Origin of the sequence: Campylobacter sp. 2014D-0259, assembly GCF_008000505.1 — a bacterium.
Taxonomy (GTDB): domain Bacteria; phylum Campylobacterota; class Campylobacteria; order Campylobacterales; family Campylobacteraceae; genus Campylobacter_D; species Campylobacter_D jejuni.
The window spans coordinates 406,042-463,712 of the sequence record NZ_VOAQ01000024.1 but is presented as its reverse complement, the minus strand read 5'-3'; the positions used below and the strand labels follow the sequence as shown (position 1 = coordinate 463,712).

55 protein-coding genes and 2 pseudogenes (2 of these 57 only partly in view) are annotated in these 57,671 nt (G+C 29.4%); 42 read left to right on the top strand and 15 right to left on the bottom strand.

The annotated features are described in order from the left end of the window. Nucleotides 1-465 carry the 5' portion of a dUTPase gene (gene dut / locus SR63_RS06920; RefSeq protein WP_147498413.1) on the bottom strand. It extends 225 nt beyond the left edge of the window, so only the first 465 of its 690 coding nucleotides appear in the window; it begins with the start codon at nt 463-465; its stop codon lies off the left edge, out of view. Between the two features lie 36 nt (nt 466-501). Continuing rightward, nucleotides 502-1,065, bottom strand: coding sequence for an intracellular survival protein CiaI (ciaI, locus tag SR63_RS06915; RefSeq protein ID WP_002826203.1), 564 nt, complete (start codon nt 1,063-1,065; stop codon nt 502-504). A gap of 75 nt (nt 1,066-1,140) precedes the next feature. On the opposite strand from ciaI, the gene SR63_RS06910 reads away from it, so the two are divergent. The 34 genes and pseudogenes from SR63_RS06910 to SR63_RS06745 all read left to right on the top strand — a co-directional run bounded on the left by SR63_RS06910 (nt 1,141) and on the right by SR63_RS06745 (nt 38,509). Next, a complete protein-coding gene (locus tag SR63_RS06910; protein WP_063674784.1) occupies nt 1,141-1,548 on the top strand; it encodes a hypothetical protein in 408 nt (135 codons plus the stop codon). 71 nt (nt 1,549-1,619) lie between these two features. Then, complete coding sequence (locus tag SR63_RS06905) at nt 1,620-2,402, top strand: ABC transporter permease (RefSeq protein ID WP_063674782.1); 783 nt, start codon at nt 1,620-1,622, stop codon at nt 2,400-2,402. Beyond that, a complete protein-coding gene (locus SR63_RS06900; protein ID WP_052776624.1) occupies nt 2,399-3,061 on the top strand; it encodes an ABC transporter ATP-binding protein in 663 nt (220 codons plus the stop codon). The genes SR63_RS06905 and SR63_RS06900 overlap by 4 nt, the downstream gene beginning before the upstream one ends. Continuing rightward, nucleotides 3,061-4,179: a capsule biosynthesis protein gene (locus SR63_RS06895; RefSeq protein WP_052776623.1), complete on the top strand. Its 1,119-nt coding sequence runs from the start codon at nt 3,061-3,063 to the stop codon at nt 4,177-4,179. The genes SR63_RS06900 and SR63_RS06895 overlap by 1 nt, the downstream gene beginning before the upstream one ends. A 1-nt stretch (nt 4,180) precedes the next feature. Beyond that, the gene (locus tag SR63_RS06890) at nt 4,181-5,839 is read left to right on the top strand and encodes a polysaccharide biosynthesis/export family protein (protein ID WP_139887129.1); all 1,659 of its coding nucleotides are present in this window, start codon (nt 4,181-4,183) and stop codon (nt 5,837-5,839) included. 9 nt (nt 5,840-5,848) lie between these two features. After that, nucleotides 5,849-6,796 (top strand): SIS domain-containing protein, encoded by a 948-nt coding sequence (locus tag SR63_RS06885; RefSeq protein WP_139887128.1) that lies wholly within the window; start codon nt 5,849-5,851, stop codon nt 6,794-6,796. Then, a complete protein-coding gene (locus SR63_RS06880; RefSeq protein WP_139887127.1) occupies nt 6,796-8,427 on the top strand; it encodes a glycosyltransferase in 1,632 nt (543 codons plus the stop codon). Before SR63_RS06885 ends, SR63_RS06880 begins: the two co-directional genes overlap by 1 nt. Then, the gene (locus tag SR63_RS06875) at nt 8,420-9,463 is read left to right on the top strand and encodes a glycosyltransferase family 2 protein (protein WP_052776619.1); all 1,044 of its coding nucleotides are present in this window, start codon (nt 8,420-8,422) and stop codon (nt 9,461-9,463) included. Before SR63_RS06880 ends, SR63_RS06875 begins: the two co-directional genes overlap by 8 nt. 3 nt (nt 9,464-9,466) lie before the next feature. Then, complete coding sequence (locus tag SR63_RS06870) at nt 9,467-10,849, top strand: glycosyltransferase family 2 protein (RefSeq protein WP_052776618.1); 1,383 nt, start codon at nt 9,467-9,469, stop codon at nt 10,847-10,849. A 52-nt stretch (nt 10,850-10,901) separates the two neighbouring features. Then, the gene (locus SR63_RS06865) at nt 10,902-11,858 is read left to right on the top strand and encodes a UDP-glucuronic acid decarboxylase family protein (RefSeq protein ID WP_052776617.1); all 957 of its coding nucleotides are present in this window, start codon (nt 10,902-10,904) and stop codon (nt 11,856-11,858) included. A 5-nt stretch (nt 11,859-11,863) separates the two neighbouring features. Then, nucleotides 11,864-13,162: a UDP-glucose dehydrogenase family protein gene (locus SR63_RS06860; protein WP_052776616.1), complete on the top strand. Its 1,299-nt coding sequence runs from the start codon at nt 11,864-11,866 to the stop codon at nt 13,160-13,162. After that, on the top strand, nt 13,159-14,133 hold the full coding sequence (gene galE, locus SR63_RS06855; protein WP_063674779.1) for a UDP-glucose 4-epimerase GalE: 975 nt from the start codon (nt 13,159-13,161) through the stop codon (nt 14,131-14,133). Before SR63_RS06860 ends, galE begins: the two co-directional genes overlap by 4 nt. A 1-nt stretch (nt 14,134) precedes the next feature. After that, nucleotides 14,135-15,253, top strand: coding sequence for a UDP-galactopyranose mutase (gene glf / locus SR63_RS06850; RefSeq protein ID WP_063674777.1), 1,119 nt, complete (start codon nt 14,135-14,137; stop codon nt 15,251-15,253). Then, on the top strand, nt 15,250-16,536 hold the full coding sequence (locus SR63_RS06845) for a DUF4422 domain-containing protein (RefSeq protein WP_063674775.1): 1,287 nt from the start codon (nt 15,250-15,252) through the stop codon (nt 16,534-16,536). The genes glf and SR63_RS06845 overlap by 4 nt, the downstream gene beginning before the upstream one ends. Beyond that, nucleotides 16,526-18,295 (top strand): hypothetical protein, encoded by a 1,770-nt coding sequence (locus tag SR63_RS06840; protein ID WP_063674773.1) that lies wholly within the window; start codon nt 16,526-16,528, stop codon nt 18,293-18,295. The genes SR63_RS06845 and SR63_RS06840 overlap by 11 nt, the downstream gene beginning before the upstream one ends. Before the next feature lie 23 nt (nt 18,296-18,318). Next, a pseudogene (locus tag SR63_RS06835) lies at nt 18,319-19,365 on the top strand (GDP-L-fucose synthase family protein); the annotation flags it as partial. Nucleotides 19,366-19,380: 15 nt separating this feature from the next. Beyond that, nucleotides 19,381-20,628, top strand: coding sequence for a DegT/DnrJ/EryC1/StrS family aminotransferase (locus SR63_RS06830; protein WP_251826988.1), 1,248 nt, complete (start codon nt 19,381-19,383; stop codon nt 20,626-20,628). Further along, the gene (locus SR63_RS06825) at nt 20,628-21,173 is read left to right on the top strand and encodes a dTDP-4-dehydrorhamnose 3,5-epimerase family protein (RefSeq protein ID WP_063674771.1); all 546 of its coding nucleotides are present in this window, start codon (nt 20,628-20,630) and stop codon (nt 21,171-21,173) included. The genes SR63_RS06830 and SR63_RS06825 overlap by 1 nt, the downstream gene beginning before the upstream one ends. Nucleotides 21,174-21,175: 2 nt before the next feature. Then, complete coding sequence (locus tag SR63_RS06820; protein ID WP_100644281.1) at nt 21,176-22,105, top strand: FkbM family methyltransferase; 930 nt, start codon at nt 21,176-21,178, stop codon at nt 22,103-22,105. Between the two features lie 3 nt (nt 22,106-22,108). Then, nucleotides 22,109-23,152, top strand: coding sequence for a GDP-L-fucose synthase family protein (locus SR63_RS06815; protein ID WP_063674765.1), 1,044 nt, complete (start codon nt 22,109-22,111; stop codon nt 23,150-23,152). 126 nt (nt 23,153-23,278) lie between these two features. Further along, entirely contained in the window at nt 23,279-24,310 is a 1,032-nt protein-coding gene (locus SR63_RS06810) for a GDP-mannose 4,6-dehydratase (RefSeq protein WP_063674763.1), read from the top strand. Next, nucleotides 24,307-25,326: a D-glycero-D-manno-heptose 7-phosphate kinase gene (gene hddA / locus SR63_RS06805; RefSeq protein ID WP_063674761.1), complete on the top strand. Its 1,020-nt coding sequence runs from the start codon at nt 24,307-24,309 to the stop codon at nt 25,324-25,326. Before SR63_RS06810 ends, hddA begins: the two co-directional genes overlap by 4 nt. Then, nucleotides 25,314-25,919 carry a D-sedoheptulose 7-phosphate isomerase gene (gene gmhA2 / locus SR63_RS06800; protein WP_052776612.1) on the top strand — a complete coding sequence of 202 codons (606 nt, stop codon included), beginning with the start codon at nt 25,314-25,316 and terminating at the stop codon, nt 25,917-25,919. The genes hddA and gmhA2 overlap by 13 nt, the downstream gene beginning before the upstream one ends. Next, the gene (locus tag SR63_RS06795; RefSeq protein WP_052776611.1) at nt 25,907-26,581 is read left to right on the top strand and encodes a nucleotidyltransferase family protein; all 675 of its coding nucleotides are present in this window, start codon (nt 25,907-25,909) and stop codon (nt 26,579-26,581) included. The genes gmhA2 and SR63_RS06795 overlap by 13 nt, the downstream gene beginning before the upstream one ends. A 12-nt stretch (nt 26,582-26,593) precedes the next feature. After that, entirely contained in the window at nt 26,594-28,411 is a 1,818-nt protein-coding gene (locus SR63_RS06790) for a DUF2972 domain-containing protein (protein ID WP_147498412.1), read from the top strand. Then, nucleotides 28,401-28,934 (top strand): adenylyl-sulfate kinase, encoded by a 534-nt coding sequence (locus SR63_RS06785; protein WP_063674756.1) that lies wholly within the window; start codon nt 28,401-28,403, stop codon nt 28,932-28,934. Before SR63_RS06790 ends, SR63_RS06785 begins: the two co-directional genes overlap by 11 nt. After that, nucleotides 28,935-29,981 carry a sulfate adenylyltransferase gene (locus SR63_RS06780; protein WP_063674754.1) on the top strand — a complete coding sequence of 349 codons (1,047 nt, stop codon included), beginning with the start codon at nt 28,935-28,937 and terminating at the stop codon, nt 29,979-29,981. Between the two features lie 10 nt (nt 29,982-29,991). Next, entirely contained in the window at nt 29,992-30,951 is a 960-nt protein-coding gene (locus SR63_RS06775; RefSeq protein ID WP_022552400.1) for a pyruvate kinase, read from the top strand. A 9-nt stretch (nt 30,952-30,960) separates the two neighbouring features. Beyond that, nucleotides 30,961-32,214 carry a cation:proton antiporter gene (locus SR63_RS06770; protein WP_022552399.1) on the top strand — a complete coding sequence of 418 codons (1,254 nt, stop codon included), beginning with the start codon at nt 30,961-30,963 and terminating at the stop codon, nt 32,212-32,214. Nucleotides 32,215-32,291: 77 nt separating this feature from the next. Continuing rightward, nucleotides 32,292-34,361: a capsular polysaccharide biosynthesis protein gene (locus tag SR63_RS06765; protein WP_147498411.1), complete on the top strand. Its 2,070-nt coding sequence runs from the start codon at nt 32,292-32,294 to the stop codon at nt 34,359-34,361. Then, complete coding sequence (gene kpsS / locus SR63_RS06760; protein ID WP_022552397.1) at nt 34,358-35,542, top strand: capsule polysaccharide modification protein KpsS; 1,185 nt, start codon at nt 34,358-34,360, stop codon at nt 35,540-35,542. The genes SR63_RS06765 and kpsS overlap by 4 nt, the downstream gene beginning before the upstream one ends. Nucleotides 35,543-35,613: 71 nt before the next feature. After that, on the top strand, nt 35,614-36,735 hold the full coding sequence (locus SR63_RS06755; protein ID WP_022552396.1) for a hypothetical protein: 1,122 nt from the start codon (nt 35,614-35,616) through the stop codon (nt 36,733-36,735). Further along, complete coding sequence (locus tag SR63_RS06750; RefSeq protein ID WP_014517093.1) at nt 36,732-38,093, top strand: cytochrome P450; 1,362 nt, start codon at nt 36,732-36,734, stop codon at nt 38,091-38,093. Before SR63_RS06755 ends, SR63_RS06750 begins: the two co-directional genes overlap by 4 nt. Further along, a complete protein-coding gene (locus SR63_RS06745) occupies nt 38,090-38,509 on the top strand; it encodes a hypothetical protein (RefSeq protein WP_002880391.1) in 420 nt (139 codons plus the stop codon). Before SR63_RS06750 ends, SR63_RS06745 begins: the two co-directional genes overlap by 4 nt. Here the strand turns inward: SR63_RS06745 and acpS are convergent, their stop codons facing one another. Then, on the bottom strand, nt 38,510-38,857 hold the full coding sequence (gene acpS / locus SR63_RS06740; protein ID WP_002825806.1) for a holo-ACP synthase: 348 nt from the start codon (nt 38,855-38,857) through the stop codon (nt 38,510-38,512). It abuts the gene before it with no gap. Then, nucleotides 38,857-39,393 carry a flagellar basal body-associated protein FliL gene (gene fliL / locus SR63_RS06735; protein WP_002855429.1) on the bottom strand — a complete coding sequence of 179 codons (537 nt, stop codon included), beginning with the start codon at nt 39,391-39,393 and terminating at the stop codon, nt 38,857-38,859. The genes acpS and fliL overlap by 1 nt, the downstream gene beginning before the upstream one ends. Nucleotides 39,394-39,495: 102 nt before the next feature. Between fliL and pgmL the strand changes: the two are divergent. Then, nucleotides 39,496-40,886, top strand: a pseudogene (gene pgmL, locus SR63_RS06730) (phosphoglucosamine mutase PgmL). 47 nt (nt 40,887-40,933) lie between these two features. Continuing rightward, complete coding sequence (locus tag SR63_RS06725; protein WP_002855539.1) at nt 40,934-41,311, top strand: DUF1090 family protein; 378 nt, start codon at nt 40,934-40,936, stop codon at nt 41,309-41,311. 30 nt (nt 41,312-41,341) lie between these two features. Here SR63_RS06725 and rsfS read toward each other — a convergent pair whose 3' ends face one another. Beyond that, nucleotides 41,342-41,668, bottom strand: a complete 327-nt coding sequence (gene rsfS, locus SR63_RS06720) for a ribosome silencing factor (protein ID WP_002855339.1) — start codon at nt 41,666-41,668, stop codon at nt 41,342-41,344. Nucleotides 41,669-41,695: 27 nt separating this feature from the next. After that, nucleotides 41,696-42,241 carry a nicotinate (nicotinamide) nucleotide adenylyltransferase gene (nadD, locus tag SR63_RS06715; RefSeq protein WP_014517091.1) on the bottom strand — a complete coding sequence of 182 codons (546 nt, stop codon included), beginning with the start codon at nt 42,239-42,241 and terminating at the stop codon, nt 41,696-41,698. 59 nt (nt 42,242-42,300) lie between these two features. On the opposite strand from nadD, the gene gap reads away from it, so the two are divergent. Genes gap through SR63_RS06690 form a run of 5 tightly spaced genes read left to right on the top strand, consistent with a single transcriptional unit; the run spans nt 42,301 to nt 47,497 of the window. Then, on the top strand, nt 42,301-43,299 hold the full coding sequence (gene gap / locus SR63_RS06710; protein ID WP_002877378.1) for a type I glyceraldehyde-3-phosphate dehydrogenase: 999 nt from the start codon (nt 42,301-42,303) through the stop codon (nt 43,297-43,299). Between the two features lie 2 nt (nt 43,300-43,301). After that, nucleotides 43,302-44,504, top strand: coding sequence for a phosphoglycerate kinase (locus tag SR63_RS06705; protein ID WP_002783833.1), 1,203 nt, complete (start codon nt 43,302-43,304; stop codon nt 44,502-44,504). Further along, complete coding sequence (locus tag SR63_RS06700; RefSeq protein ID WP_002877377.1) at nt 44,501-45,172, top strand: triose-phosphate isomerase; 672 nt, start codon at nt 44,501-44,503, stop codon at nt 45,170-45,172. The genes SR63_RS06705 and SR63_RS06700 overlap by 4 nt, the downstream gene beginning before the upstream one ends. Nucleotides 45,173-45,175: 3 nt before the next feature. Continuing rightward, entirely contained in the window at nt 45,176-46,000 is an 825-nt protein-coding gene (gene fabI / locus SR63_RS06695; RefSeq protein WP_002877376.1) for an enoyl-ACP reductase FabI, read from the top strand. Between the two features lie 3 nt (nt 46,001-46,003). Next, entirely contained in the window at nt 46,004-47,497 is a 1,494-nt protein-coding gene (locus tag SR63_RS06690; RefSeq protein ID WP_014517089.1) for a hydrogenase small subunit, read from the top strand. Here the strand turns inward: SR63_RS06690 and feoB are convergent. The 7 genes from feoB to SR63_RS06655 all read right to left on the bottom strand — a co-directional run bounded on the left by feoB (nt 47,494) and on the right by SR63_RS06655 (nt 55,345). Next, entirely contained in the window at nt 47,494-49,335 is a 1,842-nt protein-coding gene (feoB, locus tag SR63_RS06685; protein ID WP_147498410.1) for a ferrous iron transport protein B, read from the bottom strand. The two genes, SR63_RS06690 and feoB, sit on opposite strands and share 4 nt — an antisense overlap. Next, nucleotides 49,332-49,556 carry a ferrous iron transport protein A gene (locus SR63_RS06680; RefSeq protein WP_002779147.1) on the bottom strand — a complete coding sequence of 75 codons (225 nt, stop codon included), beginning with the start codon at nt 49,554-49,556 and terminating at the stop codon, nt 49,332-49,334. The genes feoB and SR63_RS06680 overlap by 4 nt, the downstream gene beginning before the upstream one ends. An 81-nt stretch (nt 49,557-49,637) precedes the next feature. Next, on the bottom strand, nt 49,638-50,978 hold the full coding sequence (locus SR63_RS06675; protein ID WP_002877370.1) for an MmgE/PrpD family protein: 1,341 nt from the start codon (nt 50,976-50,978) through the stop codon (nt 49,638-49,640). Nucleotides 50,979-50,986: 8 nt separating this feature from the next. Further along, a complete protein-coding gene (purB, locus tag SR63_RS06670; protein ID WP_002877369.1) occupies nt 50,987-52,354 on the bottom strand; it encodes an adenylosuccinate lyase in 1,368 nt (455 codons plus the stop codon). Nucleotides 52,355-52,363: 9 nt separating this feature from the next. Then, entirely contained in the window at nt 52,364-53,527 is a 1,164-nt protein-coding gene (locus SR63_RS06665) for a trans-sulfuration enzyme family protein (RefSeq protein WP_002866696.1), read from the bottom strand. 12 nt (nt 53,528-53,539) lie between these two features. Next, the gene (gene dcuC / locus SR63_RS06660; protein WP_002877368.1) at nt 53,540-54,979 is read right to left on the bottom strand and encodes a C4-dicarboxylate transporter DcuC; all 1,440 of its coding nucleotides are present in this window, start codon (nt 54,977-54,979) and stop codon (nt 53,540-53,542) included. A gap of 3 nt (nt 54,980-54,982) precedes the next feature. Beyond that, a complete protein-coding gene (locus SR63_RS06655) occupies nt 54,983-55,345 on the bottom strand; it encodes a RidA family protein (RefSeq protein WP_002779137.1) in 363 nt (120 codons plus the stop codon). Nucleotides 55,346-55,512: 167 nt separating this feature from the next. Here SR63_RS06655 and SR63_RS06650 point away from each other — a divergent pair, with 167 nt between their 5' ends. Further along, nucleotides 55,513-56,169: a transcriptional regulator gene (locus SR63_RS06650; protein WP_002866698.1), complete on the top strand. Its 657-nt coding sequence runs from the start codon at nt 55,513-55,515 to the stop codon at nt 56,167-56,169. Here SR63_RS06650 and SR63_RS06645 read toward each other — a convergent pair whose 3' ends face one another. Further along, nucleotides 56,170-56,640 (bottom strand): Cj1386 family hemin-binding protein, encoded by a 471-nt coding sequence (locus SR63_RS06645; RefSeq protein WP_002866699.1) that lies wholly within the window; start codon nt 56,638-56,640, stop codon nt 56,170-56,172. A gap of 56 nt (nt 56,641-56,696) precedes the next feature. Further along, nucleotides 56,697-57,671 carry the 3' portion of a catalase gene (locus tag SR63_RS06640; RefSeq protein WP_002869571.1) on the bottom strand. The gene runs 450 nt beyond the window's last position, so the window shows 975 of its 1,425 coding nt (coding positions 451-1,425); the start codon falls outside the window, past its right edge; the stop codon is at nt 56,697-56,699.

The following is a 57,671-nucleotide window of genomic DNA, read 5'->3' as shown; positions in this document are numbered from 1 at the left end:
AAAATAGGTTGAAAGTAATTCTCCAAGATTAAATCCAAAGCCACTGCATTTATGGATAATAAGCTCTATATCATTTAAAATACTATAAATATCACTCTCATTAGGATGCTCTTCTTCTTTGCAAAAATCCTGAAATACACTTACTGAAATCACTTCATTGGCTATAATTTTAAAATCATTTCCATTTTTATTGCGATATTCTTCAAGTAAAAGACTTAAGATAAAATGCCAAATATCGACAATCTCTATGCGTACATTTTCCCAATTTGTTGGACTTGAAATGTTTTTCCAATGTTTCCATGTAAAAGAGTCTATAAGTTCTGCACATTCCATATAAATACAGCGTCTCCAACTGATCAGTTTTCCTTCTTTGGTATAGCCATTTTCCCAATTTAAGCCATTGGTTTCATCGTTGAGTTTTTGTTGGAGTTTGAGCATATTTTCTAAAATTTCGATATTTGTCATTTAAAAACTCCTTGATAATTTTTAATATTATATGATTTAAGCGTAAAGATTTAAACTATCATCTGTCTTATCTTGATTTTCCTTGGCTTTTTCTTGTTGTTTTTCAAGTTGTTTTTTCATTTGTTCTAAAACTTCATCAAGAAGTTTTTTGCTATCTTCAAGCATAGAAGCATTGATATCTTTATCATCTGTTTGATTTTGTTTTAGTAAATCACTGAGTTTATTTGTAAAATTATTCATAATAGCATTTTGATGGTTTTCATCATTTGGTGTTGGTAGAACATTTGCCATTTGCATAGCTGATTCTATAATTTCTTTTGGTTTTAACTCTCCGACTTTAGAATTTGCTAAAAAGTCTTTGATCATAGGTTCAACTTCTTTCATAGCATTTTTAATCTCATCAAGATCATTTTGTGTGAGTTTAGAGCCTTCAAAAGTAAAGCTAAAGCCATACTGACGTTTAAGATTAAGAGTTTTACCTTCTTCATTATTTGCATAACTTACACTTTGATTGTCATACATAGATAAGGCTAAATGTTTGCCACTTTTTGTTGTATAATCCATCGAAAAACTTTGGTTTTTGCTAGCATCAATTTGCATTTCTTCCCCTTATATTTATAGTTTATAAAATTATAATCGGTTATTTTTAAAAATATTTTAGTATAATTTTACAATATGGATGAAAGAATTTTAGAATTTATAAAAAATGAGCAGCTTTTATCTTGGGCTATGATTGATGAAAAAGGTGTTTATACAGCTAGTGCTTTTTATGTTTTTGATGAGAAGAATTTAGCTTTTATTATCGCTTCTCATGAAGATACTAAGCATATAAGATTAGCTAGTGAAAATTCAAGTATAGCACTTAATATAGCCAAAGAAAGCAAAATAGCCTTTTTAAAAGGTGTGCAAGCTAAGGCCGAGTTTAAAATGGCAAACAAGGAACAAATGAAAATTTATTTTTCTAAATTCCCCTTTGCTAAACTTGATAAAAGTGTAAAAATTTATGCCTTAGAGCTTTTTTGGCTTAAATTTACTAACAATGCTTTAGGACTTAGTAAAAAACTTGAGTTTTGTAAAAAATAAATTTTTATGATTTTGTTTAAAAAAATGAGTTATGATTATAGTTTATGTAAATTGTTAGGTATAGAAAATAAATGTTAAATGTAATTCACGCTTTATTTTTTAGAGAGTTAAAAACTAGATTTGGTGCTAATAGGCATTTGGGTTATCTTTGGGTAGTTGGAGAACCAATGTCAATAACACTTGCTATTACAGTAATTGTTACCATTATAAGAGAATATCATCATCAAGTTATGCCTGAAGGAATTTCTATTTTTATGTTTTTAATTTCAGGTATTATGCCTTATTTTATGTTTAGAAGTATAGTAACTCAGCTTATGAATGGTACTCAGGCAAATTTGGCTCTTTTTGCTTATAAACCTGTAAAGCCTATACATGTATTTATTGCTAGAACTTTGCTTGAATTTTGTATTTATTTTGTGATTTTTATCACTGTGCTTTTTTTTGCAGGATGGTTTTTTAGATTTGATGTATTTCCTGTTCATCTACTTGGAGTTTTATTTTGTATTTTTTTACTTATGTGCTCAGCTTTTGCTTTGGGGATTTGTTTTGCTATTGTTTGGCATTTTGTAGAATCTTTAAGAGCTTTGCTTATTTATTTTAGTATATTGGTTTATTGGACTTCAGGTATTATACTTCCTACTTGGTTAACCCCTCGTCCTTTACTTGATATACTATATTATAATCCCTTACTTCATATTTTTGAACTTTTAAGATTTAATTTCTTTGAGAATTATCCTTTGCAAGATGAATATAGTTATTTTTATGCTATATTTTGGATTTTACTTGTTTTATTTATAGGACTTTTTATCTATTATTATAACAGACAAGCTTTAACGGCGGCAAAAAAAGAATGATAAAACTAATTAATCTAACAAAATCTTATCCTTTATTTAGCGGTGGAAGACATTATGTTTTTAAAAATTTTACTTTTGAATTTCCTGAAAATTGTAGTATAGGATTGATGGGGGGCAATGGTGCAGGTAAGTCCACTCTCATGAGACTTCTAAGCGGGGCAGAGCTTCCTGATAGTGGCAAGATAATTACTAATAAAAAATTATCTTGGCCTTTGGGTTTAAACGGAGCTTTTCAAGGTTCTTTAACTGCTAGAGATAATGCTAAATTTGTAGCTAGAGTGTATGGATATAAGGGTAAAGAACTTCAAGAAAAAGTAAAATTCGTAGAAGATTTTGCAGAACTTGGGAAATTTTTTGATGAGCCTATGAAGACTTATTCTTCGGGAATGAGTGCTAGGATAGCTTTTGGACTTAGTATGGCTTTTGATTTTGATTATTATTTAATTGATGAAGCAGGAGCTGTTGGAGATCCTGCTTTTAGGGAAAAAAGCGTGAAATTATATAAAGAAAGATTAAGCAAATCAAAAGTGATTATAGTATCTCATAATGTAGCTGAAATTAAAGAATGGTGTGATAAAATAATTTATATGAAAAATGGACAAATTACGGTTTATGATGATATAGACGAAGGAATAGCTGTATATCAAGGAAAAGCTTAATGGAAGAAAATAAAACTTTATTAGAAAAAATCAAAGATTTAAGTATATTTGATTCTTTTAAAATTGTTTGGTTTATAATGATTTTTGTTGTGATTTATTATACATTGATTGCAGCACCAAGATATGTAAGCACGATGATTTTAGATGTTAGATCAACAAGTGGAGAAAGTGTTCAAACAAGTGGAATCTTGTCTTTGCTTAGTAGTACTTCTACAGCAAGCGAAGATTTAAATTATCTAAAAGGTTATATAGAATCAAGTGATATGTTAAAGATTTTGGATGAAAAAATCAAACTTAAAAATCTTTATCAAGAACAACATATAGATTTACCTTTTAAAATTTGGGATTCAAGCTCGATAGAATCTTATCTTAAATACTACCAAGCAAGAGTTAAGGTTCATACGGATGAAACCACTAAACTTTTAAAAGTTGAAGTAGAGGGTTTTACACCTAAATCAGCTCATTTGATTGCTCAAACTATTATGCAAGAAAGCGAAAAGTTTATCAACGAAATCTCTCATAAAGCAGCTAGAGAGCAAATGGCTTTTGCTGAAAATGAAGTACAAAAATACAAAGAACGATATCAAAAAGCACAAAATGATTTGATTGCTTTTCAAAATAAATATGGAGTTTTTGACCCTTTAAAGCAAGCTGAAACTAAAGCAAGTTTGGTTGCGCAAATTGAGGCTAATCTAGCTCAAAAAGAAGCTAAACTTTTAACTTTACAAAGCTATATGAATGATGCAGCACCTGAAGTAGTAGCACTTAAAGCAGAAATTGAAGCGATTAAAAAACAGCTTTTAAGGGAAAAATCTAAAATTTCAGCTAACAATTCTTCTCAAAAGCTTAATGATTTGGCTGCTAAATTTCAGGATTTAACTATAGAAGCTACTTTTGCGCAAAAAGCTTATGAAGCAGCTTTAAAAGCTTATGAAAGTGCTAGAATAGAAGCATTAAGAAAAATAAAACAACTTGTCATCATTCAAAGTCCAGATGTTCCAGAAAGCGCAAAATATCCTGAAAGAATTTATGATATTTTAACAGCATTTATTGTATTATCTTTGATTTTTGGGATTGTTAAATTTATTAAAATGATAATAGAGGAGCATAAGTATTAAAATGAAAAAAATATTAATTTTATTTTTTAGTTGTATTTTATGTTTTGGAGCTGTGGATGTTTCACAAATCATTTCAGCAGAGGATCAAGGTTCTACTACAACTAGCATAGATCAAAATTTAAACTCAAATTATAATATAGCAAATAAAGAAAATAATTTTACAAAAATTCATCAAATTTTAGTATTTGGTGCTCATCTTTTTAATGGAAATTTTAAAAATTACAATCAAAGAGTTTATAACCCAGATTATAAGATCGCAGTTGGCGATCAAATTAGTCTTAAAATTTGGGGAGCTGTTGAGTTTTCGCAAGTTTTAGTGGTGGATTCTCAAGGAAATATTTTTATCCCTAAAGTAGGAGCTGTAAATTTATTAGGTGTGAAAAATAGTGCTCTTGTAGGTGTTATAAAAGCGCGTGTTAATAAAATCTATAAAAGCAATGTTTTTGTTTATGCAGATATGAATGCTTATCAAAATGTCAGTGTTTTTGTAACAGGAAGTGTTAATGCTCCAGGACTTTATCAAGGACTTAGTTCGGATTCAGTGATCCAGTATCTTGATAAAGCAGGGGGTATAAATTTAGAATATGGAAGTTTTAGAGATATTCAAATTTTGCGCAATAACAGCGTGATAAAAAATATCGATTTATATGATTTTTTGCTAAAAGGGCAAATGGATCTTTTTCCTTTTAGAAGCGGAGATGTTATTTTAGTAGGAAATGTTCAAAATTACGCTTTTGTTAATGGTGATGTGCAAAGACCTTTTCGTTTTGAACTTTCAAATGATATTAAAACTTTAGCTGACTTAGCTAGAGTATCAGGTGCTAAACCTATCGTGACTAATGCTATTGTAAAAAGTTATGGTGAAGATCATAAACTTGATGTCAGTGCTTATAATAAAATACAATTTTCAAAAGTTTTGCTTAGAACGGGAGATGAGGTAGAATTTCACCCTGAGTATGTTTCTGAAAATATAACTATAAGTGTAAATGGTGAGCATAATGGTTTAAAAACTTTAGTTGTAGGTAAAGGAACGACTTTAGAAGATATTTCTAAACTAATCAAGGCTAATCCACAATCAAACATGCAAGCTTTGCAAGTATTTAGAAAAAGTGTAGCTAGAACTCAAAAAGAACTTATCAATGCTCAGCTTAAAGAGCTTGAAACTCTAGCTTTAACTAGCAGTTCTGTTACAGCTCAAGGCGCAGCTATAAGAGCTCAACAAGCAAAAACGATTTTAGAATTTATCCAAAGAGCTAAGCAAGTAGAGCCTAAGGGTCAAATTGTCATCGATAATCCAAAGTCTTATAATTCGGTTATTTTAGAAGATGGTGATACTATTAATGTACCAAGTAAGAATAATCTCATCATAGTTCAAGGCGAGGTTTCTTTACCTGGGGCTTTTGTGTATGATAAAGGAAAAGATTTAAGATATTATATCAATCTTGCAGGAGGTTATGGAGAAAGAGCGGATACTTCAAAAGTTTTGGTGATACGAAGCAATGGAAAAGCTGAAAAATATCATAGTGGTATAGATATGAAACCAGGTGATTCTGTGTTGGTATTGCCAAAAGTAGATAGTGAGAATTTGCAAATTTTTTCAATGTTGACTCAAATTCTTTATCAAATTGCTATCGCAACCAATGTTGTGCTTAATCTTTAAGGTTTAAAAATGAATACTCTTGAAATAGCTAAAGAAGTTTTCGAAAAAGAAGCGCAAGCTATTTTAGATTTGGCTAAAAATTTAGATGAAAATTTTAATCAAGCTATAAATTTAATGCTAAATACCAAAGGGCGTTGCATAGTTAGTGGCATGGGTAAATCAGGTCATATAGGCGCTAAGATAGCAGCTACTTTAGCAAGTACAGGAACGCCAAGCTTTTTCATCCATCCAGGAGAGGCTTTGCATGGAGATCTTGGAATGTTAACCCCTGAAGATGTTTTAATTGTTATTTCAAATTCAGGAGAAACTGAAGAGATTTTAAAAATCATTCCAGCTATAAAAAAGCGCAAAATTCCACTTATAGTAATGTGTGGTAAAAAAAATTCTACCCTTGTAAAGCAAGGCGATATATTTTTAAATATAGCTGTGGAAAAGGAAGCTTGTCCTTTACAGCTTGCTCCTATGTCTTCAACAACGGCAACTTTGGTTATGGGAGATGCTTTAGCAGCTGCTTTGATGAAAGCAAGAAATTTCAAGCCTGATGATTTTGCACTTTTTCACCCAGGGGGAAGTTTGGGACGTAAGCTTTTAACTAAAGTAAAAGATCTTATGGTTTCAAGCAATCTTCCTATAGTGCATCCTGATACTGAATTTAATGATCTTGTTGATGTGATGACTAGTGGAAAGCTAGGGCTTTGTGTGGTGCTTGAAAATGAAAAATTGGTTGGTATCATCACTGATGGAGATTTGCGTCGTGCTTTAAAGGCAAGTGATAAGCCAAGATTTGATTTTAAAGCTAAAGAAATCATGAGTACAAATCCTAAAGTAGTCGATGCTGATGCTATGGCAAGTGAAGCAGAAGAAATCATGCTAAAATATAAAATTAAAGAAATTATAGTAGGGAAAGAAGAAAAAGTTGTAGGTATTATCCAGCTTTATGCTATAGGAAATGTTTAATGGCTCTTTTATCTGTTATTATCCCTTTTGGTTTAAGTAAGGAGCGTCCTTATATAGAAGAAAGGGTTATTGAGAAAGCTAAATCTTTTCAAAGTGATGAGAATATAGAATTTATTTTTGTTGAAGGATATTCATCTAAAGATCATGAGCTTAAAAATTTTATCCAAACAAACCATCATATTTATCTTAAAGATATGGATCAAAAAGCTTTTTCTCAAGGAAGATGTAGGAATTTAGGAGCAAGTTATGCGCATTCAAATGTTCTTTTATTTTTGGATGTGGATTGTTATATTTCTTTGGATAATTTTGAAAAAATTTTAAAACTAGCTCAAATTAAAAATATTTCTCAAAATATCAATGCTTTGGTAGTTTTACCCGTAGTGTATCTTAATAAAGAAGCTAATGAAAAATTAAAACAATACGATGAGAAATTTTGGGATATTTTAATACAAGAGGATTTATTTACGGCAAAAAATACTTGGGTAAAATTTTTTTCCCCAAGTTCTACTTCAAGTATCGTGATAAATAAACATCAGTTTTTAAGATTGGGCGGAAATGATGAAAATTTTATCGGGCATGGTTATGAAGATTTTGATCTTTTTGCTAGAATTTTAAAAACTTGTGTGAGTTTTGAAAAAATGCCTGTTAATTTAAGCTATGATGCTAGAAATTGGAATTTTTTTGACTTTAAAGGTTTTAGATCTTGGTTTTCATTACTTGGTTATGAGGCTTGTTTTTATGGAATTTATATGTATCATTTTTATCATATAGAACCCAATCAAAATGCTTATATGCAAAATAAAGATAAGAATCATCGGCTTTTTTATAAGCATTTAAAAAATATCAAAAAACACGATTTAAAACCTTTGCAAGTTTTTAAAGCTAAAGGTGAAAAAGTTTTAATGCTTTTTAAAGATCAAAATTATGATTTTAAGGATATTAGTGTTTATGTGGGAGAAATTATCTATAAAAATATAAGTGATTTTTTTATAGCTAAAGAGTTAAAATATGAACCTTTGTTGGATTTTTTGCAACAAGAAAAAATCACTAAAATATTTTTGGATGCAAGTATAAAAGAAGAAATTGATGGTATAGATTATTGTGATATTTTTTATTTTCAAAAAGGAATTTTACCTCATTCTTGGTTTTTTGGAAAAAATTTAGATTTAGATTATAAACAAGATTTAAATTTAAGCGAGCAAAAACTTTATCAAATGAAAAAATATTTTTTAACTTTAAAGAAGAATGAAAAAAAAGTTATCTTGGATTTTTTAAGTCAAAACAATGACGATGAGCATGATTTGTATGAAATGCTTTATTATTTGATTAACGAGCTTTATAGTTTTGAGCATGATGGAATTTTTTATCAAATCATCATTGATAAAGAAAAAATGCTGATGGCGCAAAAATATGATAAAAGCTTTTATCCTTTAAGATCTTTTGTTTATAAACCTTATTTGTATGAGCTTAGAAGCATAAGACCTTTTTCATTTTTGATGAAAATTTTAGGTTTAGAGTATCTTGGCGCTATGATTTCACATACTAAATTTTATCGCTTGGCAAGAAAATTGTTTTTTAATCCTAAGGGGTTTTTTGAGGATTTGAGAGCTAAAAAGAATGCAAATGTATAAATGTTTAGTTAAACCTAAAATTTCTGTTATTATCCCTTCTTATAATTCGGCTAAATATATCAAAGAATGTTTAGACAGTGTGATTTTTCAAAGTTTAAAAGAGATTGAAATTTTATGTATAGATGCGTATTCAATTGATGGAACTATAGATATATTAAAATCATATGAAAAGCAAGATAGTAGAATTAAAATTATTTTTTCAAAAAAAAAGAGTCTGGGTTATCAAATTAATCTAGGATTAAAAGAAGCTAAAGGAGAATATTTTACAATAGTTGAAAGTGATGATTATATAAAAATAGATATGTGTGAAAAACTTTATAGATTAGCCCGCAATCAAGATTGCCAAGTAGTTAAATCTGATTTTATTGGCTTTAAAGATAAAAGAAGCCAAAGAGTTTTTAAAAACCTCTCTATATGTTATGATCAAACTTTGTATAATAAAAAAACTAATTCGTATTTAAATCCAAGTATTATTATAAATTCTTGGAATATGAATCAATCTAGTCTTTATAAAATGGATTTTATAAAAAAATATGATATAAGAGCAAATGAAACACAAGGAGCTTCTTATCAAGATATAGGATTATGGTTTCAAATTTTAAGTTTGGCTTCAAGTATTTATTTCTATAAAGAAGGGTTTTATTTTTATAGACAAGATAATGAACATGCTTCAGTTAAGAGTAAAGATAAAATATATTGCGTTTGTGATGAGTTTGAGTTTTTAGATAAGTTTCTTGATAAAAATTTAGAGCTTAAAAGTAGATTGCAAGATGTTTTTTATTATTTTAAATTTAAAATGTATTTATGGAATTTAAGGCGTATTGATGATAAGTATAAGTTAGAATTTTTATATAAATTTTCGCAAGATTTTTCACTTATTTATGATAAGTTAGATAAAACAGTGTTTAAAGCTAGTGAAATATCTGAAATTTCTTGCATTATTCAAGATCCTAGCAAATACTATAAAAAATATAATAGTGTTTTTTATAGTATAAAAAAAAAGATTTTTAGAATAAAAAGAAAATATTTTAGGTAAAAGATGAATAAAACAGTAGGTGTAGTTATCCCAATCTATAATGTAGAAAAGTACTTAAAAGAATGTTTAGATAGTGTTATTAATCAAACTTATAAAAATTTACAAGTTATACTTGTAAATGATGGTAGCACAGATGAAAACTCATTTAATATAGCTAAAGAATATACTTTAAAAGATGAAAGATTTATACTTTTTGATAAAAAAAATGGTGGTCATAGTTCTGCTAAAAATGTCGGCATAGAGTATTTTAGTGGAGAATATATACTTAAAAATAAAACTCAAATTTTAGAAAAAAATTCTTTAATCGAATTTAATATAGAAGGTAATAATCCCTATGAAATTTATACAGTGTATAAAAGTTATAAAGCTTTTCATGCTACTAAAGATTTAGCTGATTTTATTTATCCTAGTATAGATTATATTATCTTTTTAGATTCTGATGATTATTGGGAGCTTGATTGTATAGAAGAGTGTGTAAAAAGAATGAATGATGTTGATGTTCTTTGGTTTGATTATAAGTTTTTAAATAAAAATAAAGCAACTCAAATGGAAATTTATAATTACGCAAAAGAACAAATCATTACTCCTTTGCAATGGTTAAAAAGGACTAGAGAAATAGGTAATTATTTATTTTGGTATGCTTGGCAAGGAATGATTGACTTTACTTTTTTGCAAAAAATTAATATTAAATTTATCAATCAGATCATCCATGAAGATCATCATTTTGGTATAGCACTTTTTTCTATGACTGATAATATATATATATATCCTGAGAAAAAGTATATATATCGTTTTAGAGAAAGCAGTATAAGCAATCAAAAACAATATAGCATAAATACTAACTCTTATTTGTATGCTTTATATATAGAATTTGATAAAAATACCTATGAATTAAAAAGGTACCAAATGTCTATGAATTGGATTTTTACTTGTTTGGAATTGATAAAAGTTTTAAAATATAATTCAAATAATGAAATATCAATCCTTGTTGAACAAACATTTTTGCCTACTTTGCTTGATAGAACTTTGATTATTTTTTTTATAGATAAAGATCCGTTGTTACTTAAAAATAAACTGCAAGAATTAAAAGATTATTTTGAAAAATTTCATTTAAGTGGAGCAGAATGTCTTAAATATCAATTGTCTTATCGTTTAGGGCAATTTGTTTTATCTAATTATAGAAGTTTAAGAGGTTTAATAAAAATTGTTTTAAATGCTAAAAAAATGATATTAAATATTCAAAAAGAACAAGAGTTGTTTCAAGAAACAATCAAAAATTACCCTTTTATTGTTTTTTCTTCTTCTGGTGAAGATCTAGAAAGTAGAAAAATCAAAAAACATTATTCTTATCGTTTAGGGAAATTTTTAAAAATTATTTTAATATAAGCTAGTTTGAATTATAATAATAACTTTTATTGAAATTAAGAAAGTATTTATAATGAGGGTTATTTTAATCACTGGGGGAACGGGATTTCTAGGTTCTAATTTATGTAAAAGACTGCTTAGTGAAGGCAATAAAATTATTTGTGTAGATAATAACTATACAGGTAGAATGGAAAACATCAAAGAACTTTTAGAAAATGAGAATTTTACTTTTATAGAGCATGATATTTGTGAGCCACTAAAAATCACACAAAAACTTGATCAAATTTATAATTTTGCTTGTCCAGCTTCTCCGCCTGCTTATCAAGGAAAACACGCCATAAAAACAACAAAAACAAGTGTATATGGTGCTATCAATATGCTCGAACTTGCAAAAGAGCATAATGCAACTATTTTGCAAGCTTCAACTTCAGAAGTTTATGGAGATCCACTCGTTCATCCACAAAATGAAGAATATAGAGGTAATGTAAATTCTATAGGAATTCGCGCTTGCTATGATGAAGGGAAAAGATGTGCTGAAAGTTTGTTTTTTGATTATCATAGACATGAAGGCGTTGATATTAAAATAATAAGAATTTTTAATACCTATGGAGAAAATATGGATCCAAATGATGGCAGGGTTGTAAGTAATTTTATATGTCAAGCTTTAAGCGGAAAAGATATCACAATTTATGGAGATGGTTCGCAAACGCGTTCTTTTTGTTATGTTGATGATTTGATTGATATTATTATTAAAGTGATGAATTCTTCAAAAGATTTTCAAGGGCCTATAAATACTGGTAATCCTAGTGAATTTACTATAAAAGAATTAGCACAAAAGGTCATAGAAAAAACAGGTTCTAAATCAAAGATTATTTATAAAGATTTGCCATTAGATGATCCAACTCAAAGAAGACCTGATATTTCTTTAGCTAAAGCTAAATTTAATTGGGAGCCAAAGATAAATTTAGATGAAGGTTTAGAAAAAACTATAAAGTATTTTAAAGAAAAAATTACAGAATTTAAAGGATAAAATATATGAAAATAGGAATTATAGGAACAGGTTATGTTGGACTTCCAACAGGTGTTGGTCTAGCAGAACTTGGAAATGATGTTATTTGCATAGATAGAGAAAAATCAAAAATTGATGCTTTAAATGATGGAATTTTAACAATTTATGAGGATAATCTTGAAGAAATTTTTCATAAAAATGTAAAAGAAGGTCGTTTAAAATTTACAACTTCTATGCAAGAAGGCATTAAAGATGCGGATTTAGTGATCATAGCAGTAGGAACTCCACCGCACCCAGTTACAAAAGAAGCAGATATGAAGTATATTCATGCAGCTGCGACTGAGTTAGCGGATTATTTAACAGGTTATACGGTAATTGCTACAAAATCCACTGTTCCTGTTGGCACAGGCGATGATATAGAAAGTTTAATTAGCAAGAAAAATCCAAATGCAGAGTTTGATGTTCTTTCTTTGCCTGAATTTTTAAGAGAAGGTTTTGCAGTATATGATTTTTTCAATCCAGACAGAATTATAGTAGGAACAAATTCACAAAGAGCAAAAGCAGTGATAGAAAAGCTTTATGAGCCTTTTAAAGGAAAAAGTGAGTTGCTTTTTGTAAATCGCCGTTCTTCAGAAACTATTAAATACGCCTCAAATGCATTTTTGGCTATTAAAATTCATTATATTAATGAAATGGCAAATTTTTGTGAAAAAGCTGGAGCTGATATTTTAGAAGTGGCTAGAGGTATGGGACTTGATACTAGGATAGGAAATCGCTTTTTAAATCCTGGGCCTGGATATGGAGGTTCATGTTTTCCAAAAGATACTTTAGCTATGGCTTTTATGGGTAAGCAAAATGATATCGATTTAACTTTAATCAATGCAGCTATTAAAGGCAATGAAGAGCGTAAAAATCACATGAGTGAAAGAATTTTAAATAGTATTAAAGATATCAAAAATCCAAAAATAGCCGTACTTGGCCTTGCTTTTAAAGATGGCACTGATGATTGTAGAGAAAGTCCCGCTGTAGATATTGTTTTTAAGCTTTTGGAACAAAAAGTTCAAATTTGCGCTTATGATCCAAAGGCTATGGATTTAGCTAAGCAAATTTTAGGAGATAGGATTGATTATGCCAATTCCATGTATGAAGCTATAAAAGATGCTGATGCGATTGCTATACTAACAGAATGGAAAGAATTTTCAAGTCTTGATTTAAAAAAGGCTTATGATTTGTTAAATCATAAAAAAATTATTGATTTAAGAAATTTACTTGATAAAAATGAAGCTATAAAGTTAGGTTTTGAGTATCAAGGTGTAGGTAGATGAAGAATATTTTAGTTGTAGGTGGTGCAGGATATATAGGTTCACATACCTTAAAACATTTACTAGATAATAATTATAATTGTATTGTCATGGATAATCTTATCTATGGACACAAACAAGCTATAGACAAAAGAGCTAAATTTATCCATGCAGATTTACTAGATACCTTTTCTTTAACCAATGTTTTCAAGCAAGAAAAAATAGACGCAGTGGTGCATTTTGCAGCTTTTGCTTATGTAGGAGAAAGTGTTGTAAATCCTGCAAAATATTATCAAAATAATGTAGTAGGAACTATAAATCTTTTAAATGCAATGCTTGAAAATAATATTAAGGATATAGTATTTTCAAGTACTTGTGCAACTTACGGAGAACCACAATATACTCCAATTGATGAAAAACACCCTCAAAATCCTATTAATGCTTACGGAAGAACTAAGCTTATGATAGAACAAGTTTTTGCTGACTATGAAAAAGCTTATGGTTTAAGGCATATTTCTTTAAGATATTTTAATGCTGCAGGTGCAAGCAATGATGGACTTATCGGTGAAAGTCATGAACCTGAAACTCATTTAATTCCTTTAGTTTTAAAGGCTATAAAAGGAGAAATTCCTGCTATAAATATTTTTGGAAATGATTATGATACCGAAGATGGAACTTGCATAAGAGATTATATTCATGTAGAAGATTTAGCATTGGCTCATCGTTTAGCCTTAGAAAATTTACATAAATTTAGCGGTTGCATAAATCTTGGTACCGGAATAGGTACAAGTGTAAAAGAAATCATCAGTGCAGCTGAAATTGTAAGTGGTAAAAAGTGCCCTATAAATTATACACCAAGAAGGGATGGGGATCCTGCAAGATTATACGCAGATAATAAAAAAGCAAAAGAAATCTTATCTTGGAAAGCAAAATATACTGATATTAAAGATATAATTAAAAGTGCTTGGGATTGGGAAAATAATAGAAAGTATTAAAATGAAAAAAGTAAAAAATTTAATTGTAGGTTGTGGGCTTAGTGGGGCGATTTTAGCTGAGCGTTTAGCTAGTAAAGGACAAGAAGTTTTAATTGTAGACAAAAGAGAACATATTGGCGGAAATATTTATGATTATAAAGATCAAGAGAGTAATGTAACTGTACATAGATACGGGCCTCATGTTTTTCATACTAGTATAAAAGAAGTATGGGAGTATCTAAGTCGTTTTACAAAATGGCATTATTTTATGTATAGAGTAAAAGCTTTTATAGATGGTAAAGAAGTAAATATCCCTTTTAATCTTGACACTTTACATAAAGTTTTTCCAGAGTATTTAGCCAAAGAGCTTGAACAAAAATTAGTAGGTAAATTTGCTTTTAATTCTAAAATTCCTATTCTAGAATTAAAAAATGCAAATGATAAAGATTTAGAATTTTTAGCTGAGTATATTTATAAAAAAGTTTTTTTAGGTTATACAGTAAAGCAATGGGGTGTAAAGCCTGAAGAACTTGATTTTTCGGTTAGTGCAAGAGTTCCTGTATATATAAGTCGTGATGATAGGTATTTTATAGATACTTATCAAGCTATACCAAAAGATGGTTATACAAAAATGATTGAAAATATCATCAATCATCCTTTGATAAAAGTACAATTAAATACTGATTTTAAAGACATAAAAAAAGATATAGAATATGAAAGATTATTTTATACAGGAGCGATTGATGAATTTTTTGACTATAGATTTGGAAGATTACCTTATAGAAGTTTAAATATAGTATTTGAAACTTTTGATAAAGAGTATATGCAATCAGGCCCTCAGATAAACTATCCTGAAAATTATGATTTTACAAGAAGTGTTGAGTATAAATATTACCTTGATGAAAAATCTAATAAAACCATACTTTCTTATGAATTTCCTTGTGAATATGAAGAAGGTAAGAATGAAAGATACTATCCTATACCTAATGATGAAAATCAAAAACTGTATGAGAGATATTTAAATGAATCTGTTAAACTTAACAATGTATATTTTTTAGGTAGACTTGGAGATTATAAATATTATGATATGGATAAGGCTGTAGAGAGAGTGTTAAAATTCATAAAGGAGTTGTCGCAATGAAAGAAAAAAAAGAAAATCAAAATCCAAGTATCAAAATACTTGTAGGTTACCATAAACCAGCTGAGTTACTTAAAGATGACATTTTAACTCCTATTCATTTAGGAAGAGTTTTGGCAACTGAAGCTTCTAAAGATGGTAGTATATCGAGAGATGACTATGAGTGGATGTGCAAAAATATGATAGGTGATGATACAGGAGATAATATATCACATTTAAATCGTTATTTTTGCGAACTTACTGGAATTTATTGGGCTTGGAAAAATTATGATAAATTGGGAAATCCGGATTATATAGGATTTATGCATTATAGAAGGCAATTTATTTTTGATGAATCAAAAGTTGAAAATTTAAGTATACACGAAAATGGATGGCCTTGGGTTATAAGAACTTCTCAAGATCAATTTCCTTCTTACAATAAACATGATATATTAAAGCATTTGGATGATGGATGTATTGATATGTTTATTTCAAAATTTTTTGAATTAAATTCCCCTTTTAATGATAATTTTTATAAGTTTGATACAATAGAAGATTGGTATCCTGGAGAAAAACTTTTTATCCAGAATAGAAATTTAACCATAGGTCATTATTTATATAAATATATTCTTGATACCTCTGCAGAATTTTCTGAATACAAAAGTTTAGCTAATAAATATTTCTTAGAGTGTGGATATTATCCATGTAATGTTTTTATATTAAAAAAAGAAGTTTTTTTTGAATATTGTAATTTTCTATTTAAGTTGTTGTTTATAGTATATGAAATTTTAGAAAAAAATTTAAAAATTAGAAATTTGCATGAAGCAAGAGAGCTAGGATATTGTGCAGAATTTATTTCAACTGTTTTTTTTCTAAAAAAAATCAAAGAAGGAAAAAAATATAAAGAGTTGTATCTTTTCTGGAACGATGGAATTTTTTTAAATTACGATTCTTTTTATGTTGGAGCCGAAGATAGAGTTAAGCGTCATTTATCCTATCAAGTTGGTAATTTGATTATTCAAGATGTTAAAACTCCAAAGATACTTATTTTACCTTTTAAAATATTTTTTTTATGCTTAAAATATTTTATATTGAAAATTGCTTATCAAAAATTTATTAAAAAATATCCAGAATTAAAACCACCTAAGTTAGATAATTATTTTGATTATCAAAAGGCTGTTGTTATTCAAAACTATTTTTCATATAAACTAGGAAATAATCTACTTAAGAATCCTTTAAAATTAGTAGTATTGGTTTGTAAAAATTTTAAAACTATTGTTATATCAAGGAGAAAATTTGAATTATAATAAAGATTTAATTGTTGCTTGCAGGGGAGATGGTTTTGGTGAGAGAATGTTGGCTTTATTAAACGCAATGTATATAGCCAATAGATTAAATATAAAATTTAAATTTTCTTGGAAATATTTTAATTTTCAAAAAGAAAACAATGTAAATTTTATTGATGCGATGAGTTCTGTTCCTAAAGAGGATATGCTTTTTGCGAGAGAATTTATTAATAAATATTCTTGTACTCAAAGTATGAATGTATGCGCTGTTGATGGGATAGGGTTATTTTTAAAAAATGGTAAATATAGATTAGAGAAATTATTTGATTATGAATCTGGATATGATTTTGGATATGTTAGTACGCAATATGATTTATCTAAAATTTGTGAGGATGTTGAACATGAAGAATATTATTCATCACTTAAAAATATATGGAAGCAAATTCATTTTTCTGAAAAACTTCAAGAAATAATCAATTTTGTTGAAACTTATAATGATAGTTACATAGCAGTTCATATTCGTTCTGGAGATGCTTTGTATAAATATAATAGGAGAGATATATTTTTTAGTAAAAAAAAGATTTTAGATGTTAACTTGGCGTTAAAGGTGATAAATTTTGAATCTTTGGATAAAAATAATAAGATTATTATTTTCAGTGATGATCTTGATGCAAAACAACATATAAAAGATTTTTTTAAAGATAGGAATAATATTTTTACAGTCGAAGATTTTAAAATTTATAAAGATGTTTTTTCTCAAACTTTTTTTGAATTACTATTGATGTCAAAGTCTAAAAAAATTTATAGTTCTGGTAGCTCGGGTTTTTCTCAGTTGGCTTGTAGGATATCAAATAAGGCCGAATTTATTTCGATTTATAGTTTATACACCGAGCAAGAACAATATGATATTATTAGATTCTATATCAATAAAATAGATTTTAATAATTACAGTAAAGCTTTTTCTTATTTTAAACTATACTTATTATCTGATTATTTAAAATTATCCATTTCTTTGCAAAAAAAATACTTATTTCAAGCTATGAAATTAGATCCAGTTTGCAATGTTTATATTATATTATTTATACATTTGTTAGCTCGTGAGAAAAAAATACTAGATTTAGAACTTTTTTTAAAAAAAATGTTTTTTCAAAAGAAAGATATTTTAATCGAAGATTTTTTATTTGTTAATGTTTATGATTATTCATTTTTATATTTTTTTGTTTTTGAAGAAATTTTTAAAAATATAAAAGATACTGATAAGTTTGTAAATATTCGTTATCTTTTTTATAGATTATACTTAAGAATGAAAGAAAATCAAAATATTAAAAAATTTGATGAGAGGATGATGAAATTTTTAGATTATAATTTTAATCATTATAATTTTAATCATTTTATGTTTGAAAATAAAATTTGTAATATCAGTGCCGTTAAAAGAGTAAAAGAACATTTATCCTATAAAATAGGATATGTTACAATTCTATTATATAGGAGAAAACTTATATTTTTAACCCCGTTTGCTCATATAATGGTTTTTATTAATTTTATGATTAATAAAATTATATATAAGTGTGCGAAAAAATATAACTCAGATTTAATTTTTCCACTTTTAGAAAATTGTTATGATTATCAAGAAGCTTTAAAAGTAAAAGAATACTTGTCTTATAAACTAGGAAAGGTTTTTATAAGGGCTTATAAAAATTGGTATAAAGGTGGAGGTATTAAATTGATTTTTGATATTATTAAGCTTAAAAAGAATTTCAAAGAAAAAAATAAGAGTTGATAGATTAATTAAGGAAAATTCAAATGGATAAAAATTCTAAAATTTATATAGCAGGTCACAGAGGACTTGTGGGTACTGCTATAATGGAAGAATTAATAAATAAAGGGTATAGTAATTTGATTTATAAAACCCATGAAGAACTTGATTTGACTAATCAAAAAGATGTGGTGGATTTTTTCGAAAAAGAAAAACCAGAATATGTTATTTTAGCGGCAGCTAAAGCAGGTGGAATATTGGCAAATAATACTTATAGGGCAGATTTTATTTATGAAAATTTACAAATTCAAAATAATGTTATTCATTCTTCTTATTTGTATAAAGTTCGAAAATTAATTTTCATAGCCTCTACCTCTATATATCCAGATAATTTAATTTTTGCAAAAGAAGAAGATTTATTGACTGGAAAATTAAATTATTTTAATGAATCTTATGCTATATCAAAGGTAGCTGGTATAAAAATGTGTGAATCTTACAATATACAATATAAAACCAATTTTATTGCTTTAGCGCCTATTAATTTATATGGAAATAATGATAAATTTGATTTAGAAAAATCTCATGTAATGCCTGCTTTAGTAAGAAAATTTCATCTAGCAAAATTATTAAATGAAAAAAAATATGATGAGATATTAAAAGATTTAAATATAAATAATATTCAAAAAGCCATTACTTATCTTAAAAATTTTGGAATTGTTGAAAATAGTGTTGAAATTTGGGGCAGTGGTAATCAGACTAGGGAATTTTTACATAGTAAAGATTTAGCACAAGCTTGTATTCATATTATGGAAAATATTAATTTTTCTGATTTATATAATAAAAATGATAAAAAAATTCAAAATACTCATATTAATATAGGAGTTAACAAGAATATATCTATCAAAGATTTAGCTTTGATGATAAAAGAAATAGTTGGTTTTAAAGGAAATCTTGTTTTTGATACAAGTAAGCCAGAAGGCAAATTTAATAGGATAACGGATTGCTCTAAAATTCATTCTTTAGGCTGGAAACACAAAATCGAACTTGAAGATGGTATTAAAATGATGTATGATTGGTATTTAAAACAAAATTCTAACAAAGGTAAAATAATGAAAAAATATGCATTAGCTTCATCAACTTGGGATGAAAAAGAATTACAAGCTATACAAGATGTTATAAAAAGCGATATGTTTACTATGGGAAAAAAAGTTGCAGAATTTGAAAAAGATTTTGCTAAATTTACGGGTTCTAAATATGCAGTGATGACAAGTTCTGGATCTACTGCAAATTTGATAGCTACTGCCGCTTTATTTTATATGAAAAATCCAAAGTTAAAAAGAGGTGATGAAGTTATAGTTCCTGCAGTATCATGGAGTACTACTTATTATCCGCTTTATCAATATGGATTAAAACTTAAATTTGTAGATATTGATTTACATACTTTAAATTACGATTTAGAAGCTTTAAGAGATGCTATTAGTGAAAAAACTAAAATGATTATGTTGGTTAATCTTTTAGGAAATCCAAATGATTTTGATGCTGTTAATGAAATGATTAAAAATAAAAATATTCTTTTACTAGAAGATAATTGCGAATCCATGGGAGCAGAATACAAAGGTAAGCAAGCAGGAACTTTTGGTATAATGGGAACTTTTTCTACCTTTTTTTCACATCATATGGCTACAATGGAAGGTGGATTTGTAGTTACTAATGATGAGGAATTATATCATATACTTCTTTGTTTAAGAGCGCATGGTTGGACAAGAAATCTTCCAAAAGAAAATTTAGTTGCAAATAAAAGCGACGATTGGTTTAGCGAATCATTTCGTTTTGTATTGCCAGGTTATAATGTCCGTCCAATCGAAATGAGTGGGGCTATAGGTATAGAGCAACTTAAAAAATTACCTACATTTTTAAAACACAGAAGAGAAAATGCGAAATTATTTTGCGATTATTTTAAAAATCATCCTGATTTTATAATTCAAAAGGAAATTGGCTTGAGTTCTTGGTTCGGTTTTTCTTTGGTGATTAAACCTGAATCAAAATTACAAAGAAAAGATATTATTAAAAAATTAGAAGAAAATGACATAGAATATCGCCCTGTTGCAACCGGAGATTTTACTCAAAATGAGGTTATTAAGTATTTTGATTATGAAATTCACGGTGAGCTTAAAAATGCAAAATATGTTCATGAAAAAGGTTTTTTTGTTGGAAATCATCAATTTGATATAAAAGAAAATATTCAATTTTTATTTAGCGTGATTGAAAAACTTAGCCCTGTGAGTAGCAGCCTAGGGGGGGGGGTATTAAATAATAGTATTCATCATCACGCAATCTTTGAAAAAAAGGTTGCGTGATGGCAATAGAATTTAATATACAAGAATCAAAAATTTTAAAGGGAGTGTATATCATAACTCCTAATAAATTTAGAGATTTAAGAGGTGAAATTTGGACAGCTTTTACAAGCAAGGCTGTAGATAAGCTTTTACCAAGTGAACTAAAATTTATACACGATAAATTTATACACTCAAAACACAATGTTATCCGCGGTATCCATGGCGATGTAAAAACTTATAAGCTTGCAACTTGTGTTTATGGGGAAATTCATCAGGTGGTGGTAGATTGCAGAAAAGATTCGCCAACCTATTTAAAGTATGAAAAATTCATCATAAATCAAGATAATCAACAAATTATTTTAGTTCCAGCAGGTTTTGGAAATGCACATTATGTTAGTAGTGAAAGTGCAGTTTATTATTATAAATGCGCATATAAAGGAGATTATGTGGATGCGCCTGATCAATTTACTTATGCATGGAATGATGAAAGAATCGGTATAGATTGGCCAACAAATTTTCCTATTCTTTCAGAGCGTGATATTTTAGCAACTAAAAATAAAGGATAAATATGGAAAAATTATTACAAGAGTTAAATGCTAATGTTAAAGTTGGCAATCAATTGTCTTATCAAATTTTAATGTCAAATATTATTTCAAATTTAGATATTGATAAAAGAGATAAAGAAATTTTATTCCTATTATTACAAGATAGAGATAGAAATTATATTCGCATAAATAATAATGAGCAGTGTTATAGGAATATTGTAAATTATTTAAATCTTATTCGACCTTTGGAACTGCCTTTGTGTGATTTACTAAGAATTGGTGGTAATGGAGATGGTGGTTATGTAATGTATAATGGGGGGGGGTATATGAGCAATATTGATGCGAAAGCTATTTCTTTAGGTGTTTCAGACAGTTCCCCTTGGGATTTGGAAATGGCTCAAAGAGGATTTAAAGTAATTGAATATGATGCTAGTATAGAAAAATGTCCTTATAGTCATGAAAATATTATCTTTCATAAAAAATTTATAGGCAATACAAACAACGAAAATACAATTACTTTAGCACAAGCTTTAAAAGATAATAATTTAGATGAGAGTAGGCCAAATATTTTGCAATGTGATATTGAAAATGATGAATGGGATATACTTGAAAATATTGATATAAGTAATTTAAATAAATATTTTTCACAAGTTATATTTGAATTTCATGGGTGTAATCCTGAAGAGCAAGACGGGGTTGAAAAAAGAATAAGTTTACTAAAAAAACTTAATAAATATTTTACTCCAATACATACACATTTAAATAATCACGGAAAGATTTTTTATTCTAAGGGATTATTTTTTAGCACTACCTTAGAAGTAAGTTATCTAAGAAGAAGTGAGTTAAATTTAATACAGGGTTTACATTACAGAAAAGAATGCGGAAATTTACAAAATTTAGATTTTCCAGTTTGGCCATCTAATCCTGAAATTCCATTAAGATTTCAAGGATAAATGATGCAAAAAGATTCTAAAATTTACATAGCGGGTCATAGTGGTCTTGTGGGCAGTGCTATACTTAGTGAACTTAAGCAACAAGGTTATAAAAATCTTTTTTTTAAAACTCACTTTGAGCTTGATTTGACAAATCAAAGAGCTGTGGCTGATTTTTTTGAGAGAGAAAAGCCAGAATATGTTATTTTAGCAGCAGCTAAAGCGGGTGGAATTCTAGCTAATAATACTTATCGTGCTGATTTTATTTATCAAAATTTAATGATAGAGTGCAATGTTATTCATAATGCCTATTTACATAAAGTAAAAAAGCTACTTTTCATAGCTTCAACTACAGTTTATCCTAAAAATGCAACATTACCAACTAGTGAAGATCAAATGTTAAGTGGAGATCTTGAATATACTAACAAACCTTACGCAATCGCTAAAATTTCAGGCTTGATGCTTTGTGAAAGTTATAATTTGCAATACAATACAAATTTTATAGCAATCACTCCTACAAATTTATATGGCAATAATGATAAATTTGATCTTGAAAAATCTCATGTATTGCCTGGAATTTTAAGAAAAATGCATTTAGCTAAGCTTTTAAATGAAAAACGATATGAGGACTTATTAAATGATTTAAAATTTGATTCCATTGAAGAAGCTAAGAATTATTTAAAAAAATTTGGTGTAGATGAGAGTAATGTTGAAATTTGGGGTAGCGGAAAACCGACAAGAGAATTTTTACATAGTCAAGATTTAGCAAATGCTTGTTTGTTTATCATGAATAATATAGATTTTAAAGATTTAAAAGGTGGTAATACTGAGATTATCAACACTCATCTAAATATAGGTCCACATAAGAATATCACTATTAAAGAATTAACAGAATTAATCAAAAATATAGTAGGATTTAAGGGAAATTTAGTTTTTAATTTAAAACGCCCAGATGGCGCAATGCAGAAATTTACAGATTGCTCAAAAATTCATTCTTTAGGCTGGAAACATAAAATCGAGCTCGAAGATGGTATTAGAATGATGTATGAGTGGTATATTAATAAATAAAAATTATACAATAAAATGATGTTTTTAAATTAAATAAATCTTGAAAATAATTTAATTATAGAGACATAAGAAAAATATAAGTAAGATAAGTTAAAATACCTAAGTTAACACTTCTTAAGGAAAATCATGAGTAAAACAGCATTAATTACAGGATTTACAGGACAAGTTGGTTCGCAAATGGCAGATTTTCTTCTGAAAAATACTGACTATGATATTATAGGTATGATGCGTTGGCAAGAGCCTATGGACAATATCTATCATTTAAGCGATAGAATTAATAAAAAAGATAGAATTAGCATTTTTTATGCAGATTTAAATGATTACTCTAGTCTTCAAAAACTTTTTGAGAGCAAAAGACCGGATGTGATCTTTCATTTGGCCGCACAGTCTTATCCAAAAACTTCTTTTGATATACCTATAGAAACATTACAAACAAATATTATAGGTACAGCAAATATCCTAGAAAACATTAGAATTTTAAAGGCAAAAGATGGATATGACCCTGTAGTACATGTTTGCTCTTCAAGTGAAGTTTATGGTAAGGCAAAAGTGGGCATTAAGCTTAATGAAGAAACAGCTTTTCACGGTGCAAGTCCTTATAGTATAAGCAAAATCGGCACTGATTATTTAGGAAGATTTTATGGCGAAGCTTATAATATTCGCACTTTTGTTACAAGAATGGGAACACATAGTGGCCCAAGACGAAGTGATGTGTTTTTTGAAAGCACGGTGGCAAAGCAAATTGCACTCATTGAAGCGGGTTATCAAGAGCCTGTTGTTAAGGTTGGAAATCTTTCAAGCGTAAGAACTTTTCAAGATTGTCGTGATGCTATAAGGGCTTATTATCTACTTTCTCTTGAAAGTGAAAAAGGAAAAGTTCCTTGTGGGGAAGCTTTTAATATAGCAGGAGAAGAAGCTTTTAAACTCCCTGAGGTTATTGATATACTTTTATCTTTTTCTACAAGAAAAGATATTAAAGTAGAACAAGATGAAGAAAGACTACGTCCTATTGATGCAGACTATCAAATGTTTGATAATACAAAAATCAAAAGTTTTATCAATTGGAAACCAGAAATTCCAGCTAGAAAAATGTTTGAGGATTTATTAAATCATTGGAGAGATGAGATTAAAAAAGGAAGGATTCCTTTGAATAGATGAAAACTATACGCACACAAACTCCTCTTCGCCTTGGTTTAGCAGGTGGGGGAACTGATATTAATTTATATTGTGATAAATATACAGGTTATGTTTTAAATGCGACTATATCTTTATACATACATTGTACTTTGATCGAAAGAGAAGATGGAAAAATCATTTTTGATTCTCCTGATACAAATTCTTACTCTGAGTATGAAAGTAAAGAATTTTTAGAAAATGATGGAAAATTAGATATTTTTAAAAGTATTTATAATCGTATTGTAAAAGATTTTACAAAAAAACCTTTGAGTTTTTCTTTGCATACCTATTCGGATGTACCAAGTGGTAGTGGTTTGGGCGGAAGCTCAACTTTAGTTGTAGGCATTATAAAAGCTTTTGTGGAGTGGCTTAATCTACCTTTAGGAGAATATGAAATCGCTAAACTTGCTTATGAGATAGAAAGAGAAGATTTAGGTATAGTAGGTGGAGCGCAAGATCAATACGCTGCAACTTTTGGTGGCTTTAATTTCATGGAATTTTATGATAATAAAAGAGTCATTGTTAATCCTTTGCGTATTAAAAACTGGATAGCTAGTGAGCTTGAAGCTAGAACCGTGCTTTATTTTACCAATATCACAAGAGAAGCAAAAGATATAGAAGAGCATAAAAAAGGAAAACTTGGAGATGAAAAGTCTTTAGAGGCCATGCACGCGATAAAACAAGATGCTATAAAGATGAAAGAAGCTTTATTTAGAGCCGATTTTGATACTTTGGCACAAATTTTAGGTAAGTCTTGGCAGTCAAAAAAAATCATCTCAGAAATTGTTAGTAATGATGAGCTTGAAAGAATTTATAAACTTGCTATAGATAATGGAGCTTATAGCGGCAAAACTAGCGGAGCAGGAGCTGGTGGATTTATGTTTTTCTTTGTAGATCCTACAAAAAAATACAACTTAATCAAAGCTTTAAACAAAGAACAAGGTTATGTACAAGATTTTTCATTTACAAAAGAGGGGGTTAAATCATGGAGAATTTAAATTCTTATATAAAAGAACATTTTCGAGAATCGATTTTGGTAAAAGAGCAAATTTTAAAAGATGAGAATTTGATAACTCTTATTAAAAATGCTTCATTAGAAGTCATAAAAGCTTATAAAAATGGTAACAAAACTTTGCTTGCAGGAAATGGTGGTAGCGCAGCTGATGCACAGCACATCGCAGGGGAATTTGTAAGTAGGTTTTATTTTGATAGACCAGGGATCGCAAGTATTGCACTTACTACAGATACAAGTATTTTAACAGCTATCGGGAATGATTATGGTTATGAAAATTTATTTGCTAGACAAGTACAAGCTCAAGGAGTTAAGGGAGATGTTTTTATAGGAATTTCTACAAGCGGAAATAGTAAAAATATCTTAAAAGCTTTAGAGCTTTGCAAGCAAAAAGGAATTATAAGTATAGGCTTAAGTGGAGCTAGTGGTGGAGCGATGAATGAACTTTGTGATTATTGTATAAAAGTGCCTTCAACTTGCACGCCAAGAATTCAAGAAGCACATATTTTAATAGGGCATATTATTTGCGCCATTGTCGAAGAAGAACTTTTCGGTAAAGGTTTTTTTTGCAAGCAATAGTACTTTGTGGCGGCTTAGGAACAAGACTTAAAAGTGTTATAAAGGATATTCCAAAGCCTATGGCACCGATAAATAATAAACCTTTTTTAGAATTTATTTTTGAGTATCTTAAAAAACAAGGCATAAAAGAAGTTATCTTAGCAGTATCATACAAATATGAAGTGATAAAAGAGTATTTTAAAGATGAGTTTTTAGGTATAAAAATAAAATACAGCATCGAAAAAGAGCCTCTAGGAACAGGTGGAGCTATAAAAGAGGCTTTGAAATTTATAAAAAATGAAGCTTATGTTTTAAACGGCGATACTTTTTTTGATATAGATTTAAGTAAATTAAAGCTAAATGGAAATAGAATTTGCCTCGCTTTAAAACAAATGAATGATTTTGATAGATACGGCACGGTAAATGTTGATGGGCAAGGTCTTGTAATTTCTTTTGAAGAAAAAATATTTAAAAATCAGGGTTTAATCAATGGTGGAATTTATCTTTTAGCTAAAGATATTTTTAATGAATTTGATTTAGAGAAAAAATTTTCTTTTGAAGAGTTTTTACAAGAAAATTATAAAAAACTAAAAGCTAAAGCTCATATTTTTGATGATTATTTTATAGATATTGGTGTGCCTGAGGATTATTATAATTTTACAATCAACCAAAGCCATTTTTAAAGAAGAAACCCTATGTATAACCCAAACTCAGCTATAGAAAGAATAAAAAATCATTTAGCTTATAAACTAGGTCAAACTGTGATAGAACATAGACATAATGGGGGGGGGGGGTATATAGCATTATTTAAAAAACTTTATAAAATTAAAAAACAACATAAAAAAGAACAACAAATTTATCAACAAACCATACAAATCTTTCCTCAACTTAAATATCCAAGTTTGGAAACATGTCCTGATTATAGTGAATCCCTAAGATATAAATTTCATTTATCTTATATGCTGGGAGAAGTTTTAATCAAGGCTGATATGAATAAGTTTAAAGATGGGTATTTTTTTCTTTTTAAAAATATAGAACAAACTAAAAAAGATTATAAAATAATAAAAGAAATTTTAGATCTTTCTAAAAAGTTTGAAGAAAATATTTATATTATACTTGCTGAAAATAAAAATTTATTCATGTGTAATTTGGATAATTTGAAAATTATTTTAGACTTACATAAAAATTATATACCAGCATTAAAAGTTATTTTTCAAAATTTTAATTATACGCTAAATCATTTGGAAATGATACAAGAATGGTTATTATCAAGTGATTTTAAGCAAAGATTTCAAGATGTAAATCATCCTTATCCTTCTTTACTTGACCCTAAAAAACTTAATGATCAAGCAGAAAAAATAAATTATCATAATATTTCAGGCGAATTAGCTTGGAAAATGAATTTACCATTGCCTGAAAATTATAAATTAATATGGCTATGGGCTGCATGTAGTGGAACAATGGCTATTTATACATTTTTTAATTATTCAGGTATTTCAACTATTAATGCAAATGGTTGGGAAGATGAAAAAAAAGTTTATATTGATAATTATACGTATATATTAAGCAAAAAAACACATGTAGCAATAGCTCCAAGAGTGTTTGAAAATAATGATAAAATTTATTATTTATTTACTAGCAATGTTCCTTTATTATATATATGTAGAGATCCAATATCAATTATCAGGCATGCAATAAATCATATAGGTGACCAAAATAGCAAAATAAAACCAATGATGAAACAGATAACTTTAAATTCAAATTTTAAAGAGCTTTTTCCAGAAATACTTTACTGGTATTCCAATTCAAGCAAACCTGAATTGAATAGCTTGATAAAAGTTTTAGATAATTATGAACTTTACTTTAAATCATATCAAAGAATTAAAATTTTAAAAAAAGATGTATTGTGTTTTGAACTTAATGAAATCTCTGGTTTAAATGCTCGAAAAACATTTGATTTTATAGCTGATAAATTTTTTAATGTAAAATGCGATTATTCTTTTTTTTCTAAAAGAATTAATCGCCATCAAGGTGATTTGGTTGTGCTTCCAGTTGTATATTCTATTGTTATAGGTGAAATTTGTATTAATATAGTAATTACTACAAAAAATCTTATGTATTTTAATTCTTTAGAGCCTAAGATGACAGATGAAGACTATATTGACATTACTTCTGAAATTTTTAAAGAAAGAAAGTTAATGTTTGATAATATTATTTTGTTAATAAAACAAAAAGAATATAATATTTTAAAGAATAATCAAAAATGTTTTATAGATAGCAAAAAATATTTAAACGGTTATATGGATGCGTTTGAAGAGAATGAGATAAAGATTAAAAACAATCTTATTACAGAAGAAGAAATTTTGCAATATTTACAAATGAGAAAAGATTTGCGATTAAAATTAAAAGATATTTTAGATGAAGAATTAAATTTTATAAAAATAAATTATCCAAAGCATTTAAAACAATGGAAATATTATCAAAAATTTGAGCAGATGTGTAATGAAACATAATTTAACTATTTGGCTTACAGGTTTAGCAGGAAGTGGTAAAAGTTATATAGCACAAGCATTGTATAGAAAATTAAAAGAGAAATATGACAATGTTATCTATCTTGATGGAGATGAGTTAAGAGAGCTTTTGGGATGTTTTTCCTATGATAAAAAAGGTCGTATGGATGTATCCTTTAAACGATCCGATTTTGCTCGTTTTTTAAGTAATCAAGGAATGATAGTTATCGTAAGTGCGATTTCTATGTGGAATGAAATTTATGAGTATAACCGCAAATATTTAAAAAATTATTTTGAAATTTATATAAAATGTGAATTTGAAGAGTTGAAAAGACGCGATAAAAAGAATTTATATACCCAAGCTTTAAAGGGTGAAATTTCAAATGTCGTGGGTGTAGACATTCCGTATGATGAACCAAAAGCTAATTTAGTGATTGACAATACCCAAATGACAGCGCTTGATGATAAGGTTTGCCTTATTTTAACAGCACTTTCTCAAAATTTAGATAATTCAAAGCACGAATAAATGTTACAAGTTACTCATGAAAATTTCCTAGATTTAAAATATTTTGCTAGCAGTGTGTTCTATCCTTTGGAAGGTTTTATGAATTATGAAGAATATAAAAAAGTAATTTATGAAATGCAACTTTTAAATGGTGAAATATGGACCTTGCCTATTACTTTGGAAGTGGATGATTTTAAAGATATTTATGTAGGACAAAAGCAAGATTTATATTATCAAGACAAATTTATAGGAAATATTCAAATCGAAGATAAATTTTGCGTTCAAGATCAGGATCTTTATGAAATTTTTCAAACTAAAGATGAAAAACATCCTGGTATTATTAAAGAAAAAAAACGCTCTTCTTTGCGTGTTGGTGGAAAGATAGAACTTAAAGAAGAATTTTATAAAGATTCTTTATATAAAAATATCTTAAAAGATGTTTTTAATGTTGATATTAAGACCATAGTGGGTTTTCAAACAAGAAATCCTATCCACAGAGCTCATGAACATTTGCAAAGAATTGCGCTTGAAATTTGCGATGCTTTGTTTATTAATCCTCTAACAGGCTGGAAAAAGCAAGGAGATTTTACCGAAGCAGCAGTGATGAGTGCTTATAAAACTATGTTTGATAAGTTTTATCCTAAAGATAGAGTTTATATTCAAGGTTTACAAACTGCTATGCGTTATGCGGGTCCTAAAGAAGCTATTTTTCATGCTTTACTTAGAAGAAATATGGGTTGTACCCATTTTATCATTGGTAGAGATCATGCGGGAGTGGGAGATTATTACGGAATTTACGAGGCGCAAAAGTTGGCTAAAGATCTATCAATGCGTTATGATTTAGGTATAGATTTTTTACTTTTAAAAGAACCTTATTATTGTTCTAAATGTCAAAAAATTGTGAGTGAAAAAAATTGTGCACATTATAAAGAACATAGAATTGCAATTAGTGGTACGCAAATTAGAAAGGATTTAAGCGAGGGTAAAATTCCTAGCGAACTTATGATGCGTTCAGAAATTTCTGCTAGTATACTTGCTTTAGGTAGAGAAAATATTTTTATTGATTAAAGGATTGATAATGAAGAAGCTTATTTTAACAACAGGTCCTAGTTTAGGTGGAAAGATAAATCTTAATCAAATTCATCAAGATAAATTTATTTATAGAATCAATGGAGCTCATGGAGATATAGAGAGTATTAAAAATACTATTATTAATTTAAGAAAACAAAAAGCTGATATTGATATTTTGATTGATTTGCCAGGAAATAAAATTAGAACTTCAGGGATTAGCGAAGCTATTCAAGTAGAAAAAGATAAGGATTTTTCTTTAAAAATTGATCAATTTAACTATAAAGAATTTTATAAGCTTGTTAAACCAGGTATGGAGGTTTATGCAAATGATAGTGTGTTTTTATTTATTGTAAAAGAAGTTAACGATAAAGAAATTATATTTACATCTAAAAGCACAGGATTGCTTTTAAATAATAAGGGTATGCATGTAAGAAATTTGCATGATAATATTCCTTTTTTATTTGAAAAAGACAAGGAACTTATAAAGCTTTGCAATGAGTTTGATATAGCTTATGTAGGAGCTTCTTTTGTAAGAAAAGCAAGTGATATACAAGAATTAAAACAAGTGCTTCATTCAAATACTAAGATTATTTCTAAAATTGAAACTTTAGAAGCAGTGAATAATTTATACAGTATTTTGCAAGAAGTAGAATATATTTTAATTGATAGAGGAGATTTATCCACAGAAATTGGTATAGAAAAAATTCCACGTTTTCAAAATTATATTGTAGAAATGGCACATCATAATGCAATTAAAGTATTTTTAGCTACACAAATTTTAAAAAATATGGAAGAAAAACCCATTCCTACTATTGCAGAAATTGATGATTTATATAATATCGCAAAAAGTGGAGTTTTTGGTGTGCAACTTTCTGAAGAAACAGCTGTAGGACACTATGTAGAAGAATGTGTTAAGATTTTAAATTTAATACAAGATGAAATCAATAATGAAAAAATCATTCTTTAAGAAAGCAATATGAAATTTGAATCTTTAAGTCCTGAGAATATTAGTATTATATTTTTATCTTTAGGAGTTTTATTATTTTCTTCTTTTGTTTTTGGAAAATTATTTACTTTATTTAAAGCCCCAAAAGTAATTGGTGAAATTTTTGGTGGTTTTGTTTTGGGGGCAAGTGGTTTGTATATTTTTGCTCCTGATTTACTTACAGATATCTTTAATGGATTTAACGAGCAAGGGAAGATATTAAATATTTTTTATCAATTAGGTTTGATATTTTTAATGTTTATTGCAGGGTTTAATACGCAAATTAGTTTTGAAAAACAAAATATTAAGATTATTTCTACTTTATTTTTAGGTGGTACTTTTTTATCTGCTGGTGTGGGATATTTTTTTATTGATTATTTTAAAGAAAGTTTTATTGGAATAAAGGGGAATGATTTATCTTTTGATTTGGTTTTTTTAATAGCCATTGCTGTAACTTCTATACCTGTGATATCAAAAATATTTTTTGATATAGGAGTGATTAAAACAAGATTTGCAAGCATAGTTTTAACCACTTCAACAATACAAGATTTGTTTTTATGGATTTTACTAAATATTACTATTAATGCCGCAACAAATCAAGATTTAACTTTAATGAGCAATCTTAAAACCGCTTTTCTTACTTTATTTTTATTTATAGCTGTGAAGGTAATTTCTCATTTCTTTGAAAAAATTTCTTTTCGCATGAGTACAATTGATTTTTTTACTTTAAGCTTTGTTGTGTTATTTTTATCTATAGCTTTTTTAAATATGATTCATATCAACCCTATGTATACTTCATTTCTTGTAGGTTTTTTAATAAAAAATATTTTAAATAATCATCAAGAATTAAGAGAAAAAGTTAACGGTATTTCAGATATGGCTTTTTCATTTTTTATTCCTATTTATTTTGCTTTAATCGGTATTCAATTAAATATTATGCATGAATTTTCTTTTAACATGTTTATATTCTTCTTAATTCTTGCGTGTTTATTGAAATTTTTAGGTTGTTATATAGGATTAAATTTTGTTAAAATTTCTAATATTTCAAGAATTAATTTTGCAATTACTATGAATGCTAGAGGTGGCCCAGGAATAGTTTTAGCGAGTGTTGCCTATTATTATCAGATTATTAATGTAAGTTTTTTTACAACACTTATTTTAACTGTTTTAATTTCTTCGATGATGGCGGGTTATTGGTTGAGATATCAAAAAAATAAAAATATAAATATTTTTTCTGAATTTTGATAAAAATTATAGAATTGAATTTTTGATATAAAAAATTTGTTATAATTCTTTTAAAAATATTTTTAAAAGAAATATTTATGAAGTATTACTCAACATCAAAAAAACTTATCACTAATGTTAAAAATTTTTATACCATTTTTTTATATAAGAAAAATTTAAAAATCAACAAAGATGATCTTTTCTTTGGCTGGGGACGTAAAAAATCAGGTTTAAAAGCTATGAATTTAGCTAAAAAATATAATACTAAATTCATACTTTTAGAAGATGGATTTATCCGCTCATTAAACTTAGGGGTTGAAAATAGCCCAAGTTTTTCTATGGTTAAAGATGATATAGGCATTTATTATGATGCAACAATGCCTTCAAAACTTGAAAATCTTTTAAATACTTATGAATTTAAAGGTGAAGAAATCAAGCAAGCTAAAAAAGCTATAGAGCTTATCAAAAAATATAAAATTAGCAAGTATAATAACAATCTTGATATCCCAGATGATTATTTTCAAAAAGATGAAAAACGTGTTTTAATTATTGCTCAAACGGCCAATGATGCCTCTCTTGAATTTGGGCTTGCTAAAGATTTTAAAACTGTCGATATGGTAAAAGATGCCATAAAAGAAAATCCTGATTCTAAAATTTATATAAAAATCCATCCTGATGTTTTAAGTGGTAAAAAACAAAGTGATTTAGATATAAATTCCTTACCTAAAGAATGTATTTTAATCAGTGAAAATTTTAATCCCATAGCCTTGCTTGAGTTTTTTGATAAGGTTTATACTAAAACTTCTGGTATGGGTTTTGAAGCTTTGATACAAGAATGCGAGTGTGTTTGTTATGGCATGCCATTTTATGCAGGTTGGGGTCTAACAAAAGATAAATTAGAGTGTAAAAGAAGGATGCAAAAAAGAAGTTTAGAAGAAGTTTTCTATGCTGCTTATATACTTTATAGCGAGTATTTTAATCCTTATTTAAATCAAAAAAGTAATATTTTTGATACTATTCAAACTTTAGCAAAATATAAAAGCATAGAAAAGGCAAATTCTAATAGACTTTTTATGCTAGGCTTTACCTTATGGAAAAGGTATTTTATCAAGCCTTTTTTTAAGGCTAAAAATAATGAAATTATTTTTTTAAATTCTATTAAATCTTTAGCTAGATACAAGCTTAAAGAAGATGATAAATTCTTTATTTGGGGTAAAAAATATGATGAAAATACTCTTAAAAATTTGCTTTTAGTAAAGGCAAAAGAGCAAAATTTAACTAGTTTTACCCCTAAAGTTTCTTTAGTGGAAGATGGTTTTATCCGCTCAATTTCACTAGGTTCTGATCTTACGCGCCCTTTTTCTTTAATCGTTGATGATAAAGGACTTTACATAGATCCAAATAAAGTAAGCAAATTAGAAGAACTTTTGCAAAATGAAATTTTTGATAAAAATATGCTAAATAGGGCAAAAAATATTATAAAAACCTTACTTGAGAACCGCTTTTCAAAATATAATGGTTTAAAGCATGAAGACTTAAAAATCAATGCCAAAATAGGACAAAAGGTTATTTTAATCCCCGCTCAAGTTGAAGATGATGCTTCGATGATTTTAGGAGGTTTTGGCTTATCTACTCTTGATTTGCTTAAGGAGGTACGTTCTAAAAATCAAGATGCTTATATCATCTTTAAACCCCATCCTGATGTGTTAAGCGGCAACCGTGTAGGTTTAAAAGATGAAACACTCATCTTGGAATTTTGTGATGAGATTGTAAAAGATTGCAGTATTGATAGTGCTATAAAAATTGCTGATGAAATTCACACTATTACTTCTACAAGTGGTTTTGATGCTCTTTTAAGAGCTAAAAAAGTTTTTACTTATGGCATGCCTTTTTATGCGGGCTGGGGTTTAACAAAAGATAAATATAGATGCGAAAGAAGAACAAGAAAACTAAGCCTAGAAGAGCTTGTAGCAGGTGCTTTGATCACATATCCAAGATATATAAATCCTAAAACAAAAACTTTATGTGAAATTGAAGTTTGTTTAGATATAATGCTAAATTTACAAAAAGCTTATTTTTCAAAAAAATATATAAAATTGGCAATAGATTTTAAAACTTTTATACTTAGAAAAATAAGAAGATTTTATGAATTTTTAGCAAAGAAATGAGATTTAGCACTAAAATTAAAAAAGAATTTAGCGGTAAAAATGTTTTACTCTTGCAAGGACCTGTGGGAAATTTTTTTCACCTTCTTGCAATAAAAATGAAAAAAAAACAAACCAAAGTTTTTAAACTCAATTTTAACGGTGGAGATTTTTTTTTCTATCCTAGTGGAACGAGGTGTAAGTGCGATGAAAAAGATCTTGAAAATTTCTATAGAGATTTTTTTCAAAGCAAAAAAATCGATGCTATTTTAATGTATAATGATTGTCGTATTATCCATGCTAAGGCTATTAAAGTGGCTAAAGAATTAGGAGTTGAAATATGGATTTTTGAAGAAGGATATTTAAGGCCTTATTGTATTACTTTGGAAAAAGATGGGGTGAATGCAAATTCTTCTTTACCGCGTGATAAAAATTTTTATCTTTCTCAAAATATTTTTACCAAAGAAAGCATAAAAGAAATTCCAGGTGGATTTAAATTTATGGCTTTTGATGCCTTTTTGTATTGGTTGTTTGCTTTTATTTTGGCCCCATTTTTTAACAACAAACTTCATCATCGCACTTTATATCCTTTTGAATTTTTATTTTGGTTTAGATCTTTATACAGAAAATATCTTTACAAGATTACAGAAAAAAAACTAAATGAAAAGATTTATAATTTAGAAAAAAAGTACTTTTTGGCGATTTTACAAGTTTATAGCGATACGCAAATTAAATATCATTACAAAAAAAGCATAGAGCACTTTATAGAGGAAACCATACTTTCTTTTGCAAACCATGCAAGAGCTAAATCTTATCTAGTTTTTAAACACCATCCCATGGATAGGGGTTATAAGAATTATTCTAAACTCATAAATGATTTAAGTCAAAAATATCATGTAGAAGGAAGGGTTTTATATGTTCATGATACCCACTTGCCAGTTCTTTTAAGAAAGGCTTTAGGTTGTATTACTATAAATTCAACAGTAGGCCTTAGTGCTATTTTAGAAGGCTGTCCGACTAAGGTTTGTGGCAATGCTTTTTATGATTTTGAAGGCTTATCTTATCCAAAGAAGCTTCAATTTTTTTGGCGTGAAGCTCATGCTTATAAACCCAATCCTATTTTGGCATGTAATTTTAAGAAATACCTTTTACAAACTAATCAATTCAACGGCAATTTTTACAAAAATTTCTTTTTAGACAAATAAGACTAAAAAGCTTTGATTAAGAGAGCTTTTAAAGCAAAGTTGTTATAATTAAAAGTAAAAAGAAATATTGTATGAATAGGGAAGTATTTTATATAGCAGGATATGATCCTAAAAGTTATAGATTTTATTATGATTTATTTAAAAAAAACCTAAAAGATTATTCTCATGCTTTTAACATTGAAGCTGATTTAAGTAAAATTGAAAAAAATGAGCAATTTCCTTTTTTTAAAATTTCTTGCGAGGGAGTGCAAACTAAATATCATTTTTTAACATGGAATGATATTGTTAAGAAAAATTGGTCAGAAAATTATAAAGATGCCTTAGCAGATTGTTATAGTTTTTTTAGAATTTATACTATCACAGGGCTTTTTATCAAATTTGGCAAAGAGTCGATTTATCAACTTATCACAGGTTATTATCCTTTTTTTTATGTGTTATTTTCTTTACTATTTTCTTTGGTTTTAGCTTTTGGAAGTTTTGCTTTTTTGCAAAATTATATGCATTTTTCTTTAGCTATCATCATAGGATGTTTTTTAGGATTTTTACTAAATCATTTTTTATTTAAATTGGGTAAGAAATTAGCTGTATTTTGGATAGCAAGAATTTGTGCTTTTTGTGCTACTTGGCAAGATAAAAAAATAGGTACTATGCAAGAAAGAATCAAACTTTTTGCAAATGTTATAGTGGAGAAGCTAAAACAAAACGAAAGCAAACAAGATTATGAGCTTATTTTAGTAGCGCATAGTGTTGGAACTATAGTTTGTATAGAAGTTTTGGAGTATATTTTAAGACAACATTTAGATTTATCTTTGCTTTGTAAATTAAAAATTCTTACTTTAGGAGAATGCATACCTTTAGTGAGTTATCAAAAAAAAGCAGATGAATTTAGAAAGAAGCTTGAATTTGTTTCAAAGTTTGATTTAAAATGGTATGATTACACATCGATTATTGATGGAGCATGTTTTCCTCAAGTGGATTTTTTCCGCACGAGTGGTGTAAATGCTAAATTTACACCCCCATTTTTAAGTGCTAAATTTCACACTTTATATGAAAAACATGAGTATAAAAAAATAAAAAGAGATAAAAACAAAGCGCACTTTTTATATCTTTATAGTATTAGTGTTAAAGGTGATTATGATTTTTTTTCTTTCATCATAATGCCTAAATTTTTAGAAGAAAAGGTAAAAATATGAGTGAATGTCCCTTTTTTCCAAAACCTTATAAAAACAAGGCTTCTACACTTTTAACTTTTTTGCTAAAGCGTAGATCTTGGCTTGATGGCCTTTATGAGCGTAGTTATAAAATGCAAACAGGCTATGTGAAGATGCCAAATTTTGATCTTTATGTTATAAATGACACTAAAGAAGTTAAAAGAATGATGGTTGATGAGGTTAGAGAATTTCCTAAAAGTGCATTTTTGCATGAGCTTTTAAGTCCGCTTTTAGGAGAGAGCATTTTTACTACAAATGGTGAAGTTTGGAAAAAACAAAGAGAACTTTTGCGTCCAAGTTTTGAAATGACTCGTATCAATAAAGTGTTTAATCTTATGAGTGAAGCTGTGGCAGATATGATGGATCGTTTTAGCAAGTATCCAAATCATGCTGTTATCGAAGTAGATGAAGCTATGACTTTTATTACCGCTGATGTGATTTTTCGCACCATTATGTCTTCAAAACTCGATGAGGGAAAAGGTAAAAAAATCTTAAACGCCTTTGTGACTTTTCAAGAGCAAAGCGTGCATACAGCCATGCGTCGTATGTTTCGTTTTCCAAAATGGCTTTCTTATGTATTAGGAGATCGTAAGCGTACTAAGGCCGGAGATGTGATTAGGCAGGTTTTAAGTGACATCATAAAACCAAGATATGATATGGCAGATAATGCAGAATTTGAAGATATTTTAGGATCTTTGCTTTTAGTAGTGGATGCGGATACGAATAAGCGTTTTTCTTTTGAGGAAATTTTAGATCAAGTGGCTATGCTTTTTTTAGCAGGACATGAAACCACAGCAAGTTCTTTGACTTGGACGCTTTATTTGCTTAGTCTTTATCCTAAGGAGCAAGAAAAAGCTTATGAGGAGATTACTCAGGTTTTACAGGGTGGAGCTATTGAAATTTCGCATCTAAGACAGTTTAAATACTTAACAAATATTTTTAAAGAATCTTTAAGGCTTTATCCTCCTGTTGGATTTTTTGCAAGAGAGGCAAAAAAAGATACCCAAGTTAGAGATAAGCTTATTAAAAAAGGTTCTGGGGTGGTGATTGCTCCTTGGTTGATACACAGACATGAAGAATTTTGGACAAATCCGCATGGATTTAATCCTTCTCGTTTTGAAGGAGAATACAAAAAAGATGCTTATTTGCCTTTTGGGGTAGGGGAGAGAATTTGTATAGGACAAGGTTTTGCTATGCAAGAAGCGATTTTGATTTTGGCTAATATTTTAAAAACTTACAAACTAGAACTTGAAGAAGGTTTTGTACCTGATGTAGTAGGGCGTTTAACAGTGCGTTCGGCTAATGGTATGAGGATAAAATTTAGCAAAAGAAAGCTATGAAAAGAGTTAGAGTTAAAATTCGCGCCAATTTTCGTCGTCGTGTAAAACGCACCTTAAAAGGAAGCTTAAAAGAAAAATTAGCAGGGACTATCCTGCTTTGTGCGATAGTACCTTTAGCAGTTTTAGGATATCTTTTTATCGTGATTATAGGAACTTTTTTTAATACCGCGCGAGCAAGACAGGGTGTTAGAGCTTTAGATCATTTTGTAAATGCAAGCTTGTTTAATGGCTATGCTTGGGAGAGCGTTTCTTCTCATGCGTGGCGTGAAAGAAATCGCAAAAAATGGGCAAGGATTGTTATAAAAATCACAGATTTTTTTCAAAAAGATCATTGTAAAAGAGCAAATAAAAGAGAACAACCTGTGGTGGATTTCATACTTTCAAGAAATTTAGACAAGCAAACTATAGGAAAATAATCAAACTATAGCCACTATGGCTATAGCAAAACCATTATCATGAGAAATGCTTAGGGAAGTTTGAGTGATATTAAAATCTTTTGTAATTTTTTGAGAATATTTTAATTTAGGCGCGTTTTTTTCATCTTTTGATATTTCAATATCAAAAAAACTGCATAATTCACAAATTCCAACACCCAAAGCCTTGCTAGCGGCTTCTTTAGCAGCCCAAAGACCTGCTAGAGTTGCTGGATTTTTAATGAGTATTTGTTCTTTTGGGCTTAGAAATTTATCCAAAAAATTTTTGCCATGTCTAGAATGAATTTTTTCTATCCTAGAAATGGCGATGATATCACAGCCTACACGCATTAAGAAACTACAAAATCCGTAAAATAAACATTTTTAATAAAGCCATCGGTTAAAATTTCATTGATTTTTCCAACTAGCTCATCTTTTAAACGTTCTTTGCCTTTTTGTGTACTTACTTCTTCAAAAGTTTTAGCTGTTAATGTACGAATAATAATATCACGAATCACTGGGACTTTTTTATCAAGTTCAGGTTTTAAAAGTTCGCTATTTTGTTCTAATTCTATAGTGCATTTTACATATCTTGAGCCACTATCGCTAAGTAAATTTAGGGTAAAAGGATCAAGTGGATACATAGGACCTATATTAGCAAAATCACTACCTCGTTGAGTAGGGGCTGAAACCTTAGGTTTATCGGCTTTTGCCTCTTCTTTTGGAGCTTCTTTGACTTCACTTTCATCACTTGAACTGCTTGAAATAAGCCAAGCAATCACTCCCATAATACTAAGAAGTAAAACAAAAAGTAAAATAACAATAATAATTACAAGTGAACCGCCTTTTTTCTTTTTCGTTTCTTCGTTTTCTAATTCTTCATCCATAAATTTTCCTTCATTTAGTGAAATTAATGTAAAATTGTAGCAAAAATTTCTTTTCTATCCAAATTTGCTTTAGAAAAACGATAAATTTAGGTCAAAGAAGAGATGAATTTGAAGGAAAAAAAATGTTAGATGTGATTTTTAGAGAATATGATATAAGAGGACTTTATGGCAAAGAACTGAATGAAAAAAGTGTTAAGGCTATAGGTTTTTGCTTGGGACAAACCATGCTAAATAAAGGCTGTAAAAATGTAAGTGTGGGCTATGATGCAAGATATAGTGCAAATGAACTTTTTAATTATCTAGTGAGTGGACTTAACAAAGCGGGAATAAAAATCTATGATATAGGGCTTGTACCAACTCCATTGGGATATTTTAGTCTTTATGAGGGCTTGAAATTTGATGCAAATGTTATGATAACAGGCTCTCATAACCCAAAAGATTATAATGGTTTTAAAATCACTATCAATAAAGAAAGTTTTTTTGGCGAGGAATTAAAAGAGTTTTCAAAAGAAGTTTATAAGCATTTGGATGATGAGATTGAAGAAAATTTAGAAGTAGAAAAATACGATATTTTAAGCCTTTATGTGAAGTTTATGTGCGAGCAATTTAGCTTTTTAAAGGATTTTAATTATAAATTTGGTGTTGATTGCACAAATGGTGCGGCTGGAGTGGTGATAAAGCCTTTAATCAAGGCTTTAAATTTAAAAGCTCATGTAATGTTTGCAGAGCCTGATGGACAGTTTCCAAACCACGCTCCAGATCCTACAGAAGAAGAAAACTTAAGTGCGATTAGAGAGTTTTTAAATCAAAATCAAGATTATTCTTTAGCTTTTGCTTTTGATGGGGATGCTGATAGAATGGTTGCTTTGAGTAAAACTCATGTATTTTGTGGAGATGAGCTTTGTTATTTGTTTGCTAAAAATATTCCTAATCCACGCATTTTAGGTGAGGTAAAATGTTCTAAAAATCTTTTTGATGAAGTGGCTAAATTTGGAACTATTTTTATGGGAAAAACAGGACATTCTAATATCAAAAAAATGATGAAAGAAAAAGATATTGATTTAGCTGCTGAAGTGAGTGGGCATATTTTCTTTAAACATAGATATTTTGGTTATGATGATGGAATTTACGCATTTTTAAGAGCCTTAGAACTTGTTTATAAAGGTTTTGATTTAGAAAGTATGATTAAAGCTTTACCAAAACTCTATACTACACCTGAAATTAAAATTCATGTAAATGAAGAAGAAAAATTTAAACTTGTGGAAGAATTTCAAAAAGAGATTGAAAAAGGAGCTTTAAAAGGTGTTAAAAGTCTTTGTGAAATTGATGGAGCTAGGATAGATTTTGGCGATGGATGGGCTTTGCTTCGCGCATCTAACACCAGCCCTTATCTTATCACACGCTTTGAAGCAACTTCTTTAGAAAGAGCAAAAGAGCTTGAAAGTACGGTATTTAGTTTGTTTAATGAGATAAAAGCTAGGCTTAAGAATTGATGAGATAATATTTCGCGATTTAAATTTATTTTAAAAAGGAATTAAAAATGAAAAAAATACTTGTTCTACTTTTGTTATGTGCGTTTGCTTTTGGCGCAAGTGAATGTGATAGAAAAATCGATCGTATCAATAAAGAAATCAGTTTTTCTAAAGCGCATAATGATACAGCTAGAACCTTAAGCTTAGAGCTTGCTTTAAAACAAGTACAAAATGATTGTGCTAAAGATCCTATGTTTTATGATAAAAAGTTAGAAGCTAAAAAACTTAAAGAACAAGAAGTAGAAAAAATCGAAAAAGAACTTGATGCTTTAAAAGAACAAAAAGATTATATGAGTAAGGCTGAGTATAAAGCTAAAAAAGAAGCTTTAAAAGAACAAAAAGAGAAAATCAAAAAAGAAATTAAAGAATATATTGATAATCTCTAAAAATTAAAAGGCTAATTAAATTTAGCCTTTTTAAACCCTACCTTTTTTAAGATTTTCTAGTAATTCTTCTATATTATAAATTCCTCTGTGTTCTGGTGTTAAAAGATGGATTAAAATATCACCAAGATCAATCACACTCCATTCTTCGCTACTATCTATGTTTAAAAATTCCTCACCTTTGGCTTTAAGTTGTGTTTTAAGCTCATCGATCAAGGATAGAGCGTGTCTTTCTCCTAAAGTAGCTGCGATAATGACATATTTTACAAAGTATTCTTGCTCGCTCATGTCAATGGTTTTGATATCTTCAGCTTTTTTTTCATCTAAAATTTTAACGATTAAATCTATTCTTTCTTGCATTCTTTTCCTTTAATTTTTGAAATTGTATCAATTTTTTTGTAATTTTTCATAATATTTTTTTACTTCATCTTTAATTTCTTCACAAACTTCATTTATATTTAAAGTGTTGCGTATGAAAGAAGATGCGATTTTTTTATCAGTTTTTAAATCTTTAAAATTTTTAGGAATTTCTATATCATTGCGATTAGCAATAACAAATTCTACTAAAGAATTTAATTTTTCAAAATCATGCCAAAGATGAAGTTTCTCTAAATGATCTGCGCCAATTAAAAGATAAAATTTGCTAGGATTATAAAGCTTATAAAGATATTTAACACTTTCTATACTAGGAACAGGGCGTTTTTGCTTGGTTTCAAAATCACAAATTTCAACTTTTGGAAAATGTCCCCAAAGTTTTTTAACCCATAAGAATCTTTGCTTTTCATCAGCACTAAAGTTTTGTTTAAAAGGGTTGATATAAGTAGGCATAATAATAAGCTTATCAATATCTAATTTTTCCAAAGCCTCTAAAACAACGCTATTGTGTCCATTATGTGGTGGATCAAAACTGCCACCAAAAAGTGCTATCTTCATTAAAATTTTAACCTTTTTTTTGTAGAATATTAGCATTATATTTTGCAAAAGGAAATTAAATGGCTGTAAAAGTTGCTATAAATGGTTTTGGACGCATAGGCAGATGTGTTGCAAGAATCATCTTAGAAAGAAATGATATTGAGCTTGTGGCGATAAATGATACTACGGATATTGAACTTACAAAATACCTTTTTAAATACGATACAGTACATGGTGAATTTAAAGGCAGTGTTGATAGTGAAGGCGATGATTTAGTGGTAAATGGTAAAAAAATCAAAGTATTTAAAAGTCGCAATGTAAAAGATCTTGACTTTGCAAAACACGGCGCACAAATTGTTTTAGAGTGCACAGGAGCGCATTTAACTATGGCAAAATGTCAAGAATTTATAGATATGGGAGTACAAAAAGTGATCATGAGTGCTCCTGCAAAAGATGATACTCCTACTTATGTTTTAGGAGTAAATTCAGAACTTTACAAGGGTGAAAGCATTATTTCTAATGCAAGTTGTACAACAAATTGTTTAGGTCCTGTTTGTCGTGTTTTACAAGATAATTTTGGCATAGAAAAAGGACTTATGACAACAATACATGCTTATACAAATGGACAAAGTATTATTGATGCTAAAGCTAAAGATAAACGCCGTTCTCGTGCTGCAGCGCAAAATATCATTCCAACTTCTACAGGCGCAGCAAAAGCTATGAAACTTGTTATGCCTGAACTTAATGGCAAGCTTCATGGACAAAGTATGCGTGTGCCAGTGATTGATGTATCAAGCGTGGATTTAACTGCACAACTAAGCCGTAAAGTCAGCAAAGATGAAATCAATGAAGCTTTTAGAAAAGCTGCAACTACAAATTTAAAAGGCATTTTAATGGTAGATGATGAAGAAAGAGTTTCAAGCGATTTTATCACTTGTTCTTATGGAGCTATTGTAGCAAGTGATTTAACTCAAGTGATTGCGGATGATTTTATCAAGGTAATTGCTTGGTATGATAATGAATGGGGCTATTCAAGTCGTCTAGTAGATATGGCAGTATATATTGCAAATAAGGCTTAATCATGAGTGATATTATTTCTATAAAAGACATTGATTTAGCTAAGAAAAAAGTTTTTATAAGATGTGATTTTAATGTTCCTCAAGATGATTTTTTAAATATCACTGATGATAGACGCATAAGATCAGCTATTCCTACGATAAGATATTGTTTGGATAATGGCTGTAGTGTGATTTTAGCCTCTCATTTAGGGCGTCCAAAAGAAATTAGCTCTAAATATTCTTTAGAACCTGTGGCTAAGCGTCTTGCTAGACTTTTAGATAAAGAAATTATTATGGCAAAAGATGTTATCGGCGAAGATGCAAAAACCAAAGCTATGAATTTAAAAGCGGGTGAAATTTTACTTCTTGAAAATTTGCGTTTTGAAAAAGGCGAAACTAAAAATGATGAAAATTTAGCCAAAGAACTTGCTTCTATGGTTCAAGTTTATATCAATGATGCTTTTGGAGTATGCCATAGAGCACATTCTAGTGTAGAGGCGATTACTAAATTTTTTGATGAAAAACACAAAGGCGCAGGATTTTTACTCCAAAAAGAAATTGATTTTGCAAGCAATCTTATCAAACATCCAGCACGTCCTTTTGTCGCTGTTGTTGGAGGTTCAAAGGTAAGTGGAAAACTTCAAGCATTGACAAATTTATTACCAAAGGTAGATAAATTAATCATAGGCGGAGGTATGGCATTTACTTTTTTAAAAGCTTTAGGTTATGATATAGGAAATTCACTTTTAGAAGAAGAACTTTTAGAAGAAGCTAATAAAATTCTTACCAAGGGTAAAAATTTAGGAGTGAAAATTTATCTTCCAGTAGACGTTGTAGCCGCTCCTGCGTGCTCACAAGATGCGCCGATGAAATTTGTTCCAGCGCAAGAAATTCCAAATGGTTGGATGGGTTTAGATATAGGACCTGCGAGTGTGAGACTTTTTAAGGAGGTGATTTCTGATGCGCAAACGATTTGGTGGAATGGACCTATGGGTGTTTTTGAAATTGATAAATTTTCAAAAGGTAGCATTAAAATGAGTCATTATATCAGCGAAGGACATGCAACTTCTGTTGTTGGAGGCGGTGATACGGCTGATGTGGTTGCGCGTGCAGGTGATGCAGATGAAATGACTTTTATTTCCACTGGAGGTGGTGCTTCTCTTGAACTTATAGAGGGTAAAGAACTTCCAGGTGTAAAAGCTTTAAGATCTAAGGAAAATGAATGATCTTTGCTGCAAATTTAAAATGCAATCACACAAGGGCAAGCTTTAAAATTTATGCTGAAATTTTAAATAAAACTATGGGGGCAAAATGCGATGATATTATCGTTTTCCCACCTAGCGTAGTATTTTTAGAAAATGAAAATAACTTCATACAAGGAGCGCAAAATTTTTATCCTTGTGTTAATGGAGCTTTTACAGGCGAGCTTGGAAAAGAACATTTGGACGAATTTGGGATCAAATGTGTTTTAATCGGGCATTCTGAAAGAAGAGCTTTAGGAGATGAAGAATTTATTAAGGCTAAATTTGATTTTGCTAAAGAGCATGGTTATAAAATTGTTTTTTGTATAGGTGAAAATTTAGATACAAAAAATTCAGGCAAGACTTTAGAGTTTTTAAAAAAACAACTTGAAGTTATTGATTTAAATTATGAAAAACTCATCATCGCTTATGAGCCTATTTATTCTATAGGAACGGGAGTGAGTGCACAAGCTACAGATATTGCTAAAGTGCTTGAATTTTTAGCGAGTTTAACCAAAGCACCTTTGCTTTATGGTGGAAGTGTGAATGAAAATAATATTAAAGAAATTTTAAGTGTAAATCATTGTGGTGGAGTTTTGATAGGCTCTGCAGCTTTAAAAGTAGAAAATTTTATAAAATTAATCAAAGGATAAAAGATGATTATGAAGGGTAAAAAAGGTCTTATTGTAGGGGTTGCAAATAATAAATCTATCGCTTATGGCATAGCAAAAGCATGTTTTGATCAAGGAGCCGAGCTTGCTTTTACTTTTTTAAATGATGCTTTAAAAAAACGCGTAGAACCTATAGCACAAGAGTTTAATTCTAATTTTGTTTACGAGCTTGATGTAAACAATAATGAGCATTTAGATTCTATCGCTGAAAAAATCAAAAAAGATTTAGGTGAGATTGATTTTGTGGTACATGCGGTTGCTTTTGCTCCAAAAGAGGCTTTAGAAAATTCTTTTTTAGAAACTTCAAAAGAAGCTTTTGATATAGCTATGCAAACTTCTGTGTATTCTTTACTTTCTTTAACACGTGCGGTTTTACCTATTTTAAAAGATAAGGGTTCGATTTTGACTTTAAGTTATCTTGGTGGGGTTAAATATGTGCCTCATTATAATGTTATGGGTGTAGCAAAAGCTGCACTTGAAAGTTCTGTGCGTTATTTAGCAAGAGATTTAGGGGTAAAAGGAATTCGTGTTAATGCTATTTCAGCAGGTCCTATTAAAACTTTAGCAGCAAGTGGAATAGGAGATTTTAGAATGATTTTAAAATACAATGAAATCAATTCTCCTTTAAAACGCAATGTGAGTATAGAAGATGTAGGAAATTCGGCTATGTATTTACTTAGCGATTTGGCAAATGGTGTTACAGGTGAAGTACATTATGTCGATGCAGGATATAACATCATGGGTATGGGTGATGTTGAAAAAAATGAAGAAGGGCAAACTGTTCTTTGTTGGGATAATCAAAAAGGATAAAAAATGACAAAGCTTAGCAATGAAGAATTAAAAAATATACTTGAAGGTCGCATTAAAAAACTTGAAAATTCCATTTTAAAAGAGGATAAGGTTGTCAATGAAGAAAGTGTAAAAATTCTTGCTAAGCATTTATCTTTAGGCAATGAAATTCCAGCTCTTGCTCAAAGATTTTTTCAAATCGCACCTAAAACAAAGTTAGTATGGCTTCATCTTTGTGAATGTACAGGGTGTAGTGAGAGTTTGTTGCGTTCTGAGTTGCCAAGTTTTGATGAGCTTATTTTTGATTTTTTTTCTTTAGAATATCATGAAACTTTAATGGCAGCAAATGGCACTAAAGCTGAAGAGCTTTTAGAGCATGTTTTAGAAGAAGATTTTATTTTAGCGGTTGAAGGTGGTGTTGCAGCCATTGATACCTTTTTTCTTACTATAGGAGCACAAGGAGAGAGTGGCTATGAAATTTTAGAAAAACTAGCCGCTAAAGCCAAGGCTATCTTTGCAGTGGGTACTTGTTCAAGTTATGGTGGTATTCAGGCTGCTTATCCAAATCCTAGTAAAACTTGTGGTATTAGTGAAGTTTTAAGTCAGAAAGTAGTAAATATCCCAGGTTGTCCTCCAAGTGATATAAATATCATTGCGACTTTAAGTTTTTTTGCTTTATTTGGAGTTTTACCTGAACTTGATGAGCAAAATCGTCCTGTTTGGGCTTATGGTAAATGCCTGCATGATATGTGTGAAAGAAAGGCAAAATTTGAAAGTGGGATTTTTGCTGAACATTTTGACGATGAGGCTGCAAAGAATGGAGCTTGTTTATTTAAGGTAGGTTGTAAAGGACCTTATACTTACAATAACTGTCCTAAAGTGAAATTTAATGCTAAAACTTCTTGGCCAGTGGCCGCAGGACATGGTTGTATAGCCTGTAGTGAGAAAAATTTTTGGGATGAGTTTGGGAATTATGAAAAGCCTATGGCAAATATTTTTTCTTACGCTAAACTTTGTAATGAAGAGTTAAAACAAGAATTTTTTCTAGAAGAGCAAATTAAAATTTTAGAACAAATAGATTTTGAATTTGAAAGCAATATAAAACTTATTTTACAAAATATAGCTAAAAATAAATTAGGCGCTTTGCTTGTAGAAAATTATAAAAAATCCTTTGAAAAAAACTATGCTTTTATAGAACAAAATTTTGATGAAAATCCTATGCCTTCAAAAGATTTTTGGAAATATCTTGAGATAAGCTTTATTTTGGTTAAAGGCGCATTTTTAAAAGATAAGAATGATTTTTTAATTGCGGCAAAAAATTATGCTTTTAAACATGCAAGTCCTTATGATTTTAAGTTAAATATGAACGCTGAAAAACCAAAGCTTGATGTGAGCAAATCTTTTCGTATGACTTTAATCTATCTTTGCGGCGGACTTGATTTTGAAGGTGTTGCTTATAGCATTTTAAAAGCTTTTGAAGATAATATCGCTAAAATTTCATCATTAAAAGCAAGTTAGTTTAATAAAATTTTAGCGATATAAAGTCCTATAAAAGCTACTATATAAGCACTTGTGCAGGTAAAAAGAAAGAGAAAGAGAGTGTATTTTAGCTTTCCACTTTCTTTTGAAAAAACTATAGTTGCTGCAAAGCAGGGATTATAAATCATTACAAATAAAATAAAAGCCACTGCACTTGGTATGGGTATATTTTTAGCGATAATTCCTTTTAAATCATTATTTGTTTCATCTACATCTTTTCCTAGTGAATAAAGCACGCCCATAGTTGAGATCATCACTTCTTTAGCAGCCAAACCACTGATTAAAGATACGCTTAATTTCCAATCTAACTCAAGGGGTTTAAAAATAGGTTCTATGCCTTTGCCAAATTGTCCTAAATAACTTTGTTCTATAGCTCTTTCTTGAGCATTAAAATCATTTAAATTTTCTTCACTTTTTGGAAAATTGCTAGCAAACCATATGAGCAAAGAGGCCAAAAGTATGAAAGTTCCTGCTTTTTTAAGATACATTTTGGCTTTATTACAAACCATAAACCAAACTAAATGCCAATTTGGCATACGATATTTTGGCATTTCCATAACAAAAGGTTCATCAAGTCCACGAAATGCTGTCATTCTTAAAAATTTTGCAGCACAAAGTCCTAAAATCGCACCTAAAATATAAATTCCAAAAAGATAATTTCCTGCTTTTTCACTTGGAAAAAAAGCACCGATAAAAAGCACATATACAGGAAGTCTTGCCCCGCAACTCATAAAATTGATCACAAAAAGAGTTAAAAGTCTATCTCTTTTGTTCTTAAGAGTGCGTGTAGCCATAAAAGCAGGTACTGAACAACCAAAACCAGTGATTAGTGGAATAAAACTTTTACCATGCAAACCAAATTTATGTAAAATCCCATCAAGTAAAAAAGCTACTCTTGACATATAGCCTGTGGTTTCTAAAAGAGCTATGCCTAAAAATAAAATCATTATATTAGGCAAAAAAAGTATCACAGCACCAACACCTGCGATAATCCCATCAGCCAAAGCTGAAGCGATAAAGGTATTAGAAATATTGTTTTTAACAAATTCACCTAAGGTATTAAAGCCCGATTCTATATAATCCATAGGAATTTGCCCTAAGCTAAAGGTGAGTTGAAATAAAAGCCACATTAAAAATAAAAATATAGGTAAGCCAAAGAATTTATGGATAAGCAAGGCATCGATTTTTTTGGTTAAATTTCTTTCTTCTTTTTTGTGTGTAATAATTTTTTTTGAAAGTTCATTAATAAAATATAATAAATCTTCTTTTTCTGGACTTTTTTCGCAAAGCGGAGTGTAAAATTGGGATCTTGGAATAAATTTACTTTCAAATAAAATAATAATTTTTTGCAGCAAAAGTTCTAAATTTTCTTTTGTTTTTGCTGAAATTTCAACAACTTGACTTTGAAATTCTTGGCTTAAAACAGAAGTGTCAAGCTCTATACCTTCTTTTTTGGCTTCATCACACATATTTAAAGCTAAAAGCATTTTTTTATTAAGGCTTAAAAGTTCTGCACTAAGGATAAGATTACGTTCTAAATTGGTAGCATCTAAAACATTAACAATAACATCATAGTCATTTTGATTTAAAAAATGACGTGTGATTTTTTCTTCTTCGCTATATCCATCTAAAGAATAAGTTCCTGGCAAATCAATGACTTCAAATTCATAGTTTTTATAAAAAGTTTTTGCGCTTGCTTTTTCTATAGTAACTCCGCTAAAATTTCCTACTTTCATATTGGCTTTGCAAAGCGCATTAATAAGAAGACTTTTGCCTACATTAGGCTGACCTACAAGGGCTATTTTGATTTTTTTCATATAAGATTCACTTCTATGGTTTTAGCTTCATCAGATCTTAGGATAACACAACTTGTATCAAGTTCTACCATTATGGTGGCATTTTTTAAAGAGGAGTGAATTTTTTTCAAGTTTTTATTTTTAATAAATCCAAAGCTTAAAAGTCTATTTTTGAGTTCTTTGTGAGCGTTTAAATTGACAATAATAGCTTTTTGTCCATCTTTTAACTCGTTTAAAGTCATTGTAATTCCTAAATTAATAATAAATATTATAATAAAAAAGTGTAATGAAATTATCCTTCTTGTAAAAAGAAGGATAAATATTTAAAAAGAAAAGTGGTTTAAATTTTCTAGATTGATGATTTGATCTAGAATTTTGTTAGCTTTAGCATTATCAAGGTAAATTTGTGCATTGGCTAAAAATTTAGCTTTTAATTCTTCAAAACTTAGTGGATTATCAAAATTACCTTTATTGATAAAAACATCTTTTTGGATTATGCGTCCATCTTGCAAACTGGCTTCTAAATGCCCTGGAAAATATTTTGGAAAGCCTTGAGATTTTCTTTTTTCGTAACTGATTTTTTTAGCAAATTCTAGTACTTCTTCACGCTTTAAATTTTCATAAGAATCAAGAGTGATTTTGCCATCAAAGAATCCTAGAGCCATTAAAAAAGGCATGGAAAATTTAGCTTCATAAGCACTATTTGGAGTGTATTTTGCTTCCAAAGGATCACAGATAAAAGAAATAGGAACTTCATCTACAAAACAATGAATACTTTTAATTTCATCAGCTTTTAAACCATCATTTTTTAAAGCAATGGCACAATCAATAAGCCCATGAGCAAAATGACAGCTTGGATAAGGTTTGATTGAAACTTGCATGGTTTGCCAAATTTCACCTAAGGCTTTGCCAAGTTCTGTTTTATCGCATTCTTCTTCTATGCCAAAACATTTAAAGATATTATCCCTACCTTCAAAAATACTCAAAGGCCCACTCATATTGTTTTTAGCAAAATGAGCCACCATAATGCCGTTTTTAATAGCATTGGCAATATGTAAAACTTTTGAATTAGATCCATTGGATAAAAACTCATTAACCCCACTTGCAAAACTTCCTGCAAGTCCTAAAGCATTAATGATTTGTTCTTTGTTAAGATCTAGCAAGATTGCACTTGCACTCACGCTTCCAAAAATTCCTGCAATAGCAGTAGTATGAAAACCACGCTTATGAAAAGTACCTTTGCTTGCAATGCCTACTCTAGCTGCAATTTCCCAGCCTACTATAAAAGCTTTGATGATTTTTTTTGCATCTTTGTTAACATGAAAACCATAACTTAAACAAAGTGGAGTTAAAATCGCACTTGCATGCAAAATCGCTTCTGTATGCGTATCGTCAAAATCTAACGCATGAGAAGCAATGCCATCTAGCATAGCTGCGTATATAGGAACTAGTTTTTGATCATTTACCCAAATAGGAGTATTTTTATCTGTGCTTAAATTTTCAAAAGCTTTAAAAGCATTTAAAACACATTCTTCTTTGCTTGCTGCTATGGCTGTTCCAAGGCTATCAAGCATAAGCTCTTTAGCCCTTTGAACAACTGTATTAGGGATATTTTCATATTTAAGATTGAAAATAAAATCCGCTAAAATTTCACTATAGAACATGATTTTTCCTATTTTAAGATAGCGCTATTTTTGATTTTTGCTAAAAATTCATCTACAAGTTTTGGTGCATATCCTACATAGGTTGTTGCATCAAGTAAAGCATCAATTTCTTTTTCTTTCAATACCTTAGATACTCTTTTATCTGCAAGTAAAACTTCTTTAAAAGTTTTTTGTTTTTCTATACCTAGCATAGCATTTTCATAAACAATTTCATGGGCATGTTGTTTTCCATAATGATCGCTTAATGCAAACATAACACGCTCGGCTAAAACAAAACCATTAAGAGTATTTAAATTTTTAAGCATTTTGTCTTTTTTTACTTCTAAATCACTAAGAGCGAATTTCATATTTGCTAAAACCACAGAAAGCATTAAAAACATTTCAGGTAAAAGCTTCCATTCCATTTTCCAAACTTGACCATCTCTTTCATGTTCATGTCTTTCAATATCGCTTAAAATGGCTAAATTTGCTTTAAAGGCATTGCTTATTGTAACCGCATTTTCGCTTACTGCAGGATTTCTTTTGTGTGGCATAGTGCTTGATCCTACTTGTCCTTTTCCAAAAGGTTCAGCAACTTCATCAATTTCATTATGCGAAAGGATTAAAATTTCATGAGCGATTTTGTTAAAGGTTGCGTTGATATTACCTAGTACAAAACCAAGCTCTATAAAGCGATCACGTGCGGGTTGCCAAGAAATATTAGGCACATCAAGTCCTAAATTTTCTAAAGTGAGTTTTTCTACTTCATTGCACTCATCACTTAAACTTGCTTTAGTTCCTACAGCACCTACTATACTACCTACATAAAGTCTTTTTTCAAGCTCAAGTATTCTTTCAAAATGACGCTCAAGTTCGCTTAACCAAATAGCCACTTTATGTCCAAAAGTAATAGGCAAAGCTTGAAGTGCTAAAGTTCTTCCCATCATAGCAGTGTTTTTATGGGTTTTAGCTAGTTTCGCTAAGGCTTTTGCGATAGCTTTTAATTCACTTTTTACAAGAGTCATTGCTTCTTTAAATTGTAAAACCAGTCCTGTATCGATGATATCTTGAGTGGTTACTCCAAAATGTACATATTCGCCTAAATTATTATCGCAAGCTTTTTCTAATCCTCTTACAGTAGGAACTAAAGGGTGTTTGGTCTTTTTAAATTCAGCAAAGATAAAGTCCATATCCATAAATTTATAATGAGCTTTTTTTGCGATCTCATCAGCTGCTTTTTTAGGGATAATTTTAAGTTTTGCTTGTGCTTTTGCTAAAGCTGCTTCAACATCGAGCCATTTTTGTATGCGGTTTTGTTCGCAAAAAATAGCACGCATTTCCTGCGTGCTCCATGAGTCTGCTAGTAATCTATGATCAAATACGCTAATTCCTGTCATCTTATCTCCTTATTTTTTAATACTATCAAAAGCTTGTGTTAAATCAGCAATTAAATCTTTAGTATCTTCAAGACCTATATGAAATCTTACAAATGGTCCTCTTGCACTCCAATCTGTTGCAGTTCTAGGTGGAGTAGTTACGGTGGCTAAGCTTTCATATCCACCCCAGCTAGCACCAATTGAAAAGTATTCTAGTTTATCTACAAATTTAATAGCATCATCTTTGCTATAACCTTCTGTAAATTCTATGGTAATCATACCATTTGCACCTTTATGATCACGCATGAAAATTTCATGATTTGGGTGGGATTTGAGTTTTGGATAGAAAATTGTTTTAATTTCTTTTCTACTTTGTAAAAACTCTACAATTTCATCAGCACTTTTTTCATGAGCTTTCATTCTCACATCTAGTGTTCTCATACCACGAAGTACTAAGTAAGCATCATCAGGACTTGTTGTAAAGCCTAAAGCTTCTGGAAGTTTGTCAAAATTTTTCCATTCTTTTTCGTTGATTACTACTATACCCATGGTTACATCAGAGTGTCCACTAAGATATTTTGTAGCAGCGATAACTGAAATATCCACTCCAAGTTCTAAAGGATTTAGAAAATATCCACTAGAATAAGTATTGTCAATAGCTACAGGGATATTATGCGCATGGGCAATTTTGCAAAGTTTTGGTAAATCTATGACTTCATAAAGTATAGAACCTGGACTTTCACATAAGATAAGCTTGGTATTAGGTTTGATTTTTTCTTCTACATCACTTGCATCAGCTTTTAAAAAATCAATTTCAACTCCCATTTTGTCTAAAAATAATTCGCAAATCGTTCTTACAGGCCCATAAATTGCATCAGTGATTAAAAAATGTGCATCTTTGCTTGCATAGTTTAAAAGCACCATAGCTAATGCTGCAAGTCCTGTTGGGAAAAGTTGTGCTCTATAACCACCCTCTAGAGTGCAAATAAGTTTTTCAAGTTCAAAATTGGTTGTTGTTCCTCTAGCCCCATAGCTTAAAACACGATCTGTTTTTCTTAATTCTCTGTATTTTTGCCAAGTTGCGTGATCTTTAAAAAGTATGGTTGATGCACGCATAAGTGTAGGATTGACTGATCTTACTTCAGCGCCTTGATCGCCTCTGCCACAATGAATAAGTTTAGTTTTTGAGTTCATTTTTTCTCCTTTTTAAAGATAGATATAAGTCATAATAACATTTACAATAGCCGCTACAAGCATAGGAATAGCTGTTCTTTTAACCACGGCAAAAGGACTTACTTTTGCAATAGCTGAGATAGCTAAAATCGCTGGTGCAATAGGACTAACACATCTTCCAAAGCCCGTCATGATTTGAATTGGTGCTATCATGGTGATAGTTTCAACTCCAAAGTGTTTTGCTATATTTGGGATAAGTGGAGCAAAGCTAAAAAATGCCGCATTTCCTGAACCCATTAAGAAAGCACAAACTGCAAGCAAGATTGAAACGGCGATAATAATAGCCAAAACTCCAAATCCTGCATTTTTGCAAAATTCTATTAAAGTATCTACAAAACCTACAGATAAAAGACCGCTTGCAAATACTTGACCACAAACGATGAGTGAAACTGTGATAACAAATAAATGTCCCATTCCTTTAAAGAAAATCATAATAGAATTAAGAGTTTCTACTATACTTTTATAGCGTATCATTTCAAAAATAATAGCCACAAAAGTTGAAATCACCATTGCTACTGGAACATTCATTTTAATGGCAGTGCTAGCAACTGCTTTAACTTCTTCAGCACTACTTATTCCCATTAAAACCAAGATGCTATCAAGCACGGAACTAAATCCTAGGATTAAAACCAAAGGAATTATAGGTAAAATCGCATAAATTCTAGGAGGCTTTTTAAGTTCTTTTTCTTTACCTTCATTTTCATTTAGTTCTTTTTCAATTTCTTGTGCATTGAAGACAAAATTATCTTTTTTGTCAAAAAATTTATTGCAAAGATATATCGCAATACCTACAGCTATAATGATAGGCAAGGTTGTAGGGAGTTGATAATGAACAAAATAAATTGCAGGATCAACTTCAGCTACTTTTGATGCCATGATCACATTTCCACTTCCAGGCCCATGATCGATATATTGACAAATAGCAATCACACTTAAGGCAGAAAGTTTTGAAACACCAGAGCGTACAAGTATAGGATACATAGTAACCATAAGTAAAAGTGCCAAGCCTGCGTGAGAAGGGATGAAAAGAACTAAAAATTGCACGATAAAATAAGCAACTATGAGTAAAACATAAGGAGATTTTACGGCTTTTAAAGGTTTTTCAAAAACTTTAAAAAGTGCATAAGAAGCCCCTACATGATCCATATAAGCAGAAAAACCTGCTATAGTCATAAGTGTAAGTCCAAGCCCTGCTAATGTACTTGACATGGTTTGATTGAAAACTTGAAAAATATCAAAAAAACCTAAATTTAAAGAACCTTTAGCGACAATGTGTGGAGAAAGTCCAAAAAGAGCAGCTAAGGAAAGTAAAAGTAAACCACTTAAAAGCAATGCCATGTGAGCATTGATTTTTTTATAAAGCATAAAAACAAGTAAAAAAACACTAAATAAAGAAAAAACAATACCTAGCATGTTTTATCCTTTTTGAGCGATGATCTCTATCTCTACTTTAGCTTTTTTTGGCAGATCTTTTACTGCAAAAGCACTTCTTGCTGGATAAGGAGCTTTAAAAAATTCAGCATAAATTTCATTAAATGCTACAAAATCATTAATATCAGCTAAAAAGCAAGTGGTTTTAATCACTTTATCATAACTGATACCATTTTCTTCTAAGATAGCACCGATATTTTTTAAAGATTGTTTGGTTTGTTCTTTGATATCAGAGCTTTCTATTTCTCCTGAAGCAGGGTTGATAGGAAGTTGTCCTGATATAAATAAAAGTCCATTTGCTTCCCTATAAGCTGAGTATGGACCAATGGCCTTTGGATAGTTTGACATGAATTCTCCTTTGTTAAATATAGATTAAACAGAATGCATTTTATCACTACAATAATAATTTGTCAATAGTTTATTATCATAATAATAAAATTTTATTTTTAAGAAATGTTTTAAAGTATAAAGAGTAGAATTTAATATTATATTAATTTTTTATTGAAGGCAGTTTTATGGATGAGGGACAAAAACAACAATTTATAAAGTTGACATATTTTTTAGGAGAAGTTTTAGGTGAGCAATATGAGATAGTTTTTCATGTAATTACTGAAGATGGGGCTTATATTGCGGCAATTGCTAACAATCACATTAGTGGGAGAAGTTTAGATTCTCCCTTGACTGCTTTTGCAAGTGAGCTTATGCAAAATAAAAAATATTTAGAAAAAGATTTTTTATGTGATTATAAGGCTCTTGTTGGAAAATCAAAATTAATTAGAGGATCTACTTTTTTTATTAAAAATCATGACAAATTAGTAGGTATTTTGTGTATCAATCATGATACTAGCATTATGAGAGATTTAATATGCAAGATGATTGATTTAGAAAAAATTGGAGATATGGGTGATATTTTAGGAAATATTAGTTTTTCTCAAAATGATTCAAGCATAGAAACATTAAGTCACTCGATAGAGGATATTTTAGTTCAAAGTGTAGATTCTAGTTATTTAAATTCTAATTATCAATTAAGCATTACTCAAAAAGAAGAAATTGCTGAAAAGCTATATGAAAAAGGTATTTTTAATATAAAAGGAGCGGTTCCTATCGTAGCAAAATTTTTAAAAATTTCAGAACCTAGTGTTTATAGGTATCTGAAGAAATTTAAAAAATAACTAAAATTTTTTGATAAATTTTAGTATTTTTAGGCTCGTTTTCTTTAAAAAATTATTTTTAGATTTTTTGAGTAAAAATTCTGCCACATCTTTGCGTCCAAACATAATAGCAAAAGTATAAGGTGTCATTCCTAAACCATTGTTTTCATCAATATTTGCTCCATATTTAACTAAAAGTTCACACATAGGTAAGTATCCTTTAAAACAAACTCCCGCTAATGGGGTTTGTCCACGATCGTTTTTTTCATCTACTTTTGCACCTTTTTCTAAAAGCATTTTAGCGCTTTCATAAGAATTATTATAAGCTGCAAGCATAAGCAAGCTATCGCCTTTATGAGTTTTTAAATTTGCATTTAAACCTGCTTCTATCATGATTTTAAGATTTTCACATTCATTATTTCTTGCAAAATTAAAAGCCATTTTGCAAAGCTCTTCAAATCTTTTTTCTTCTTCTAAACTAAGAGTTGTCATTGTTTTTCCTTAATTATTATAATCTTTAGTTTGCCACCAAAAGTGGCAAGTAAAAATTATTTTTCTAAAGCTTTTTTAATTCCTTTTGCATAATCAGGTGAAATTTTTTCAAAATGTTCTAAAGCTCTAGTGATAATTTTTTCATCAACTCCCTCCATAGAAGCGGCGATATTATGAAAAAGTTGAGTTTTTTGATCATCATTCATAAGATTAAATAAAGCTCTTGGTTGAGTATAAAAGTCATTATCTAGTGGAGCATATCTTTGTGCTACGCCTTCTAAGACTAAATCAGGTTCAAGATAGCTTTTGTCTTCTTTTGGGCTATTATCATAGCTGTTTGGTTCATAATAAGCTGCATCATTTTTATAACTATCAAAATTCATAGCACCAGCGACATTGTAAGTATTCACTTCGCTTTTTGCACGATTTACGGGCAAAAGATGATAATTAGTTCCTATTCTATATCTTTGTGCATCAGGATATGAAAAAATTCTAGCTTGCAACATTTTATCAGGGCTAAAGCCAATTCCAGGAACGATATTGCTTGGACTAAAGGCAGCTTGTTCAACTTCATTAAAATAATTTTGAGGATTTTTGTTTAGAATCATTTCGCCTATATCCATCAAAGGCACAAGACTATGAGGCCAAATTTTTGTTAAATCAAAAGGATTAAATCCAAGTTTTTCTATATCTTTTTCAGCAAGAATTTGAACTTGAACTTTCCATTTTGGAAAATCTTTATTTTCTATAGCATTATAGAGATCTCTTTGATGACTTTCTCTATCTTTTGCTATAAGCTCGGCAGCTTCTTGGTTGGTAAGATTTTTAATCCCTTGTTGGGTTTTAAAATGGAATTTCACCCAAAATCTTTCATTTTTATCATTAATAAAACTATAAGTATGGCTTCCAAATCCATGCATATGACGATAACTTGCAGGAATTCCTCTATCGCTCATAAGAATGGTTACTTGATGTAAACTTTCAGGACATAAACTCCAAAAATCCCAAGCAGCATTATTGCTTCTTAAATG

What these genes read in the sequence shown, in the direction of transcription:
- SR63_RS06705 (WP_002783833.1), top strand. Translation starts at nt 43,302, where the DNA reads ATGAGTGATATTATTTCTATAAAAGACATTGATTTAGCTAAGAAAAAA.
- SR63_RS06690 (WP_014517089.1), top strand. Translation starts at nt 46,004, where the DNA reads ATGACAAAGCTTAGCAATGAAGAATTAAAAAATATACTTGAAGGTCGC.
- SR63_RS06895 (WP_052776623.1), top strand. Translation starts at nt 3,061, where the DNA reads ATGGAAGAAAATAAAACTTTATTAGAAAAAATCAAAGATTTAAGTATA.
- purB (WP_002877369.1), bottom strand. Translation starts at nt 52,354, where the DNA reads ATGACAGGAATTAGCGTATTTGATCATAGATTACTAGCAGACTCATGG.
- SR63_RS06700 (WP_002877377.1), top strand. Translation starts at nt 44,501, where the DNA reads ATGATCTTTGCTGCAAATTTAAAATGCAATCACACAAGGGCAAGCTTT.
- SR63_RS06755 (WP_022552396.1), top strand. Translation starts at nt 35,614, where the DNA reads ATGAATAGGGAAGTATTTTATATAGCAGGATATGATCCTAAAAGTTAT.
- SR63_RS06880 (WP_139887127.1), top strand. Translation starts at nt 6,796, where the DNA reads ATGGCTCTTTTATCTGTTATTATCCCTTTTGGTTTAAGTAAGGAGCGT.
- glf (WP_063674777.1), top strand. Translation starts at nt 14,135, where the DNA reads ATGAAAAAAGTAAAAAATTTAATTGTAGGTTGTGGGCTTAGTGGGGCG.
- SR63_RS06770 (WP_022552399.1), top strand. Translation starts at nt 30,961, where the DNA reads ATGAAATTTGAATCTTTAAGTCCTGAGAATATTAGTATTATATTTTTA.
- galE (WP_063674779.1), top strand. Translation starts at nt 13,159, where the DNA reads ATGAAGAATATTTTAGTTGTAGGTGGTGCAGGATATATAGGTTCACAT.
- acpS (WP_002825806.1), bottom strand. Translation starts at nt 38,857, where the DNA reads ATGCGTGTAGGCTGTGATATCATCGCCATTTCTAGGATAGAAAAAATT.
- SR63_RS06780 (WP_063674754.1), top strand. Translation starts at nt 28,935, where the DNA reads ATGTTACAAGTTACTCATGAAAATTTCCTAGATTTAAAATATTTTGCT.
- SR63_RS06725 (WP_002855539.1), top strand. Translation starts at nt 40,934, where the DNA reads ATGAAAAAAATACTTGTTCTACTTTTGTTATGTGCGTTTGCTTTTGGC.
- SR63_RS06830 (WP_251826988.1), top strand. Translation starts at nt 19,381, where the DNA reads ATGAAAAAATATGCATTAGCTTCATCAACTTGGGATGAAAAAGAATTA.
- feoB (WP_147498410.1), bottom strand. Translation starts at nt 49,335, where the DNA reads ATGAAAAAAATCAAAATAGCCCTTGTAGGTCAGCCTAATGTAGGCAAA.
- SR63_RS06890 (WP_139887129.1), top strand. Translation starts at nt 4,181, where the DNA reads ATGAAAAAAATATTAATTTTATTTTTTAGTTGTATTTTATGTTTTGGA.
- ciaI (WP_002826203.1), bottom strand. Translation starts at nt 1,065, where the DNA reads ATGCAAATTGATGCTAGCAAAAACCAAAGTTTTTCGATGGATTATACA.
- SR63_RS06905 (WP_063674782.1), top strand. Translation starts at nt 1,620, where the DNA reads ATGTTAAATGTAATTCACGCTTTATTTTTTAGAGAGTTAAAAACTAGA.
- SR63_RS06885 (WP_139887128.1), top strand. Translation starts at nt 5,849, where the DNA reads ATGAATACTCTTGAAATAGCTAAAGAAGTTTTCGAAAAAGAAGCGCAA.
- SR63_RS06865 (WP_052776617.1), top strand. Translation starts at nt 10,902, where the DNA reads ATGAGGGTTATTTTAATCACTGGGGGAACGGGATTTCTAGGTTCTAAT.
- SR63_RS06765 (WP_147498411.1), top strand. Translation starts at nt 32,292, where the DNA reads ATGAAGTATTACTCAACATCAAAAAAACTTATCACTAATGTTAAAAAT.
- SR63_RS06810 (WP_063674763.1), top strand. Translation starts at nt 23,279, where the DNA reads ATGAGTAAAACAGCATTAATTACAGGATTTACAGGACAAGTTGGTTCG.
- rsfS (WP_002855339.1), bottom strand. Translation starts at nt 41,668, where the DNA reads ATGCAAGAAAGAATAGATTTAATCGTTAAAATTTTAGATGAAAAAAAA.
- kpsS (WP_022552397.1), top strand. Translation starts at nt 34,358, where the DNA reads ATGAGATTTAGCACTAAAATTAAAAAAGAATTTAGCGGTAAAAATGTT.
- SR63_RS06860 (WP_052776616.1), top strand. Translation starts at nt 11,864, where the DNA reads ATGAAAATAGGAATTATAGGAACAGGTTATGTTGGACTTCCAACAGGT.
- SR63_RS06815 (WP_063674765.1), top strand. Translation starts at nt 22,109, where the DNA reads ATGCAAAAAGATTCTAAAATTTACATAGCGGGTCATAGTGGTCTTGTG.
- SR63_RS06910 (WP_063674784.1), top strand. Translation starts at nt 1,141, where the DNA reads ATGGATGAAAGAATTTTAGAATTTATAAAAAATGAGCAGCTTTTATCT.
- SR63_RS06790 (WP_147498412.1), top strand. Translation starts at nt 26,594, where the DNA reads ATGTATAACCCAAACTCAGCTATAGAAAGAATAAAAAATCATTTAGCT.
- SR63_RS06900 (WP_052776624.1), top strand. Translation starts at nt 2,399, where the DNA reads ATGATAAAACTAATTAATCTAACAAAATCTTATCCTTTATTTAGCGGT.
- SR63_RS06655 (WP_002779137.1), bottom strand. Translation starts at nt 55,345, where the DNA reads ATGTCAAACTATCCAAAGGCCATTGGTCCATACTCAGCTTATAGGGAA.
- SR63_RS06875 (WP_052776619.1), top strand. Translation starts at nt 8,420, where the DNA reads ATGTATAAATGTTTAGTTAAACCTAAAATTTCTGTTATTATCCCTTCT.
- fliL (WP_002855429.1), bottom strand. Translation starts at nt 39,393, where the DNA reads ATGGATGAAGAATTAGAAAACGAAGAAACGAAAAAGAAAAAAGGCGGT.
- SR63_RS06775 (WP_022552400.1), top strand. Translation starts at nt 29,992, where the DNA reads ATGAAGAAGCTTATTTTAACAACAGGTCCTAGTTTAGGTGGAAAGATA.
- SR63_RS06825 (WP_063674771.1), top strand. Translation starts at nt 20,628, where the DNA reads ATGGCAATAGAATTTAATATACAAGAATCAAAAATTTTAAAGGGAGTG.
- nadD (WP_014517091.1), bottom strand. Translation starts at nt 42,241, where the DNA reads ATGAAGATAGCACTTTTTGGTGGCAGTTTTGATCCACCACATAATGGA.
- SR63_RS06870 (WP_052776618.1), top strand. Translation starts at nt 9,467, where the DNA reads ATGAATAAAACAGTAGGTGTAGTTATCCCAATCTATAATGTAGAAAAG.
- SR63_RS06785 (WP_063674756.1), top strand. Translation starts at nt 28,401, where the DNA reads ATGAAACATAATTTAACTATTTGGCTTACAGGTTTAGCAGGAAGTGGT.
- SR63_RS06845 (WP_063674775.1), top strand. Translation starts at nt 15,250, where the DNA reads ATGAAAGAAAAAAAAGAAAATCAAAATCCAAGTATCAAAATACTTGTA.
- gmhA2 (WP_052776612.1), top strand. Translation starts at nt 25,314, where the DNA reads ATGGAGAATTTAAATTCTTATATAAAAGAACATTTTCGAGAATCGATT.
- hddA (WP_063674761.1), top strand. Translation starts at nt 24,307, where the DNA reads ATGAAAACTATACGCACACAAACTCCTCTTCGCCTTGGTTTAGCAGGT.
- SR63_RS06645 (WP_002866699.1), bottom strand. Translation starts at nt 56,640, where the DNA reads ATGACAACTCTTAGTTTAGAAGAAGAAAAAAGATTTGAAGAGCTTTGC.
- gap (WP_002877378.1), top strand. Translation starts at nt 42,301, where the DNA reads ATGGCTGTAAAAGTTGCTATAAATGGTTTTGGACGCATAGGCAGATGT.
- SR63_RS06820 (WP_100644281.1), top strand. Translation starts at nt 21,176, where the DNA reads ATGGAAAAATTATTACAAGAGTTAAATGCTAATGTTAAAGTTGGCAAT.
- SR63_RS06750 (WP_014517093.1), top strand. Translation starts at nt 36,732, where the DNA reads ATGAGTGAATGTCCCTTTTTTCCAAAACCTTATAAAAACAAGGCTTCT.
- fabI (WP_002877376.1), top strand. Translation starts at nt 45,176, where the DNA reads ATGATTATGAAGGGTAAAAAAGGTCTTATTGTAGGGGTTGCAAATAAT.
- SR63_RS06675 (WP_002877370.1), bottom strand. Translation starts at nt 50,978, where the DNA reads ATGTTCTATAGTGAAATTTTAGCGGATTTTATTTTCAATCTTAAATAT.
- SR63_RS06680 (WP_002779147.1), bottom strand. Translation starts at nt 49,556, where the DNA reads ATGACTTTAAACGAGTTAAAAGATGGACAAAAAGCTATTATTGTCAAT.
- dcuC (WP_002877368.1), bottom strand. Translation starts at nt 54,979, where the DNA reads ATGCTAGGTATTGTTTTTTCTTTATTTAGTGTTTTTTTACTTGTTTTT.
- SR63_RS06650 (WP_002866698.1), top strand. Translation starts at nt 55,513, where the DNA reads ATGGATGAGGGACAAAAACAACAATTTATAAAGTTGACATATTTTTTA.
- SR63_RS06745 (WP_002880391.1), top strand. Translation starts at nt 38,090, where the DNA reads ATGAAAAGAGTTAGAGTTAAAATTCGCGCCAATTTTCGTCGTCGTGTA.
- SR63_RS06665 (WP_002866696.1), bottom strand. Translation starts at nt 53,527, where the DNA reads ATGAACTCAAAAACTAAACTTATTCATTGTGGCAGAGGCGATCAAGGC.